Origin of the sequence: Streptomyces sp. NBC_01244 (assembly GCF_035987325.1) — a bacterium.
Taxonomy (GTDB): domain Bacteria; phylum Actinomycetota; class Actinomycetes; order Streptomycetales; family Streptomycetaceae; genus Streptomyces.
Genome location: NZ_CP108488.1, coordinates 1,206,207 through 1,263,877, shown reverse-complemented (window position 1 = coordinate 1,263,877; position 57,671 = coordinate 1,206,207). Strand labels below are relative to the sequence as shown.

Below are 57,671 nucleotides of genomic sequence, written 5' to 3'. Positions count from 1 at the left end.
CCTCCCAGTGGGCCCGGGTCCAGCCGGTGTGGGGGCTGAGCGTTCGGTCTTCGGGGGGAAGCGCGAGCGTGGGCATGTCGGTGCTCCTGGGCCGGGGGAGGGGGGATCCGATCGCGGTCGGCCTGGTCCATCGGCCGCCGTTTCCGACCGAATGATCTGAAGAGGGCTCAACCGATTCCCGACCCTATCCACTGGCAGCAAGATCTCCCAGAGTCCATGTGATCACAATGGGATCACGTCTGATCATTTGATCGATCGGGTCTTGACTCTGATCTGAGGTGGTCGCAGGATGGGCCCACCCCGCCGACGATCGACTGCCGACGATCGGCGCTTCCGGCACACCGCCGTCCTTCCCCCAGGAGTCGAGCATGCCCACCACTCCCTTCTCCTCGCGCCGTCACAGAACGCGTGCCGCCGCCACCCTCACCACTGCCGCGGTCTCCGTGGCGCTGCTGGCCGCCTGCGGGAGCAGCACGGACAGCGCCGCCCCCGCCGAGGACGGCAAGCCCGTCACCATCACCTTCTGGGGCTGGGCCAAGGGAACCCAGGAGGTCGTCGACGCGTTCAACGCCTCGCACAAGGACGTCCAGGTGAAGTTCGAGGCGATCCCCTCCGGCAACGCCGGGGGCTACGCCAAGATCTCCAACGCGGTGAAGGCGGGCAACGCCCCCGACGTCTTCAACACCGAGTACGCTCAGCTGCCCGACTTCGTCAGCAAGGGTGCCGTCCAGGACATCACCAAGGTCGTCTCCTCCGAGCTGAAGGCCAAGTACCTCCCGCAGTCCGTCGAGCTGACCACGCTCGGCGGAGCCACGTACGGGCTGCCGCTGGACGCCGCCCCGCAGGTCTTCTTCTACCGCAAGGACCTGTTCGACAAGGCCGGCATCACCTCCCCGCCGAAGACCTGGGACGAGTACCGTGCGGCCGCCGAGAAGCTGAAGAAGGCCGACCCGAACTCCCGCATCGGCACCTTCTTCCCCGACGACCCGGGCGTCTTCGAGGCGATGTCCTGGCAGGCCGGAGCGCACTGGTTCAAGGGCGCCGATGACAGTTGGAAGATCGACATCAAGGGTGCGGAGACCCAGCGGGTCTCCGACTACTGGCAGAAGATGATCAGCGATGACCTCGTCCGGGTCGAGCCGTCGTTCAGCCAGCAGTGGACGGCCTCGCTGCAGAAAGGCGGGACCGCCGGTTACCTCGGAGCCGCCTGGGGCGGCGGCGTACTGAAGTCCACGGTGCCCGACACCAGCGGCAAGTGGGCCGCGGCCGCCGTTCCGACCTGGGACGGACAGCCTGCCAGCGGCATGCTCGGCGGCTCGACCTTCGCCGTCTCCAAGGACAGCAAGAAGGCCAAGGCCGCGGTGGAGTTCGCCAGTTGGGCCACCACGACCCCCGAGGGCATCCAGGCGCGCATTGCCTCCGGCACCTCCTCGATGTTCCCTGCCTCTCCCGCACTCGTCCCGGTCGCCAAGGCGGCCTTCAAGACCGACTTCTACGGCGGCCAGGACATCTACTCGATCTTCGTCGACGCGGGCAAGTCCATCAAGCAGGGCTGGGAGTGGGGCCCGGCGATGGGCGCCACCAACAGCGCGATCAAGGACTCGTTCGGCAAGCTGAGCCAGGGCGGCACCATCCAGACGGCCGTCGACGCCGGACAGCAGGCCACGGTCGCGGAGCTGAACCACCGCGGGCTCAAGGTCGCCGAGTGACGCACCACTCGACCCGTACGCCGTCCTCCCGCGCCGCCGTCAGCCGGCGCGGGAGGGTCGGGGCGCCCACCATCCTGCTCGCCCCGTTCCTGCTGCTCTTCACGGCCTGCACGCTGATCCCCATTGGCTACGCGGCCTACCTGAGCCTCTTCACCGAGAAGCGCTCGGGCCTCGGATTCGGCGGCGGCCAGACCCTCTTCACCGGCCTCGGCAACTACACCAGGGCACTGACCGACCACGCCTTCCTCGACGGCTTCTGGACCACGGCCCAGTACTGCCTGCTGTACATCCCGGTCATGATCGGCATCTCGCTGCTGCTCGCCCTGCTGCTGGACTCCACCCTGGCCAGGGCTCGCCGCTTCTTCCAGTTGGCCCTGTTCCTGCCGCACGCCGTGCCCGGCATCATCGCCGCGCTGATCTGGATGTACCTGTACACCCCCGGCATCAGCCCGGTCATCGAGGCGCTCGACTCCCTCGGCGCACAGGTCGACGTGCTCGGCCACCCGCTGCCCGCCGTGGTCAACATCGCGATCTGGGAATGGACCGGCTACAACATGGTGATCTTCTACGCCGCGTTGCAGGCCATCCCGCGCGAGGTCCTGGAGGCCGCGGTGGTCGACGGAGCCGGTCCCCTGCGCACCGCGTTCAGCGTCAAGATCCCCCTGATCCGGGCCTCGATCTCCATGGTCGGGATGTTCACCGTCATCGGCTCCCTCCAGCTGTTCACCGAGCCGATGATCCTGCACGGCACGGCCCCGGGCGTGATCACCACATGGACCCCGAACATGTACGCCTACACCGCCGCCTTCGAGCGCGGTGACTACGGCCTCGCGGCGGCCGCTTCCGTCCTGCTGGCCGTCGTCGCCGCCACCCTGTCCTTCGTCGTCACCCGACTCACCCGCGTCCGGTCCGACCGCCGAGCGGAGGCCACCACATGACCACCCTCACCCGCCCCGACCGGACCCGCGCGCACACGGCCGCGCCCGCGCCACGCAGGCCGGTACGGCGTCCGGCCTACCTCTCGAAGTTCGCGGTCAACGGCGCCCTGGCGCTGTTCGCCGCGTACACCCTGCTGCCGCTCGGCTGGCTGCTCACCGCCGCCGCCAAGAAGACCGGCGACCTCCTCGGCGGGCGCACGCTCACCCCGGAACGCTGGAACCTCGGCCAGAACCTCAGCGACCTCTTCACCGCCGACGGCGGCGTCTACTTCCACTGGTACCTCAACTCCCTGCTCTACGCGGGAATCGGCGCCGTGCTCTGCGCGTTCGTGTGCATCTGCGCCGGCTACGCCTTCGAGGTCTACGCCTTTCGCGGCAAGGAGAAGCTGTTCGGCCTGGTACTGCTCGGCGTCCTGGTGCCCAGCACCGCGCTCGCGCTGCCCATGTACCTGATCGCCTCGAAGGTCGGCGTCGTCAACACGTTCTGGGCGGTCTTCCTGCCCTCACTGGTCAACCCGTTCGGGGTGTACCTGGCCCGGGTGTTCTGCGCCGGCTACGTACCCGGCGAGGTCCTGGAGGCCGCCCGGATGGACGGCGCGAGCGAGCTGCGCACCTTCTGGTCCATGGGGCTGCCCATGGTGATGCCCGGCTTCGTCACCATCTTCCTCTTCCAGTTCACCGCCATCTGGAACAACTTCTTCCTGCCGCTCGTGATGCTCTCAGACAACCGGCTCTTCCCGGTCAGCCTCGGTCTGTACACGTGGAACACCGAAACCCGGGCCTTTCCCGAGTACTACCCGCTGGTGGTCACCGGCTCACTGCTCGCCGTCATCCCCCTGGTGATCGCCTTCGTCGCTCTGCAACGGCACTGGAAGGCCGGCCTCACCGCGGGCAGCGTCAAGTGACTCGTCCCGGGCCACCCGAACACCACCTGGAGAAACGAGTGCCCCATCCGCCGACCGCGCCCACGGACAGCCCGGGTGCGACCGCATCCGAACCGCTGCGCCCGCGGCCGCGGGCCGTCCTGGCCATGCACCCCCGGCTGGCGCCCCACCTGCTCGACCCCCGCACCCTGGTGCGGCTGACCAGCCTCGCCTCGCTGGACCCGTCCGTCATCGTCGACGACTTCACTACCCCCGAGGCCGTCGCCGTCCTGGCCGAGACAGAGGTCATCATCAGCAGCTGGGGGTGCCCGCCCATCGACGAGTCCGTCCTGGCCGCGGCACCCGGCCTGCGCGCCGTCATCCACGTCGCCGGGTCGGTCAAGCACCACATCACCGATGCCTGCTGGCAGCGCGGCATCCGGGTCACGTCGGCGGCCTGGGCCAATGCCCTGCCGGTGGCCGAGTACACCGTCGCGGCCGTCCTGTGGGCCAACAAGCAGGTCCTGCGCCTGGCCGCCGAGTACCGCGAGCGGCGTGCTCCGTACGACTGGCAGCACGCCAACCCCGGCATCGGCAACTACCGTCGCACCGTAGGCATCGTCGGGGCGTCCCAGATCGGCCGTCGCGTGCTCGAACTGCTCCGCCCGTACGACCTCGAACTGCTGCTCCACGACCCGTTCGTGGACGCTGCCGAGGCTGCGGCGCTCGGTGCCCGGTCGATGCCGCTCGACGAGCTGTGCGCACTGAGTGACGTGGTGAGCGTCCACGCGCCCGAACTCCCCGAGACCCGGCACATGATCAACCGCCGGCTGCTCGCCCTCATGCCCGACGGCTCGACCCTGGTGAACACCTCGCGCGGCTCGCTGATCGACCAGGAGGCCCTGGTCGAGGAGCTGACGGCAGGCCGCCTCAACGCGGTCCTCGACGTCTCCACGCCGGACGTTCCGCCGGCCGACTCACCCCTGTACGACCTGCCGAACGTGCTCCTCACCCCGCACGTCGCCGGCTCGCTCGGCACGGAACTCCACCGGATGGCCACCGCCGCGGCGGAAGAACTCGCCCGCTACGCGGCGGACCTGCCCTTCGCCCACCCCGTGCTTCCCCAGAACATCCACCGCACAGCCTGATATCCGTCCAATCGACAGCAAAGAGGAGAGTGCGCATGCCGCGTAGGGTCATAGGCATCGTGATGAACGGCGTCACCGGCAGAATGGGCTACCGCCAGCACCTGGTCCGCTCCATCCTGGCCATCCGGGAACAAGGGGGCCTGGCCCTCGGCGATGGCGAGGTGCTGTGGCCCGAGCCGATCCTGGTCGGCCGCAACGCGGAACGGGTCAAGGGTCTGGCCGAGCGGCACGGTCTGGATCACTGGACCACTTCGCTGGACGAGGCCCTCGCCCACCCACTCGCCGAGATCTACTTCGACGCGCAGGTCACCACGGCTCGCGAGTCGGCCCTACGCGCCGCCATCGCGGCCGGAAAGCACGTTTACACGGAGAAGCCGACCGCCGAATCCCTGGCGTCCGCCCTGGAGCTGGACCGACTGGCCCGCGAAGCCGGAGTGTGCAACGGCGCGGTGCAGGACAAACTGTTCCTGCCGGGCCTGCTCAAGCTCAAGCGGCTGGTCGACAGCGGCTTCTTCGGCCGCATCCTGTCCGTGCGCGGCGAGTTCGGCTACTGGGTGTTCGAGGGCGATTGGCAGGAGGCACAGCGTCCCTCCTGGAACTACCGCGCCGAGGACGGCGGCGGCATGATCCTCGACATGTTCCCGCACTGGCGCTACGTGCTGGACAACATCATCGCCCCGGTCCGCTCCGTCTACGCCCACACTGCCACCCACATCACCGAGCGGGTGGACGAGCGGGGACTGCGCTATGCCGCGACCGCAGACGACGCCGCCTACGGCATCTTCGAGTTGGAAGGGGGCATCACCGCACAGATCAACTCCTCATGGGCCGTGCGGGTCGACCGTGACGAGCTCGTGGAGTTCCAGGTCGACGGTACCGAAGGCAGCGCGGTGGCAGGCCTGCGCAACTGCCGTTTCCAGCACAGGGCTTCGACGCCCAAGCCGGTCTGGAACCCCGACCTGCCGGTGACCGAGTCCTTCCGTGACCAATGGCAGCAGGTGCCGGACAACGGTGAGTTCGACAACGGGTTCAAGATCCAGTGGGAACTCTTCCTGAAGCACGTCGCCGTAGGCGCGCCGTACAACTGGGACCTGCTGGAAGGTGCCAAGGGCGTACAACTCGCCGAACTCGGCCTGCTCTCCGCCCGTGAGGGCCGCCGCCTCGACGTTCCGGAGCTGGAGGTCTGATGAGCTTCGGCAACAACCCGCCCGTCAAAAGGGTCGCCTTCGCCGCCGCCCACGTGGTCGCCGACCCGCACGGTGAGAACGCGCCCGGCGCACCTGCCGTCATCGACTGGGAGGCCACCCTCGCCTTCCGCCACCACCTGTGGTACCTCGGTCTCGGCGTCGCCGACGCCATGGACACCGCCCAGCGGGGCATGGGCCTCGACTGGACAGCCACCCGCGAGCTCATCACCCGCTCCGGGGTCGAGGCCCGCGCCGTCGGTGGACGACTCGCCTGCGGCGTCGGCACCGACCAGCTCACCGCCCCGACCGCGTCGCTGAGCGAGATCCAGGCCGCCTACGAGGAGCAGCTGGAGGTCGTCGAGGCAGCCGGCGCCCAGCCGATCCTGATGGCGAGCCGCGCCCTGGCCGCGGTGGCCCGGGAACCGGACGACTACCTGCGCATCTACGGGCGGCTGATCTCCCAGGCCGGCCGCCCGGTGGTACTCCACTGGCTCGGCGAGATGTTCGACCCGGCCCTGGCCGGTTACTGGGGTTCGCGGGACCTGGACCGGGCCACCGACACCGTGCTGACGCTGATCCGCTCGCACGCCGACCGCATCGACGGCATCAAGGTGTCCCTGTTGGACGCCGATCGCGAGGTCGCGCTCCGTCGTGCGTTGCCCGCCGGGGTACGCCTCTACACGGGCGACGACTTCAACTACCCGGACCTCATCCGCGGCGACGAATTCGGACACAGCGACGCGTTGCTGGGCGTCTTCGACCCCATCGCGCCCGTCGCGTCCGTCGCCCTGCGCGCGCTCGACGCCGGCGACCTCGACCGGTACGACGCCCTGATGACCCCCACGCTGCCGCTGGCCCGTCACCTGTTCGCCGCGCCGACCTACCACTACAAGACCGGCATCGTCTTCCTCGCCTGGCTGGCCGACCACCAGAGCCACTTCACCATGGTGGCCGGTGCGCAGGGCGCCCGCTCCGTCCCCCACCTGATCGAGCTCCACCGGCTCGCGGAGGTCGCCGGCATCCTGCCCGACCCCGAGCTGGCCGCGCACCGGATGGGTCGCTTCCTCACCGTCGTAGGAGTCGCGTCGTGAGCCGGCCGCTGCCGGGAGCGAACCGGCTCTCGCTCAACCAGATCACCACGAAGAACTGGAGCTTGTCCGAGGCCGTACAGGGCTGTGTCGACGCCGGGATCCCGGCGATCGGCCTCTGGCGGGACAAGGTCGCCCTGACCGGTGTGACCAAGGCCGCCAAGCTCGTGCGCGACGCCGGGCTCAGCGTCAGCACCCTGTGCCGCGGAGGCTTCCTCACCGCCGAAGGTCCCCACGCCCGTAAGGACGCGCTCGCCGACAACCTCCGTGCCCTCGAGGAGGCGGCCGAACTCGGCACCGACACCTTGGTCATGGTGGTCGGCGGTCTGCCCGAGGGCAGCCGAGACCTGGCCGGCGCCCGCGCCCGGGTCGCCGACCGGCTCGCGGAACTCGCTGCCCATGCGGGGGACCTGGGGGTGCGACTGGCGATCGAGCCGCTGCACCCGATGTTCTGCGCCGACCGCGCGGTGGTCTCCACCCTCGGCCAGGCCCTCGACCTCGCCGAGGCTCACCCCGTGGAGCAGGTCGGCGTGGTGGTCGACAGCTACCACGTCTGGTGGGACCCGGACCTGGAGCGCCAGATCGCCCGCGCTGGTTCGGGAGCGTCTGCGGCCGGGGGCGGGGGCAGGATCGCCTCCTACCAGGTCTGCGACTGGACCCTGCCCTTGCCGGCGGACGCCCTGCTCGGCCGAGGCCACGTGGGAGACGGCTACATCGACTTCGAGGCCTTGACCCGCATGGTCACTGCCGCCGGCTACACGGGCTGGATCGAAGTCGAGATTTTCAACGGGCAGGTCTGGAACGCTCCCGGCGCGCAGACCCTCGCCACGTTGGCCGAGCGTCACCTCGCGCACGTGGCGGGTTCGTAAAGGGCGCCGATTCGGCCCGGATGCTGCAGGGGACGGCCGCCGCGATGGAGGCCGTCCCCTCCGCCTTTACGTGGGCCCCACCGGCATACGTACCGTGCGGACGCGCGCATAGGTAGAGAAGCAGGTAGTACCACGGCTGTGCAGGGAACCCGGCCGGGCGAGTGTGGAGGCATGACCTGAGGCACCTGTCACCGACGGGGCCACGGGCGGTGTTCGAGCAGTCCCTGCGAAGAGGTACTCACCATGATCGGAAGGTCTGTGGACATGTCCACAGAGGAAGAAACCGCGAAGCACGGTTACCCGATGGTAGGCAGGGAGCGTGAGCTGTCCCTGCTGGCCTCCGTGTTCTCGCGTCCGACGGCGGTCGTCTTCGTGGAGGGTGAGGCGGGGGTCGGCAAGACCCGCCTGGTCCAGGAAGCGACGCGTGCGCTCTGCGACCGTGGCGTACGCGTGCTCGTCGGCCGGTGCCACCCGCTGCGGGAGCCGATTCCGTTCGGCCCCGTACTGGAGGCGCTGCCGGCCGCAGCCGACTGGCTCCCCGACGTGGCTCGGCTCAGCCCCCAGACCGGCGCGCTCGCGCCGCTGCTCCCCGGACTGGCCGACCACCTTCCGCCGGAGCCGCATACGCCGTCGGACCCTCGCCTCGCGCGGCTCCAGATCCTGGGGGGCCTGCGCGGCGTCCTGGAAGCCCTCTGCCCGGCGGTGCTCGTGGTCGAGGACATGCACTGGGCCGACGAGACCACACGGGAGCTCCTGCTATGGCTGGCACGTGACCCGCCGCCGGGCCTGACGCTCGTGTTCACCTACCGCAGCGAGGACCTGCCCCGGGCCACTCCGGTCCTGGGCGCCCCCTACCGGCGACCGCCCGGGACCAACGGGGCGGAGATCCGTCTCGAAGTCCTGACCGAGCGCGACGTATGCGACCTCGTCGGCGCCGTTCTCGGTGCGAGGGCCACCTCGAGGCTGGCGCGCTCGGTCCACGAGCGCAGCGCAGGGCTGCCGCTCGTCGTGGAGGAGGACCTTCTCTGCCTGACGGGCCGGGGGGCGGAGCGCCGGACGCAGGACGGGGAGGTGGACGCGCACGACGAGCTTGCGCTACTGGAGAGCGCCGAGGTGCCCCGAGCACTTCAGGAGGCGGTCCAGATGCGCATGGCGCGCCTGTCGGAGCCGGCGACCGCCCTCGTCCAGGCCGCCGCGGTCCTCTCCGTCCCCGCCGACTTCCCCACCCTGGCCGAGACGGCGGCCATGGACCTGGATGAGGCCACCGCGGCCCTCGCCGAGACGGTTCGGTCGGCCCTGCTGCGCGAGACCGGCCCCGCACTGTACGGGTTCCGCCACGCCTTGGCCCAGCAGGCCGTCTACCGCGACATCCTCGGACCGGTGCGCGACGGCCTTCACCGGCGCGCTCACCGAATCCTGGAGGCGCAGCCGACTCCGCCCCTTGTGCAGATCGCTCACCACACCCGGGCCCTCGGAGACGTGCGCAGGTGGCTGCGGGAGGCCGAGGCGGCGGCAGGCCAGGCGCTCGCCCTCGGGGACGACGGAGTGGCCATCGCCCTCAACCACGACATCCTCAGGCAGCCGGGCGTGAGGCCCGATGTCCGCTCTCGCGTCGCGCTGAACCTGGCACGCATCGCCGATTACAGCGTCGACTACGCCGCGGGTGCCACGGCGCTGCGGCGGATCCTCGCTGATCCCGAGCTGGAGCCGGAAGCGAGAGGGGAGGTACGGCTCGCCCTCGCACTGTTCCTGATCGATCAGCAGGGCGAGAAGCAGGGCTACGCCGAGCTCGAACGCGCCGTGGACGAATTGCGGAACCGGCCCGACCTCTCCGTGCGTGCCATGACCTCCCTGGCCCGGGGCGAGCCCCACGTGCCCCGCGCGACGGCCAGGACGTGGATGCGGCGGGCCGAACGAGCGGTGTTCGAAGTCCCGTCGGCGCTCGCCAAGTCGGCGGTGCATGCCACCAGCCTGGACCTGATGGCTCGCGACGGGGATCCGGAAGTCTGGGACCTCGTGGACCAGCTCCCGAGGGACGTCGAGGACCGCGAGGTCCTTGGGCACCATCTGCGCGCCCTGAAGAACGTCGGCGTCGCCGCGATGGAGCGCGGCTTCGACGGACGGGGCACCCGTCTGTTGGAGGAGTGCCGCGTTCTCAGCTCCCGGTCCGGCTTCCGGACGACGGAGTGCAACAGCCGTGTCGCTCTGCTGACTCTTGATTGGCTGGGCGGCCGGTGGGACGGACTGGAGGAGCGGTTCCGCGTACTCGGTGCCGAGGCGCCCGACATGCTTCCGGTCACACGTGCCGCGGCGGGAGTCAGGGGGAACCTCGCGATGGCCCGAGGCCAATGGGCGCGTGCGTTGCAGGAGTTCCGTCGGGCGGTGCCCGTGGAGGACCAGTGCGCCGGGGCGGGTGAGGTGGTGTCGGCCGTGAGCGGCATTGCGCAGGTCCACCTCGCCCAAGGCGATGCGGAGGCGGCGTGGGCGGTCGTCGCCCCGGTTCTGGACCCCTCGCTCACGGCTCCGCGGGCGTGGGCCAACGGGTTGATGCTCGTGGCGGTCAGAGCCGCTCTCGAGTGCGGCCACCGCGACGCCGCCGAGCGCCTGGTCGACGCGGTGGAGGAGGACACCCGGGGCACGGACTCGCCGGCGGTTGCCGCCGTGTTCGCCCTCACTCGTGGCATGCTCCTGCGGCACGACGGAGACCTGGAGGGGGCGGCGCTCCGCTTCGGCCTTGCCCGGTCGGCCTACGCGGACATGCGGCGGCCCTACGCCGCCGCACACGCGGCCGAGTTTCTGTCCGAGGCGATGAGTACGAGGGACCGCGAAGCCGCCGGCGGCGAGCTCGCACAGGCAGCCGACACGTATGCGGCCCTGGGGGCCACGGCAGACACCGCCCGCTGCGAGGGCAAGTTGAGAGATTTCGGCCTGTGGCGGCCTTCCTCTCCGGGCCGCCGGGGATACGGCCTCGACCTCTCCCCCCGGGAGAAGCAGGTCGCCCACCTCCTCGCGGACGGTGCGGCCAACCAGGACATCGCCCGGACGCTGGTCCTGTCCGTCAGGACGGTCGAGCACCATGTGGCCCGGACGCTGAAGAAGCTGGGTGTCACGCGAGAGGTGCTGCGCCGTACGGACGTGCTCGCTCAGCCCGACTACCTCCTACGCTCCGACAACGGCTGACCAGGAGCTCAGGCTAACGCACTCTCCATGCATTCAAGCTGTCCATTTCTGTGTGTAATCAACCGTCACCGTGCATGTCTTTTCACATGACTGTCGTCTCACGTACATTGCGGCCCAACCTACTTGGAGTCCGGACTTACGCCCCCGCGTGCCCGGACCGTCTCAGGGAGCCTCGATGCGATACGGGTCGAACCCGGGCATGCGCCCACCCCGCAGGAGATTCACAGCCGCCGCGATCGCCCTGGTCCTGGCCGGCGCCGGGATCGCGACCGTGGGAACCGTGGGAGTCGCCACGGCAGCCGTCGAGACGGCCGGTTCGGTGACGGATTTCAGTCAGTCGGGCTCCACGTTCACCGCTACGACGTCCTCGGGCGCCAAGGCGCGTATCTCCTTTGCCCGCAGCGATATCTTCCGCATATGGCTCGCACCTGACGGTTCGTTCACGAACGACCCCGCCGGGAGCGCTCTCGCGGTCAAGACCGACTTCGGCCCCGTGACGACGAGCTACAGCGATGTGGGCTCGTACTACCGGATCACCACTCCGGAGCTTTCGATCCGGGTCAACAAGTCGCCGCTGAGGTTCTCCGTCTACCGGGCGGACAACACCACGCTGGTGTGGGAGGAGACCGCGCCCACCAGTTGGGACAGCGGGAAGACCACGCAGCACCTCGCGCAGGGCGCGGACGAGCAGTTCTACGGCACGGGTCTTCGACTCGGCGAGTGGGCGCTGCGCGGCAAGACCGTCCCGGTCGCCATCGACAACCATTGGAACGAGAACGACAACGCCAGCCCGGCGCCGTTCTACATGTCCACCAAGGGTTACGGCGTCATGCGCAACACCTGGGCGCCCGGCTCGTACAACTTCGGCTCTCCCGGAGCCTTCACCCACAATGAGAACCGCTTCGACGCCTGGTACTTCGTCGACACCTCGCTCAAGGGCGTCCTCGACGACTACACCGATGTCACCGGCAAGCCGTTCATGGCTCCCCACTGGGGCTTCGAGCTCGGCAACGCCGACTGCTGGAACGCGTCCAACCCGGACTACCGGGGTGATCACACACGTGCCGACCACCAGACGACCAAGGACATCGTCGGATACGCCTCGGACGCCCGCGCCGCGAACATGCCGTCGGGCTGGTTCCTGCCCAACGACGGTTACGGCTGCGGCTACACGGACCTCACCGACACCGTGAAGGCGCTCGGCGAGAAGGGCTTCAAGACCGGTCTGTGGACCTCCACCGGCCTTGCGAACATCAAGGACGAGGTCGGGGTCTCCGGAAGCCGGGGCGTCAAGACGGATGTCGCCTGGGTCGGCGGCGGCTACAAGTATGCGTTCGACGGAGTCCAGCAGGCCGTCGACGGCATCGAGAAGAACTCCGACGCGCGCCGTTTCGTGTGGACGGTCGACGGCTGGGCCGGCACCCAGCGCAACGCGGTCGTCTGGACCGGCGACACCAGCGGCACCTGGGACGACATGCGCTGGCACGTGCCCGCCATCACGGGCGCCGGCCTGTCCGGTCTCAACTACGCGTCCGGCGACGTGGACGGCATCTACGGCGGCAGCCCCAAGACGTACGTCCGGGACCTGCAGTGGAAGGCCTTGACCCCGGCCTTCATGACCATGTCCGGCTGGGGCACGACCGGTCCGACCGCCGGCTACCAGGACAAGCAGCCCTGGCGGTTCGCAGAGCCGTACCTGTCGATCAACCGCAAGTACCTCCAGCTCAAGATGCGCCTCATGCCGTACCTGTACAGCATGAGCCGCGTCGCGCACGAGACCGGTGTGCCCAGCACCCGGGCCATGGTGCTCGAGTACCCGAACGACCCCGTGGCCCGCGGCAACGAGACCAGCGGCCAGTTCATGGCGGGCGACTCCTTCCTCGTCGCCCCGGTCGTCTCCGACACCGACGTGCGCAACGGCATCTACCTCCCGGCCGGCACCTGGACCGACTACTGGACGGGCAAGAGCTACACGGGGCCGGGCTGGATCAACGGCTACAGCGCCCCGCTCGACACGCTCCCCATGTTCGTCAAGGGTGGCGCCATCGTCCCGATGTGGCCGCAGATGAACTACACGGGCGAAAAGAGCGTCTCGACGCTCACCTACGACATCCACCCGCGCGGCAACTCCTCCTTCACCCTGTACGAGGACGACGGCATCACCCGCGCGCACGAGGGCGGTGCCTTCGCCGAGCAGAAGGTGGACGTCACCGCCCCGGCCTCCGGGTCCGGCGACGTCACCGTCTCCGTGGGGGCCTCCACCGGTTCCTACACCGGTAAGCCCGCCTCGCGCGGCTACGAGTTCAGTGTCCACACCGCGAAGGCACCCACCGGTGTCACCGTCGGCAACACGACGCTGGCCCAGCAGAGCTCCAAGACCGCCTACAACACTGCGACCACCGGCTGGTACTTCGACGCGAACGACCGCGGCGGTGTCCTGTGGATCAAGTCCGGCAGCAAGTCCGGCGCGTTCACGGTGAAGGCGACCGGGACCACCCTCCCGACCGCCGGCGCCATCCCGGTCTCCCCGCAGATCTCGAAGACGAACTGGACCGCCACGGCCGACAGCCAGGAAGCCTCCCAGCCCCCCGGCAACGCGATCGACGGCAACCCCGCCACGCTGTGGCACACCGCCTGGTCCTCCGGCACCCCCGCGGCGCTGCCCCACGAGCTCCGGATCGACCTCGGCAAGCGGTACACCGTGGACGGCCTCGTCCACCAGCCCCGTCAGGACGGGGGAGTGAACGGCCGGATCGGCAAGTACGAGGTGTACGTGTCCGACAGCACGGCCGACTGGGGTTCCCCGGTCGCGACCGGCACCCTCGCGGACATCGCCGGAAGCAGCTCCCTGCACCTGACTCCGAAGACAGGCCGCTACCTGAAGCTCAAGGCGCTCAGCGAAGCGGGCGGCCGCGGCCCCTGGACCAGCCTCGGTGAACTTTCCGCCACTGGTACGGCGGCACCGCTGCCGAGCAACACGCAACTGGTCAACGCCGCGTCCCACAGCTGCGTCGACCTGCCGGGCAGCAACACCACAGCCGGTACGAAGCCCACGCTGTACAGCTGCCACGGCGGCGGCAACCAGACGTGGACGTTCCAGTCCGACGGCCGACTGACCGGTCTGAACGGCGTCTGCCTCGATGGCGGTGCCGCCACGGAAGTCACCGTGCAGACGTGCAACACGAGTACGGGACAGAAGTGGTCCCTCGGGGCCGAGCAATCGATCCGCAGCGGGACCAAGTGCCTGGCGCCGGTGGGATCGGCCACGGCGAACGGCACGCGGCTGACCCTGGCGACCTGTGGCAGCGGCACGGATCAGAGATGGTCCTTCACCCCCTGACGCGCCACCGTCACGGAGGGACCCGCCGTATCCCCAGCCCGTGACGGGCGGGGGATACGGCGACACACACGGGCGGCGGGCACGCGGTGGACCGACCCCGCCTGCCCGCCGTCTACACGTGCCCGTCTGTCCTTCTGTGACTCGGGCTGCTTGGAAACCCCGCATACACCCGATATGAACAAGGAGGTCGTAGTGACCGACTCGGTACCGGCGGTTCGCCGGTCAAGAACAGCCCGCTCGCTCGGAAGGCGCCTCACCGGCGTGGCCGTGAGCGCCGCAGTGGCCCTCGGAGGATCGCTGGTGGTGACGGCCGTCAGCGAACCGACTTCTGCCGAGGCGTTGGTGCCGCCCGGTGTGTACGGTGCGACGAAGCCACACATGGGCTGGAACTCCTGGTTCTTCTACGGCAAGGCGATCTCCGCCAAGATCATCGCCGACCAGGCGGCCGGGATGGCGACGCCGAACGCGAACCTCCCACTCAACGGCTCAGGCAAGCACAAGAGCCTGGCCGACCTCGGCTACCGCAACGTCGGCATCGACGACGGATGGACGTCCGGAGGCGGCAAGGGACGCGACGCCAACGGCGTCTTCGTCCCCAATGCCACCTTCCTGACAGGCGCACAGACCAAGGCGGTCACCCTGTCCAACGGCACCACCGTTCCCGCGCGTGCGTTGAACACCATGAAGGACCTCACCAACTACATCCACGACCTCGGCCTGCTGGCCGGCATGTACACCGACACCGGCGCCACGGGCTGCGGAGGCATGGACGGCAGTGCCGGTCACGAGGCCCAGGACGTGACCACGTTCGCGGACTGGGGTTTCGACTTCCTGAAGTTGGACCACTGCGGCGGCATGCCGTCCAGCTACCCCACGGTCATGGCGAACTACAAGGCGTGGGGCAGCCTCATGGCCAATGCCAAGACCTCCGCCGGCGTCAGCCACCCGATGGCGCTGGACATCTGCCAGTGGGGCGCAGCCTCCCCGGACGGCCCGTGGATGTGGGGCGGCGGCGCAGGTCGCACCTGGCGGACCGGTCGCGACCTCTCGGGCAACGTCGGTTACGGGACGACGTCCAACGGCGGCTCGACCTGGGTCAACTGGGGCCAGGTCCACGAGAACTTCAAGTTGAACGACCACCCCAGCAATCACGCCGCCGGTCAGTACAACGACCCGGACTACCTGATGATCGGGCCCGGCTTCGGCAATGACCCGACCACCGGAAAACAGCAGACCCACGGAACATCGACCACGCTGTGGGGTCTGACCCCGGATGAGCAGCAGTCCTACTTCGGGATGTGGTCCATCCAAGGTGCGCCGCTCGTGCTGGCGACCGACCTCATCAACGTCACCGCAGCGAGTGCGGCGATCATCGGCAACGAGTCCGTGATCGGGGTTGCCCAGGACAGCGCCAACCGCCAGGGGGAGAAGGTCCTGGACGACGGCTCCGTCCAGGTCTGGTCCAAGCGACTGGCGGCCGGGGGCACCCGGGCCGTCCTGCTCCTGAACACCAGCAGCAGCTCGAAGACCCACTCGTTCACTACCAAGGACCTCGGCCTGAACGGCACGTCGACGGTGCAGAACCTCTACACCGGTCAGGGCCTCGGAACCCTCGGCCCGACGGACTCGAAGTCGTTCACCCTCGCCCCTCACCAGTCCGTGCTGCTCAAGCTGACCGGCGCGACCGACCAGCGGCCGGAAACGGTCTTCGTCCCGACCGCGACGGGCGTGAGTCAGAAGAGCTGGAACGGCTCCTCGTGGTCCGCGTGGCAGACCCTGTCGCTGGGTACCGCGGGGTCGACCGGCCCCGGATCGATCAAGGGCGAGCCCGCCGTGGTCTCCACTGCTGGCGGCACGGACGTGTTCGTCCGGGGCGCGAACGACACGCTGTGGGCCAACACCTACAAGAACGGCGCCTGGGGCAACTGGGTCACCTTCCCCGGGATGGTGCTGACGTCGAGCCCGACCGCGGCGAGCCTGGGACGGGACCGCATCGACGTGTTCGTCCGCGGCACGGACGGTCGGATCTACCAGCGGACCTTCCAGCAGACGCCCGGCGCGGACGACAAGCCGGCGTACTGGTACGACGTCAAGTGGACGACCAGCTCGGTCGCCCACACCGGCCCCAGTACTCCCACCGGGAGCGGCACCATCGTCGGCGCCCCGACCGCGGTGGCATCGCTCAACCGCATCGACCTCTTCGCCCGCGGCAACGACGACGCGCTGTGGCAGAAGAGCTACGTGAGCGGCGAGTGGACGGGCTGGAGCAAGCGCGGTGGAGCGCTGGCTTCGTCGCCGACCGCGGTCAGCGGCGGCCCCGGTCAGATCGAGGTGTTCGCCAAGCTGGCCTCCACCGGCAACGTCGGCCAGTTCAGCTGGACCGCCGCCGGCGGCTGGTCCTCCTCCTGGTACGACCTCGGCCGCGCGAGCGTCGGTGCGCCGACGGCGGCCCAGGTAGGTTCCCGGATCAACGTCTACGCCCGCGCCACGGACAACACCCTGTGGCAGTGGTACCGCATCGGAAACGGACCGACCGGCACCTGGCAGCAGATGGACAGCACGCTCCAGCTGACCGGGAGCCCCGCCGCGGCGGGCCATTACTAGGACACGCGTCGGGTTGTGATCCCTCCGCTGCATCCGCCCCGCAGCGGAGGTTGATCCGACTCGTCCTCCGTGGACAGATCGCAGCTGAAGGGTGTTGAGCGAGGGGCCGTACCCGCCCGCCGGCGGGTACGGCCCCTCGCCCATGGGTGCGGCGGCTCGCTGCGCACCCGCACCCGCGTACACCAGTCGCCGCAGCTCCGGAGGTGCGAGGCCGGAGCGGGCCTTTGCGAGCTGGCGTGGGGCTACCGGCGTTCGGTGGCCGTCATCGTCCGCCTCTTCGCCGAGGACGGTGCACCGCTGTCCTGTTCGCGCACCGGCGCACCGTGTCGCGGTGCGCCGCCGCCGGCCCGGACGGGGTGGGGCCGAGGCCGCGGGAGGGGCCGGGTCGTGACTCGGCGGGCGGTGCGATGGGCAACGATCCGGAAGAGGGCGGCCCCCGCAGGGGCCCCGTCGTGGGGAGGTGCTTCTGCGGCTGCCGCAGGGTCCGGGCCTCGTGCCCCGTCAGGTGCGGCGGACGGCCTCGTAGGGGCAGGGCAGTCGCGGCCCATGCGCCGTACGGCAGTCCGGCCTGTTCGACACTCACCTGCCGTTCCAGACGGTCGATGCGTCGTGGACCGCCGGCGGCGCGTCCGGTTCACCGCCAAGCCGGCGTCCTTCGGTTTGCACACTCTGTGCAGCGGGATCTTCAAGAGAATCCACCCGCCGACCGACACCACCACCGGTCAGGTCGCGACGGGTACCCGCGGCGGCGTTTCCGCCCCGGTCTCCGGGTCCGGCGACGTCACCGTCTCCGTGGGGGCCGCCACCGGTTCCTACACCGGAAAGTCCGCCTCGCGCGGCTATGAGTTCAGCGTCCACACCGCGAAGGTACCCACCGGTGTCACGGTCGGGAGCACGACGCTGGCACAGCAGAGCTCCAAGACCGCCTACAACGCCGCGACCACCGGCTGGTACTTCGATGCGACCGACCGCGCTGGCATCCTGTGGATCAAGTCCGGCGCGTTCACGGTCAAGGCGACCGGGACCACCCTCCCGACCGCCAACGCGATCCCGGCCTCCCCGCAGACCTCGGCGAGCTCTCCGCCACGGGTACGGTGGCACCGCTGCCGAGCAACATGGAACTGGTCAACGCTGCTTCGCACAGCTGCGTCGACCTGCCGGGCAGGAGCACCACACCCGGCACTAGCCCACGCTGTACAGCTGCCACGGCGGCGGCAACCAGACGTGGACGTTCCAATCGGACGGGTGGCTGACGGGTCTTAACGACGTCTGCCCCGATGGCGGTGCCACCACAGAAGTCACCGTGCAGACGTGCAACACGAGTACCGGACCGAAGTGGTCCCTCGGGGCCGAGGGATCGATCCGCAGCGGCGGCAAGTGCTTGGCGCCGGTGGGATCGGCCACGGTGAACGCCACGCGGCTGACTCTGGCGACGTGTGGCAGCGGCACGGACGAGCGGTGGTCCTTCACCTCCTGACGCACCACCGTCGCGAGTGGAGCCGCTGGCTCCCCACCCGCCACGAGTGGGGAGCCAGCGAAGCGCGCGGGCGGCGGGCGGTGGATCGCCCCCTCCTGCCCGCCGTCGTCCGTGCACCCGTCAGCGCTCCCTGTAGCTCATGCTGCTTGAACACGGCCACGTCGGCCCAAGGCGACCGTAAGCGTCCCCCCGCACGACGCGATGGTGGTCATCACACAGAAGTGAACTCGGCGGGCATCGCCCATGCGCGGCCGCGGCCGCGCATGGGCCGACGGCGGACTGGCGCGTGTCAGAGCATGCCAGTCAGTCGCTGCTCCGCCGTGTCCAGAGACATGCGGATCGCGCCGAGAACGACACCCCTTTCCCGCAGTGCGGAGGTACGCAGCTCGATCGGTGTCAGCAGCATCCGCGCGAGTTCCGTGCGGACCGCGCCGAAGAGCACGTCGCCCGCTCCGGACACGCCGCCGCCCACGACCACGCACTCGGGGTCGAGAGCCAGCAGTTGGGTTGCCAGACCGCGTGCGAACCGGCGGGCCACGGTTCGTACCACGGTGAGGGCCTGCTCGTCGCCGTTCGCCGCGGCCTCGAACAGGATGGCCACGTCACCGCCCGAGCGCAGGGCTTCGCGCAGTGGCCCGGTGCAGCGTTCCGTTGCCAGTTCGAGGATCGCCCGTGCACCGACCAGCCGCTCGAAGGGGCCGAGTCCGTCGACGACCGGCTCCGGCTCGTCGTCCAAAGGCGTGGTGAGGTCGACGAATCCGAGTTCACCGGCCGCCGAGGACGCGCCGCGGTGTGGTTTGCCGTCGATGATGATGCCCGACCCGATGCGTTCGCCCCAATGGACGTAGAGCAGGTTGTCCTCGGCCGGACCGCGCCAGCGTTCCGCTGTCACGGCCAGGTTGACGTCGTTGTCGAGCAGCACAGGGCAGCCCAGCCAGTCGCGCAGTTCGGCCAGCACCGGTAGGCCCGCCCAGCCGGGGATGCTCGGCGCGAGCACCACCTCGCCCCGTTCGACGTCGACCACGCCGGGAGTACCCACGGTGACCGCCCACAGCGAGGTCGGCTCCACGCCGGCGTCCGCCGCGACATCGGCCAGGGTGGTCCGCAACAGCTCGGCCGCCTCGCGGCCGACCACCCCGGGTGCGAGTGCAACGCGCCGCTCGGCGCACACGGTACCCGACAGGTCCGCGAGGGTCACCAGCAGCTTGTGGGGGCCGATATCGATGCCCGCCACGTGCCCGTGCTCGGCGCGGAATCGGGCGCGCTGCGCGGGGCGGCCGACGCCGCTGTCCTCGGTGACCAGGAACTCCAGCACCCCGATGTCGGCCAGCGCGGTCAGGGCCCGGGACACCGCGGGCCGGGACAGCCCTGTGGTGGCGACCAGGGCCGACACCCGCGCGGTCATGCCGTCGGTGGACCGCAGGGCATCGAGCACGGCGGTGGTATTGATGCGGCGCAGCACATGGGGCCCGGTAGCCGTGGGCGCGATCGTCATCGATCCTCATCTCCCTCTTGACAGGTGGCCTAGAGCACCCCAACAGTATGCCCACGAGTATCGAATAGTTCGATACTAATTCACCGCAGGCCTGAGGTTCGGCTGCGGGTGTCGATAACCCAGCGGGTCGGCCCGGCGAGGTTGGGATGCCAACCGTGGTGCGGAACTTCGCTGCCGCTCAGTAGATCTCCTGCCGACGTAATGTCGGACTTGGGCATATAGAGGAGCATTTATGAAGCTGAAGAGGTCTGTTCGGTGTCTCGCCACGGTGGCGGCCGGCGCGGTGGTGGCAGCAACGCTGCAGATCTCCACCGCCCAGGGCGCCACTCCCGGGGAGCAGGTCCAGCCGATCGACTGGACTACGTTCGGTACCTATGCGGGCACCGATGCGATGGGCCAGCGGACGAAGACCATCCTGGCCAACGAGTCCCGTTACCTGATCGGCCCGGCCTACGCGTCCAAGTACACGGCCTACGCGGCCGACGGCTACTTGAACCTGGGCGGCAAGGCCGAAGAGGCCGTCCGTCTGCCCGCGATGACCGCGCTCTCGGCCGCCATCGCGCTGAAGCTGGGCGTGTACAACCCGGTCAATCTGAGTGCGGCCAACGCCACCACCCGCGATGTCAACCTGATCCGTACCGTCGCCGCCCGCCACAAGGCCAACAACACTGACAGCGTCACCGCCTGGGGCTCCGGCTGGCAGACCTCGCTGTGGGCCTACTACGACGGCATGGCCGCCTGGCTGATGTGGGACAAGCTGTCGGCTACCGACCGCGACAAGGTCGTGAACATGCTGGTCGCCGAAGCCAACCGGTTCACCACGGGCAACGCGACCTTCCTGATCGGCACAAGCGGACAAGAGCTGTACATGACCCGCAAAGACGGGACCTCGGCCGATGCCGGCGACAGCAAGGTCGAGGAAAACCAATGGAGCGCCGCTCTGCTTGGTCTCGCCACCGCCATGATGCCCGACCACCCTCAGGCCACCGCCTGGAGCACCCGGCACAAGGAACTGCTCGTAGCCGCCACAGCCCGCCCGGCCGACCTGACCAACCCGGCCACCATCAACGGCATCCAGCTGTCCACCTGGCTCAAGGGCAGCAACATCGGCGACGACGGCACCGTCATCAACCACGGCCTCCTGCACCCGCTCTACATGATCCTGGACCAGGGACTGAACGAGGCCGCCACGGCGGGGCTGGCGAAGAAGTGCGCTCCGGTCGCAGCCCTGCGCAACACCAACTTCGTCTACGACGCGCTCGTCGACAAGCGCTACCCGACCTCCAACGGCGGCACCAACACCGTCTACCAGCCCAACTCCGCCAACATCTTCTACCCACAGGGCAACGACTGGGGCACCACCTTCGCCGGCTACTTCGGAGGCTTCGACGCCCTCGTCTCGATCCACGGCCAAGACGGCCTCGTCGCCACCAAGGCATCGACCTGGGAAAAGCTCCACAACGACGCCCAGATCGCCCTGCAGGCCCGGCACGCCGACGGCCACACCTACGCCAACAACAGCGAGAACAGCTACTTCGGCAAGGAACAGCGCATCGGCGTCATCTCCGGCCTCAGCTACCTCAGCCTCTGGCTGAACGGAAACAGTGCAGGCGACAAAGCCTGCTGGTCCTAAGGACAGACGCCCTCCGGTTCCACCCCAGCCCAATGAGTCCGGGCGATGGAGGTGCGGCGCAGGAGCGGATTCGGTGTACAGCTGACCGTGGGGCGGCAGAGATTCTTCTTCTGCCCCACGGTCGGCATGTGTCGCGGCGAGGTTGCTGGACTGGCGGCCAACGGGACGCCCGTGGGCCTGGCCTCCTGTAAGTCCTCGACCTCAAGGTCCTCGGCACGGCGGCCGCGACGAAGGTCCAGCTCTACGCCTGCGCTATGAGCGCCATTGGCCAGCCCCTGACCGTCGGCGTCAACAGCTTCATCAGGGACTGCACAGTCCAGTGGAACTACCTATTCGCCGGCTCGGTCATTGCCATCGTCCCCGTCGTCATCATGTCGCGCTCATCGAGCGCAAGGCCGTCTCCGGACTGACCGCTGGATCCGTCAAGTAGCCCCACGAACTGCCCGCGGCCCCGCTCGCTCGCCATCCTTCGGCGGGCGAGCCGGGCTGCTCTGACATCAGCCATCCCGCACAGAAGAAGGGGTAACCCCGTGCCGAGGCACCGCCATGCCCTAACAGCGGCCGCTACCGCTCTCGTTCTCTCCGTCTCGTCGGCGGGCTGCGCCGACAGCCACGAGGGTCCGGTCACCTTGCGGCTGGTGGCCGCCGACTACGAGGTGGGAGGCCAGTCCGACAGTACCGAGCAGTACTGGGACGCACTGATCACCGCGTTCGAGGCCGCCCATCCCGGCATCAAGGTCGAGGTGGAGGTCGTGTCCTGGGACTCCGTGGACCGCAAGGTCGCCGACATGGTCGAGGAGGGCGAAGCACCTGACCTGGCGCAGATCGGAGCGTATGCCGACTACGCCAAACGCGGTGAACTTTACGCCGCTGAGAGTCTGCTCTCCGTCCGCGTACAGGCGAACTTCCTGCGACCGTTCTCCACTGCCGGAGAACAGGGGACCGAGCAATACGGCATGCCGTTCGCTGCCTCGACCAGACTCCTCTTCTACAACGAGGAGCTGTTCGCGAAGGCGGGTGTCGCCCAGCCTCCGAGGACCTGGGACGAGCTGAAGTCGGTGGCACACCGGCTGAAGAGCCGTACCGGCGTCCGGTACCCGATGGCGGTGCCGCTGGGACCCGAGGAGGCCCAGATGGAGACGATGGCCTGGATGCTTGGAGGCGGTGGCGGATACACCAGCCCCAGCGGGTCCTACGCGATCAGCTCCGAGGAGAACGTCGACAGTCTGGACTGGCTGAAGGCGAACCTGGTCAAGGAGGGGCTCACCGGTCCCGTCTCACCTGAGCAGCTCAACCGCAAGGAAGCGTACGCGGCCTTCCTGCGCGGCGAGGTAGGCATGGTCAACGGGTTTCCATCCCTGCTGCAGGATGCGCAGAAGGCAGGGATCAAAGTCGGCACGGTAGCTGTGCCCGGGCGTGACGCCAAGACCCCACCGGCGCCGGGAGTGGTCGACTGGATCATGGCGTTCAAGCGGAACGGGCACCGTGAGGAGCTCGGCACGTTCCTCAACTTCGTCTTCAGCGACGAGAACGTGCGGGAGTTCGCGACGCGCAACAACCTGCTGCCCGTCACCATGTCGGTGACCAGCCAGATGAGGGCGGCCGAGAGATACCGGGACCTCTGGAAGTTCCTGGACGAGCTGCCGGCCTCCCAGCTTCCCCCCGTCAACAAAACCTCATGGACGTTGGTGAGCGCCAGCACCAAGCGGAACATCGGCAGCGCGATGACGCCCGGCGGTAGTCCCGCCAAGGCCCTGCGCCAAATAGCTGACGACGCCAAGAAGGCCGAGTCCGGCCGGTAGGTGCGAGGCCGGAACCGCCGTGTCCGGAACCGGCGTGTCCGGAGGCGCGGACGACCGGCTGGCCGCGCGGACCGTCGTGGCCGCCGGGTCCGGGCTCTGCTCCGGGCGTCACCACAAGCCCGACGCGGCCGACAGGGCTCCCACCTGCTCTTCTTGCAGATGATCTTGGCGGACCATCGTCTGTTTCGTAGAGTCGCAGGGGCCGGGGCAATTGTTCCCGAGTCCAGTTGACGTCGACGGTGTATCCGCCGCTGGCGCGGATTCCGGTGACCGGGCCCGAGGCCCACGCGCCGGCCAGCGGGAGCTGGGGCTAGATGAGGACCAGCACAGCAGCTGGCGGGCCCTGCCTCGCTACACCGTTGCCCGCGGCGACGTGCACCGCGCTGGCGCTCGCGGCCAGTACGGCATCGCGGTTGACCAGGGCGCCCCGCTGCCCGGCACCGTCGCCCCCCGTGGGTCGCCGGCCCCGGTGACGGTGACGACCTGGCCGACGGCGGATGCTTGGTCCCCGCGCCCCACCGGCACCGCTGGGACTTCACCGCGGAAGAGGCGTACGCTCCTTCGCCGCCGCTGCCGGCTCGAGCATCCCTGAGGGCAGATCGGGCGGTCGGCAGACAGCATCGAGCGGGGTCCGACCTCGAACGGGAACGGACGGGTGCTCGCCGCCGCGGGGAGTGAGCGGGATGCGCGGTTTGCTGAGCCTACTGGCGAGTGGCCGCATCGGTCCGCCTACTGGTGGCGGTGCGGCCTGGTCAGCTCGGCCACCAGCCGCTTCTCGGCGGAGTCGAGGGCGAGGTGCATGGCTCCCATAGCCACGCCCTGCTCTCCTTGTGTGGAGGCCCGCAGCCGGACCGGGGTGAGCGTACGACCGGCCAGGTGGCGCCGGATGGAGGAGAGGAGTACCTCCCCCGCGCCGGAAATGCCGCCGCCGAGCAGCACGAGCCCCGGATCGAGTAGCACGAGCAAGGTCGCGAGTCCGTGGGCGAAGGTGGCCGCGACCTGGTCAACCACATCCATGGCGATCGGGTCACCGGCGGTCGCGGCGTCGAAGAGCGGTGTGAGGTCGCGGTCGTCGTCGCCTGGCCGGCACGGGGACGAAGCGCCGGCCTGCCGGTAGGAAGTGTCAGCGAGACGACGAATGGCTTCAGCTCCTGCGGCCTGCTCGAAAGGGCCCAGGCCCCGGGACGAGACCGGCTCTCCGGCACGGTCGCCGGTCACGTCGATGAAGCCCAGTTCGCCGGCGGCTCCGGAGGCTCCTCGATACGGCTTGCCGTTGATGATGATGCCGGATCCGATCCGTTCGCCCCACTGCACCAGCAGCAGGTTTTCCACCGGCTCGGGCTCGGGACCACGGGTTTCGGCGAGGACGGCGAGCGTGATGTCGTTTTCCAGAAGGATCGGGCAGGGGAGAGACGCCCGTAGGGCGGCGCCGAGCGCGGTTCCAGCACGGCCGGGCACGCCGGGTGCCAGCCGGATGCACCCGCTCCTGCCGTCAATGATCCCTGGTGAGCCGGCGCACGCGGCCCAGAGCGCATCCGTAGTGAGGCTCGCGTCACGAAGGGCCAGGGACAGCGTCTCGTGTACCAGTCCGGCCAGGCGGGAGCCGGTGTGCGACGGCGGCACCATGGCACGGCGGACGCCCACGACCTTGCCTGCCAGATCGGCGAGCACCACAAGGATCTTGTGCGATCCCACGTCGATGCCGGCGACATGGCCGGCACTCGCGCGGAAGCGCACCCGTCCGGCGGGCCGACCGGCCTGTCGACCGACCTTCGGCTGCGTCTTGCGCGTCAGGAAGCCGCTCCGGTCCAGCTCGGCCAACGCACGGGTGACCGAGGGGTGGGACAGGTTGGTTGCTGCCATCAGATCGGCCACGCGCAGTGCCGTCGAGCCCGACTGCCGAAGGGCGGTCATCACCGCGACGTCGGTCATCTCCTTAAGGACGCGTGAACGGCTTCCGGATGAAGGAGTGCTGGTCACGTTGGAGTCCCTGGGGCACGAGCGCATGATGGATAGCGGTACCGCGTCGACGACTTGGGTCGGATCCGGTCCGGTCGGATCCGGGCGTCGCGGCCGCGGATGCCCGAGGAAGAACCGAAGAACACTCCCACCGAGTGGCTGTGCGTCGTACCGGCCGTAACCGCAAGTCGACTGCGCGGCATGATCCTATCTGCTCGAGGTGAGGCTTTGGTGGCGAGGCGGGTGAGATCGACTGGAACGACGCGCCACCTGGCACAAGGCCTGTTGTTGACCTTCAGGGCCGACCGTGTTCCTGCTCAGTCATTTCAGATGACGGCATGGCAGGTGTGGCGTACCGGGGCCAGCGGTGGGGTGCGGGCAAAGCCAGGATGCGGCGGACGCCGACCTGTCTGAGCAGCGTCACAATCCTTCGCACCTGGGCATCGTCGTCAGAGAAGACCCACTCGCCGGGAACGAGGACGATGCGGTGGGAACCCTCGTGCACCGCACGGACAAGACGCTCCAGCGGTGGCATGTCACCTGTTGGCAGACCTGTCTCCATGTAGATGACGGGGGCCGGCAGGCCCAGCCTGAGGGCGTAGCTCTGCAGCGCCTTGTGGTGGCGGTGGGCCGCGTGCACATCACACGGTGAGTACCTGAGGTACATGGCGGGCCGCAGAAGGGTGGGCGCGGGAGCAATGGGAAGGGGCATGGCTGTCTCCTGAGGTCGCAAGGCGCGTTGCCCTGGCGAAGCGGGAGCAAGAATGGGCCCGGGGGAGAGAAGGAGGCCGGTTCAGGCGAGGTGGCACCAGACGGTCTTGCCGTCGGGGCACGGACGGGTGCCCCAGCAGGTGGCGAGCGCCTGTACGAGGGCGAGGCCGCGTCCGTGTTCTTCGTCGGCGTCGGCGGTCCTTGCGACCGGCGACCGCGGGTCCCGGTCGGTGACGGCGATGGTCAGGTCGCGGCCGTTCCAGTACGCGTCCAGGCGGACAGTGCTGGGTGCGCCGTTGGTGTCGGCGTGCTGGAGGGCGTTGCTGAGCAGCTCGGTGGCCAGCAGTTCGGCCGTATGGATCAGCTGTTCGGTGCAGTCGAGGGACTCGAGTGTCTCCGCGACGCACCGCCGCACGGTGCTGATGCCCGCAAGGGTGCCCGTGGTGAGGCTCAGATCGGAGGGGCTCGTCGGCGTCTGCCCCGATGGGCCGGGTCTGGGGCTGAACGGCTGCGGTAGGCATCTGGACTCCCCTGATCGGACATGCCGGGTGGTGTATCCACATTTGCCGGTCCGGATGCGGGGCACAGCCGTGGTATTACCTGTTCGATACCTGTATGCGGGCCGCGGTGCACGTAGTGCCGCCACGAGCAGTCCACAGGGCCCGTTGTGGCCCTGCGTGCAACCCGAGCCAAGATCAGCTTGGTCCGACATCGCCGCCCCGGATCAGACACCCGTCTTGGTGCTCGCCGGACGTGCCCGCAAGGTCACTCTTGGTGCTCGCAGGGCGTCATCGCGGCGCCGACGTTCCGCTTGGTGCTGGTGCTGGTGCTGGCGCTGACCAACGCCCATGAGGTTTGTTGACGGGGGAAGCTGGGAGGCCGCAGCGTCGGATCCAGCGTCCGGCTCCGCGGCCTCCGCAGGATCTGCGGACACCGCCCGGTATGCCGATGCCCTACTGAAGGCCGGTGACCTCGTGAGGGACAACCAGGAAGCCGGTTCGGAGCGGCCGCCCAGGTCGCGGAGCCGCGCGGATCTCCGGTCGGGTGACGGCAGGGGATTAGGGGATTGTCCGTGCTGTGAGAGCCAGGGACAGGCGCCGGGTGGTCGGCAACGGTCGCCTGGCGGCTGAAGGCTTGGTGCGAGGCCGGAGCGAGCCTTCGCGAGCTGGCGTGGGGCGACCGGCCTTCGGTGGCCGTCATCGTCCGCCTACTCGCCGAGGGCGGTGCGTCGCTGCCCGGCTCTGTGTCACACGGCGCACCGTGTCGCGGCGCGCCGCCCCCCGGACCGGACGGGGTGGGGGCGAGGCCGGGGGAGGGGTCGTGTCACGACTCGGCGGACGGTTCAATGGGCAACGATCCGGAAGAAGGCGGTTCCCAGAGGGCCCCGTCGTGGGGGGACGTGGTTCCGCGGCTGCCGCAGGGGCCGGGCCTCGTGCCCCACCAGATGCGGCGTGCGGCCTCGCAGGAGCAGGGCAGTCGCGGTCGTGCGCCGTAGGCAGTCCGGCCTGTTCGACATCCACCTGCTGTTCCAGGCGGTCGCTGAACGCCACCACGGTGCCCGCGGCCGGGTCGGGTCCGGTGCGCAAGCCGCAGTCGGGCCGCTGCATGGACTTGTCCGGCGCGCAGCACCCGGTCGGATGCCTGAGAGATCGGACTATCCGGGGAAATAGTGATCAGTTGGCGCGGTGTAGATGCGCGGTGATGCTCAGTTGGAGCGAAGTTGGACCAGGAATACCCAACATCCTTGCGGATATGGGTACGCTAGCCCTGTCGCGACAGCAGTTCATCCGAGGAATTGTTCTCCACTCCGGGCTCGCGTTGCTACCTCCAGAGGACGGAACGTCGGGCTGGCCCTCCGGGCACAGCGGCGGATATCCGTCTCCCTGACGCGGCCATGGACCAGGGCGCCGTACCCCCTGCGCCACTCGAGTCGCGTGCGTCACCACACCCCACCAGTCAAAGGTCTTCCCTCTGATGGCATTTCGCCTGTTTCCCACCCGAGTCGCAACCCGCTTACCTGACCGGCCAGCCGGTCCCGCGCGGCGCCCGGGCTTCAAGCTGCCCCTGCTGATCGCGGCGGGCACCACGTGCGCCGTGGCAGCCGGCCAGGCGTTCTTCGCGTCACCGGTCGCGGCCGCCCCGGAGCTCGTCGACCGCCACGCCGTGGTGCTCGTCAACTTCCGGAACCGCCCTCTCGCCGACGCGGAGAAGACGCATGGCCTGGCCGTGCAGAACTTCTTTGGCGCCCGCGACTCCCTCGCCTCGTACTACGCGGAGAACTCCGGCCATCGGATGAGCATCGTCCCCGCCAAGGGGGACGGCGTGTTCGGACCGTTCACGATCGACCTGGACGACTCCGCCGCGTGTGAAACCGGCAAGATAGCCGAACTCGCCCGCAAGGCCATCTCCGACGTGCCGTACGACCGTATCTCGGTCGTCTTCCGCACCGGCTTCTGCGGCAACTGGTGGGGGCTCGGCTCCATGCCCGGGCCCGTCACCTGGTTCCACGAAGGAGCCGTCGCCGACAAGGCCGCCCTCTTCCACGAGCTGGGACACAACCTCGGATTCGCCCACCAGGAACGCGAGTTGTGCCCAGCAGGCACCCTTGCCGACTGCACTCGCGACGGATTCAGCAGCCGCACCCCCATGGGTGCCGGCGGTGCGAAGAAGGGCCTGAGCGCACCCGAGTTGCTGGCCCGCCAGTGGCTCACGACCCCGCAGACCGTCAAACCCGCCGGCTCCACCACGGTGCATCTCACTCCACTACACACGGCGGGCACTTCCGGCGTCCGTGCGGTCGACCTCCCGCTCAACGCGCAGGGCGACCGGCTCGTCATCGAATACCGCACCCCCGATGCCGCCACCCGTGACATCGACATCGCCCAGGGCGTGAACCTCTACCGCGTCCCGGGAGGTCACTACGACCACGCGGTCATGGTCAGCAATGCCAAGCAGGACGACAAGGCCGCCCTCGGCTCGTTCGCAGCCGGCAGCGCCCCGCTCACCGACAGCGCGGCGCAGCTGTCGATCAGCGTCGAGCGGGTCAGCGCCACCGGGGCCGACGTCCGGATCCGGCTTGGCGCCGATGGCAAGACCGGTCCGGGCAAGGCGCTTCCCACCGCCCGTCCCTCCGGGAAGCCTTCCCGGCCCGCCAACACGGCGACCCCGGCACCCCACACCACCACCGAAGACCCTGCTGCCATCGGTACCGTCGGCGTCTCCGTCGCCCCCGGCCCGGCGGGCCAGGGCGGGGGGCTCGCCACCACCGGAGCCGGTCCCGCCGCAGAAAATGCCGTGAGCGTCGGCATCATCGGAGGCGCCCTCATCGCCGTCGGCGGCGGCACCGTCTTCTTCCTGCGACGACGCGGAGCGCGCGGCAGGCACTGAGACGTCATCGGGTCCGGGTCGGCGGCATCTTCATCGCCCCGACCCGGGCAGTGACGCATCGTCAACCTCGGCAGCATCCCGGCCGGTACGAAGGCGTGGCTGCGGACGTGTCAAGGCACCCGTACCCAGAACCAGCAGTGGAAGGACTCCACGTGATCAGAAAAGCGTTGCCGTTCCTCGCCGCGGCCCTACTGGCCGCGCTCGCCCTCGCCCCGGCGGCGGATGCGTCGGTGGCTCCGGCCGACCCGTCGTACAAGGTGCTCGTCTTTTCGAAGACGGACACCTTCCGGCACGATGCCATCCCGACGGCCGTCCAGACGATCAAAGATCTGGGGGCCGCCAACGGATTCACCGTCGACGTCACGGAGGACGACACCGTCTTCACCCGGGCCGGTCTCTCCGCCTACAGAACGGTCGTGTTCGCCCTCACCACCGGCGACGTCCTGAACGACGCGGAGCAGACGGCGTTCGAGGGGTACATCCGCGGTGGCGGCGGTTACGTGGGGCTCCACGCCGCCGCCGACACCGAGTACTCCTGGCCGTTCTACGGGGAGCTCGTCGGTGCGTACTTCAAGAGCCACCCCGCCCAGCAGCAAGCTGCCGTCAGGGTCGAGGATCCGGTCCACCCCAGCACCGCGCACCTGCCCGCGTCGTGGAGCCGGTTCGACGAGTGGTACGCCTACCGGTCGAACCCGCGGACCAGCGCGCATGTCCTGGCGTCCCTCGACGAGACCAGCTACAGCCCCGGCAGCGGCGCCATGGGCGACCACCCGATCACGTGGTGCAAGAACCACCAGGGTGGACGCTCCTGGTACACCGGCATGGGCCACACCAAGGAGTCCTATTCCGACCCGGCGTACCGGAAGATGCTTCTGGGCGGGATCCGCTACACGGCCGGGGCCGTCAATGCCGACTGCACGCCCTCGGGCGGCGGGACGGGGACAGTCCAGGCCGAGTCGTTCCAGACGACCCAGGGTGGCCGGACCGTCACCAAGGCGGGGGCCGACAACGGCCAGACGCTCGGCTACCTCGACCCAGGCGACTGGGTCTCGTACGCGAACCTCCCGGTCGGCGGATCGACCACCTTCAAGGCGCGTGTCGTGTCCGGCGGGGCGGGTGGCACGATCCAGATCCGTACCGGCTCCCCGACCGGCCCGGTCCTCGGCTCCGTCGCCGTCCCGAACACCGGGGGCTGGGCGACCTTCAAGGACGTCTCGACGACCTTGGCGGGCGTGCCCTCTGGCCGCGCAGACGTCTATCTGACCTTCACCGGTACAGGATCAAGCCTCCTCGACGTCGACGACTTCGCCTTCAACACCCCGGCCCCCGGCCCGGTGCTCGGCCTTGCGGGCAAGTGCCTGGACGTCTCAGGCGCCGCCACCACGAACGGCACCCAGGTCCAGCTCTTCACGTGCAGCGGAGGGTACGCCCAGCAGTGGACCCGAACTCCGGCCGGTGAACTGCGCGCCCTCGGCAAGTGCCTGGACGTCTCCGGCGGAGGTACCGCCGACGGCACCAAGGTCGACCTGTGGGACTGCAACGCATCGGCCGCCCAGCAGTGGACGCCCACCCCGGCCGGCGAGCTGCGCAACCCCCAGTCCGGCAAATGCCTGGACGTCGCCGGCGCAGGTTCCGCGGACGGCACCAAGGTCCTGTTGTGGACCTGCTGGGGCGGTTCCAACCAGAGGTGGGGTCTCCCCGTCTGAGGCCCATTCCGGTGGGGCTCCGCTCCCACATCGGGCAGGTGAGCGCTTTCTCAAGGAGTTTTCCGTTCGTCGAACTGTGACCAGGTGACCTGGTGATCAGACGGCTCCGAGGCACCCCACCGTTGGAGGAGGGTGGGGTGCACCGGGGCGTAGGCGTGCCCGCAGTCGACACGCGTAACAGGTGCTGGAAGCAAGGAAGTTGGGGCCCGATGCTTGATCTCGGCTGATCCATTGACGCGGGCCAAAGGCCGCCCCTAGCCTCCTGCTTGCTAGGGAAAGCCCTTTCCGTAGGGGGAACTGAGATGAATGATCAGCTTCCGGGTGGGGTGGGGATCTCCTTGCTCCGGGTGTACGGCGGAAAGCCGGCGGCCGACGGTCTGGTCGGTGGATCGCCCCACATGCACCTTGCCTGCTCCGAGGGGTACTACGTCGTTTCGGGCCGCGGAATGGTCCAGACACTGAACTCCCGAGGCAGCACCAACACTCGGCTGGAGCCGGGTGTGGTCGTGTGGTTCGACCCGGGCACCATCCACCGCCTGGTCAACGAAGAGGACTTGACGATCCTCGTCATCATGTCCAACAGCGGGCTCCCGGAGGCCGGCGACGCCGTTCTCACCTTTCCGCAGTCGTACTTGGCCGACCGGCCGGCCTACGCGGCCGCGGCCAAGCTGACGGGTACGGGCGAGACTGCCCTCGCGTCGGCGATGCGCCGCCGCGATCTCGCGATCGAGGGATTCACGGCTCTGCGGGGCGCCTACGCGATCGACGGGCCCGCAGCGCTGGACCAGTTCTACGCCAGTGCAGTGGACCTGGTCCGTCCCCGCATCCCCGAGTGGCGGCAGCGGTGGCGCGACGGTGCCCAGAGCGCCTCGGACGCGACAGCGGGCTACCTGAAGGCCCTGGAACAGGGCAGTGGCGAACACCTTCCGGCGGCCGTGGTCCACGCGCTGGCGGAACCGACCGACCGGCGCAGGCCCGGAATGTGCGGCCTGCTTGACGTGTACGTGCAAGGTGCCCCACCGCGGTCCTGACGCGCGGCCATCTTGCTCCGCAGTGACGACGAAGAGGTTGAACGAAAGATGAGGCCCTCCTCACCGCAGCAAACCGAGTACCCCGCTGGGGGCGCGGCCCACACTCCAGAGTCCGCACATCCGTCGCAACGCGCCGGGTCCGCTCCCGGGAGCCCGGGTGCCGGGCCGGTGGGCAGGCGGCCCCCGGCCCGGCCCGACGCGGCGGCCCGGCTCGCCCGTGTCGCCGAAGCCTCCTGGCGGCCGGCGCTGCTCCTGGGCGTGCTCCAGTTCGTCTGGTGGTTCGTGGCCTGGCAGGAGATGGTGGCGTCGTACCTGGTCCCCGCGCCGGGTGACGTGCTGGACGTCCTCGTGGATCAGCGGTCCGAGCTGATGGGCCACACGTGGGTGACCACGTACGAGACGCTGATCGGCTTCGTTCTGGCCGCCGGCATCGGGGTGGGGACCGCGGTGCTGATCGTGTACTCGAAGACGCTGGAGCGGGCCATCTACCCGGTCATCCTTTTCGCCCAGGTGATCCCCAAGATCGCGATCGCGCCGATTCTTGTGGTGTGGTTCGGGTTCGGCATGACTCCGAAGATCGTGCTCGCCGTGTTGATCGCGTTCTTCCCGGTCGTCGTGTCGAGCGTGGCGGGCCTGCGGTCGATCAACCCCGAGCTGCTGGAACTGTCCGCGACGATGGGCGCCAGCACCTGGCAGACCTTTGCCAAGTTCCGTCTGCCCGGAGCACTGCCGCACGTGATGGCGGGCCTGAAGGTCGCGGTGACATTGGCCGTGGTCGGCGCGGTCGTAGGCGAGTTCGTCGGCGCACAGGAGGGCCTGGGATACGTCCTGCTCGCCTCCAGCGGCAATCTGGACGCGCCACTGCTGTTTGCCGACCTGCTCCTGATGTCAGCCATCGGCATCGTGCTCTTCGTCGTGATCGAGCTCGCCGAGTCCCTCCTCATCCCCTGGCACGCCAGCCGCCGTGACGGCATGGCACTCACGACCGTCTGATCCCCCTGCACCGAAGGCCACGCCCATGACGCAGCACCACCTCCTTTCGCGCCGTTCGCTCGCCGCCCTGGCTGCCGGGCTCGTCGCCGCCACCACGCTGACCGCGTGCGGCGGCGCGAGCAAGCCGCAGAGCACCGCGGACGGCAAGCGCAAGGTCACCCTCACGCTCAACTGGTCCCCCTACGGCGAGCACGCTCCGCTCTACTACGGGCTGGAGAAGGGCTACTTCGCCGACGAGGGCATCGAGCTCACGATCAACACCGGCACCGGGTCCGGCAACACCATCAAGGCGGTCGGCCAGGGTCACACCGACTTCGGCTGGGCGGACACCTCTCCGCTGCTGCACGCGATCGACAGTGGCATGCCGGTGAAGTCCGCCGGCGTGTTCCTGCAGAAGGGTCCGGCGTCGCTGGAGTTCTTCGCCGACCGGAACATCAAGACCCCCCAGGACCTGAAGGGGAAGAAGATCGCAGGCACCGCCGGTGACGCGATGTGGGCGACGTTCCCGGCCTGGCTGGAGATCAACGGGCTCAAGCCCGCGGACGTCCAGCTGGTCAACGTCGACGCGGCGGGAAAGATAGCGGCCCTGAACGAGGGCAAGGTCGACGCCATCATGGGCTTCTTCCACGACCAGGCACCGACGATCGAGGCCAAGAGCGGCAAGCAGGTCGACGTGATGCTCTACGCCGACACCGGCCTGAACCTGCTGGGTACCGGCCTCGTGGTCAACGAGAAGACCATCGCGTCGGACAAGGACCTGGTCCAGAAGATGGTGCGGGCGGTCCAGAAGTCCTGGACGGAGGCCGTCAAGGACCCGGACGCGGCGGTCAAGGCCATGGGGGGTAAGGCCGACATGGCGCCACCGGAGGACGTGATGCGCAAGCAGCTGGACAAGGCCGTGCCGCTGCTGCAGCTCGAAAAGGCGGGTGCGGCCGGGGTCAACACCGAGCAGCAGTGGACGGACATGATCAAGCTGCTGAAGGACACCGCGGGCTTGAAGAAGGCGGGGCCGGCCGCTGACTACTGGGACGCCTCGTTCGCCAAGGCGGCGCACTGATGCACACATCCACGAAGCTTCCCGCGATCGCGGTGCGCGACCTGACGTGCCAGTTCTCTACCAAGCGGGCACAGACGACGGCGCTGGCCGACGTGTCGCTGAGCATCGAACCCGGCGAGTTCATCAGCATCGTGGGGCCTTCCGGCTGCGGCAAGTCGACGTTGCTCAAGATCATCGCCGGGCTGGTCCGCCCGACGAGCGGCTCGGTCGAACTGCTGGGTACGCAGGTGGACGGCCCGCAGCGTGACGTCGGGTTCGCGTTTCAGCGGTCAGCCCTGCTGGAGTGGCGCGGCGTGCGCAAGAACATCCTCCTCCAGGCCGAGATCCGCGGGATGGACCGTGCCCTGGCCGAGCGGCGCGCGGACTTCCTGATCGAGATGACCGGACTCCAGGGGTTCGAGGACGCGCTCCCGCACGAGCTGTCGGGCGGCATGCAGCAGCGTGCCGCGTTGTGCCGCGCGTTGCTGCACGAGCCGCCGGTCCTGCTGATGGACGAGCCGTTCGGTGCGCTGGACGCGCTCACCCGCGAGACCATGAACATCGAACTGAACCGGATATGGCGCGAGACCGGTGTCACCGTCGTGCTCGTCACGCACTCGATCGCCGAGGCCATCTACCTCGGCACCCGCATCGAAGTCATGAGCCCCCGGCCGGGCCGGATCGTGCGCACGCTCCCGGTCGACCTGCCGCGCGAGCGCGCTTACGGAGTCACCCTGGCAAGCGATGGGTTCCACGGCCTCGCCGCGGAGATCCGGGATCTGCTCGGTGCGAGCAGCGCGCTCGACTGACGCGGTCGGAGTGGTAGGCATGGACGGGGACGCCGTGGCGATCGAGTGACGCCGAGTTCTGCACGCGTTGCCCTCTGCCGCCGCCGTACCGACCGGCGTCGGCCTGGCACTGGCCGCGGCGGCCGGGGGGCGGCGGCAGGAGGTCCGGCTCAGCTGGCCGCGACGGCCCGCCCGGATCTGCCCCCGTCTCCGGCGGGCGGTCGCTTGCGGCATCCACGCCCTGATCCCGCTCCAGGCGGCCCTCACCGCACGTGCGGGCAGCGTATGCGCCGCTCTTCCGCTGCTGGCCGCGTTCCCGCTGGCACGGCGGCTGTCACGAAAGGTGTCCCCGACATGACCGGGTTGCGCTTCGGCTACGGCACCAACGGCTTCGCCAACCGCCGCCTCGACGACGCCCCTGGACCTGGCCGACCGGCACCGGCATCATCGGATGCGCCCTCATCGTCATCGGCGGGATCACCGCCTTCTTCCTGCGCCGCCTGGAGGTCCAGGCCGTGGTCGCGACCCGTTCCACTGGAATTCTCCGTCCAGTGGAACGGACACGGGCGCCGCTCAGGTCGGTTCGCCGGTGGCCGGGTAATCGGAAGGCATAATTCCGTCGGTCATGTCGTCGTGCCGCGGAGGCTGTGATGGTGGGACCGGACCTGGCGTCGCGATGGCCGCTGGTCGGGCGGGACGCCGAAGTCGCGGCGTTCGACCGGGCCTGGAGCTCGTCGGGTCTGCAGGCGGTGATGGTGTGGGGTCCGGCGGGAGTGGGCAAGTCGAGGCTGGCCGATGCCTGTCTCGACCGGGCGGTGGCCGCAGGGTTCACGGCGGGTAGGGCCACCGCCACGGCCGCTGCCGCCGCAGTGCCGCTGGCCGCGATCGCCCACCTCATTCCCGCCGGGGTGGACATGCGTGACCCGGTGGCCGGGTTCGCTCAGATCGCCGGCAGTCTGGCCGGCGCCCGGCCGGCCGGGGCGGGGTCCGGGGGGCGGGTGCTGCTGGTGGACGACCTGCACCTGCTGGACGGGGCATCGGCCGTCCTCCTGCGCCAGCTGATGGACGCGAACCTCGTGCGGCTGATCGGCACCATCCGCACGGGCGGGCCGATGTCCGACGCGGTGGCTGCCCTGTCCAAGGGCGACATGGTGCACCGCATCGATCTGTCGGTGTTCGATACGGGGCAGATCGCGGAGGTGCTGGAGGCTGTGCTGGGCGGACCGGTCGCCGGGCGTGCCGTCCACCGGCTGGGCACCGCCTCGAACGGGAACGCCCTGTACCTCCGCGAACTGATGCTGGGAGCGGTGCAGGACGGCGTGCTGGCCTTCGACGGCGAGATCTGGCACCTCTCAGAGGAACGGAGCGTGGCCACCCAGGCCCTGGCCCATCTCGTCGAGGCCCGGTTTGCCGCGGCACCCGAGACCGCCCGGCCCGCGCTGGAACTGCTGGCGCTGTGCGAGCCCCTCTCACTGGAAGACGTTCAGGCGGAGACGGGGCCGGGGGAGCTGGCACACCTCGAAGCCGTGGACCTGATTTCGGTCACTGCGGAGAGACATCGCACGACCGTCCGGCTGGCGCACCCGCTCTACGGCGAAGTGCTGCGAGCGGTGGTTCCGACCCTTCGGCGCCGGCACCTCCTGGAGGCCCAGATCCGCCGGGCCCAGGACCGGGGCGAGGGGTGGCAGGGCGATCCTCGGAGGATCGTGGAGTGGCAGCTGGCCGCCTCGGGCAGCGCCGATCCCGGCCAGTTGGTCCAGGCCGCCCTGCTGGCCCGGTACGCCCGCGACTACGCCCAGGTGGAGGCCCTGCTGGAAGCGGTGCCCGACGAGGCGCACACGGCCAGGTCACGGCTGATGCTGATCGAGGCACTGCTGGAACTGGGCCGCCCGCGCGACACCGACCAGGTCCTCGCCGCAGCCGAGGCCGATGTGCGTAGTGAGCGCCAGGCTCTTGCCGTCCTCCTGATCCGCGCTAACGGCATGGCGCTGTCGGATGACCCCGTTCTGGATCCTGCGGGGTACATCGATGCTTTGAGTCCCCACATCTCCAGTCACGCCGGGCGCACGGCCCTGCGTCACTGCGAGGGGGCTATGTACGTGTTCGCGGGCGACGTGCCCCGGGCGCTGCGGCTGACCGACGGCATGGACGGGTCCCTCGACGGCAGCCCGAACCCGTTGCTCACGATGTTCGCCGCCGTCATGAGGGGCCACGCCCTGATCCAGGCCGGCCGGGGGGAGGAGGCGCTGGCCCTCGGCGCAAGGTTGCGGGCGGAGTTCCACCAGATCACCGATGAGTCCCTTCCCATGACGATGGGAGCCACGGTGGAGAACATACTGGCGATCGCCTTGTGTACCGAGGGCCGGCTGGCCGATGCCCGCGAGGTGGCGCAGACCGCCTATGCAGAGGTCAACAGGGCCGCCATTCCGGTCGTGAGGTGCTTCCTGGCCTGGAACCTCGGTTCGATCGCCTGGCTGAGCGGCCGGCCGGCCGAGGCGCGGCGGTGGTACGCCGAGACCGCTGCCCTCAGCAAGACCTACGACATCAGGATGATCCGTCCGGCCATGCGCGGCCTGGCGGCGGCCGCCGCCCTGCTGGGCGACGTCGCAACGGCCGAGCGTGCGGTCGGCGAGTCCGGGGAGCACCACCACCTCTTCGGCGCGGGCTGGGACGCCTTGGGCGTCGCCTGGCTGTGCGTGGCACGGGGCGACCTGTCCGGTGCCCGTAGGGTGCTCGCCGAGGCGGCCGAGAGGACCAGGGCCGCCGGTCTGGCTCCGTTCGAGGCGCTCGTCCTCACCGACATCGCCCGGCTGGGCGCCCCGGGGGACGTTGCGGCGCGGCTCGCCGAGCTGGCCGAGTCCTGCGACGGCCCGCTGGTCGCGGCCCAGGCGCGTCTCGCCGCCGCACTGCACGCGGGCGACCCCGACCTGTTGCTGGCGTCGGCCGATGAACTGCACGCGCTGGCCATGGACCTGATGGCTGCCGAGGCCGCAGCCGCCGCAGCAGCCGCGCTGCGCCGGGGCGGTGAGGCCCGCCGGGCCACGGCCGCCGCCCAGCAGTCCGCGGGCCTGGCCCGCACCTGCGAGGGGGCCCGCACCCCCCTTCTTGCCGCAGCGAAGACTCCCGCCCAACTCACCCCCCGACAGCGGGACATCGCTCATCTGGCGGCCAAGGGCACCACCAGCAAACAGATTGCGGAGTCGCTGCACCTGTCCACCCGCACCGTGGACAACCATCTGCAAACGATCTACACGAAGCTGGGCGTCTCCACGCGCCGCGAACTCGCCGCCCTGCTCCAAGAGCACGGTGACGAGTGAGGCGCCCTGCGAGGGACGGCTGCACCGATGTTACTAGGCCACAGTCAATTTGCTTGATAATGCTTGAAATAAACGCTTAATGAGCACCTGTTGACATGGGATCGCTGTGCCGACCAGAGTCGTCCCCGCACATGATCCGACTCAGCACAGAGGAGCGTCATGCCCAAAAACTCCGCCGTCTCCCGCCGTTCGCTGCTCGGAGGCGCGCTGGCGGGCGGCACCGTGGCCGCCGCAGGCATCGGCTCGGCGTCAGCGGCCGAGGCCGTGGCGGCGACATCCGCCACACCCGGCCGCCGGCCGGGACAGAAGACCATGGCGAACGTCGCCTTCGACGCTCACGGCACGGTGCGCGTGGGAGTGGTGGGGCTGGGCAACCGAGGATCGGGCATGACCCAGGGGTGGGCCGCCGTGCCGGGTGCCGTCGTGACAGCGGTGTGCGACGTCCGTGCGGACCGGGTCAAGCGGACAGCCGATCAGCTCGTCGCCAAGGGCAAGCCCCGGCCTGCCGAGGTCACAGGCTCCACGGACGCGTTCACCCGGCTCGTGACCCGCGACGATGTCGATCTCGTGTACATCGCCACGCCCTGGGAGTTCCACTACGAACACGGCAAGGCCGCCCTTCTCGCGGGCAAGCACGTGATGGTCGAGCTGCCCGTCGCCACCGGGCTGGAAGAGCTGTGGGACCTCGTCGACACCTCCGAGCGCACCCGCCGGCACCTGATGCTCGCGGAGAACTGCAGCTACGGACGCAACGAGCTCGCCATGCTCAAGATGGCCCACGACGGACTCTTCGGCGACGTCACCAACGGCCACGGCGGCTACTTGCACGACCTCCGGTCCCTGCTCTTCTCCGACACCTACTACACCGACTCCTGGCGCCGGCTCTGGCACACGCGCAGCACCGCCAGCTTCTACGCGATGCAGGGTCTCGCGCCCATCGCCGCCGCCATGGACATCAACCGCGGTGACCGCATGACGAAACTGCGCGCCACCGCCACGGAGCCGAAAGGCCTCGCCGACTTCCGGGCCCGGTTCGTCGACCGGTCGCACCCGTCGTGGAAGGAGACGTACATCAACGGGGACCTCGTGACGTGTCTGATCGACACGGCACAGGGCCGGGTCATCCGTGCCGAGCACGATGTCAGTTCCCCCCGGCCTTACAGCCGGATCAACACCCTCGCCGGCACCCGCGGCATCTTCGAGGACTACGCGGGGGGCGCTTCGGGCGGTGCCGGCCGCGTCTACCTCGAGCCCGACCACGGCGGGCACACCTGGCGCGACTTCGCCCCGAACCGCGAGGAGTTCGACCACTGGCTGTGGAAGACGATCGGCGACGACGCGGCCAACAACGGCGGCCACGGAGGCATGGACTACGTCCTCCAGTGGCGCACGGTGCAGCTGATGCGGGCCGGGGAGGTCCCCGACATCGACGTCTACGACTCGGCGGCCTGGTGTGCGCCCATTCCACTGAGCGTCGCCTCCCTCGCTGCCGGCGGCGGCCCGGTCGCCTTCCCGGACTTCACCCGGGGCACCTGGGTCCAGCCGCGTACGGGCCTCGACTCGCGCGCTTCGGAAATGCCCCCGGTGGCCTGACCGAGCCACCCCCGGGCCCCAGGACCGAGGCCGTCCGGACGGGCGGCGGCGAGCAGGACCAGCTGCCTGGCGCTTAGCCGAGCCGTATCTGTCCATCGACCGCAGTAGCTCCAGTTCGTCCAGGGGCGCGCCGCTCCGGGCGGGAGCGGACGAGGGTGCGGATACGATCAAAGTTCGAGTCCGGGGTTCAGGGAAGGGTGCGGCGCATGTCCAAGCAGGAGCGGTGGAGCAAGCTGCTGGAGCTGCTCGCTGTCGAGGGCAAGCTTGACGTCGAAGAGGCGGCCGGCGAGTTGGTCGTCTCACCCGCGACGATCCGGCGCGACCTCGACGAGCTGGCCGGGCAGCAGCTGCTCGTCCGCACTCGTGGCGGAGCGGTCGCGCAGGGCGTCTCCTACGAGCTCCCGCTGCGGTACAAGTCGGCTCGTCGTGCTTCCGAGAAACAGCGGATCGCCAAGGCCGTGGCCGATCTGCTGGGCGACGGTGACGTCATCGGGCTCAACGGCGGCACCACCACCACCGAGGTGGCGCGTGCCCTGGTCCTGCGGACGGGGGGACCTGGCGCGGAGCGGAGACAGAGCGCCGCCGGACCGCAGTACACGGTGGTCACCAACGCCCTCAACATCGCCGGCGAGCTCGCGGTGCGCCCGCAGTTCAAGATCGTCGTCACCGGAGGGGTGGCGCGCCCGCAGACCTTTGAGCTGGTCGGTCCCCTGACCGAGGGCGTCCTCCAGCAGGTGGTGCTCGACGTGGCGGTACTCGGAGTCGACGGCGTCGACCCGGACTTTGGTGTGATGACGCACCACGAGGACGAGGCGAGCGTCAGCCGGCTCTTCGCGACGCGCGCCCGCAAGGTGATCCTCGCGACGGACTCGACCAAGATGGGCCGGCGCGCGTTCGCCCGGATCTGCGGCCTCGACCGAGTCGATGCGATCGTCACCGATTCCGGCATCGCCCCGGACGTGGCGTCGAGCCTCGCAGACTCGGGCATCGAGGTCATCACCGTCTGACAGCGCGCGCCACGGTGCTCTGTCGGACGCACCGCCATCTGAGTAGCGACTACTCAGGTGCATGCAAGGACCCACTTCGAGGATGGGGGGACATCACTCGACATCAGGTGGGGACGGCGATGCGTCAGGTTCTCGTACGACGAGTCCCGCGTCCGGTCCCGGTGGCTCCGCCGGAGCTTCGGACGCAGTCCGGAAGGCTCCTGCCGTCCTGACGGCCGGCGGATCGCACGGATGGGGACATGCCATGAACAAGGGACAAACAGACGACCTGGCCGAGTCGGCCGGACCGTGGCGGGCCGTGGACTTCCGGCCGGACCTGGACGCGGCCGACGGCTGCCCGAGCTGCGAGAGCTGGGGTGTGCTGCCGAGGGGCCCCAGGAGTCCGGCGCGGCCGTGCCTCGATTGCCAGCCGGTGGTCCGGCTGATGCCGAAGTCCTCCCCGGCGTCGAGGCTCGACCAGCGGTGGCTCAGGGGGGCCGAACGCACATCGTTCGCCCAGGAGCTGAGGACCTTGTACGAGGCCGGAGCTACCGTCGGGGAGCTGGCCTGGAGCCACCGCCGGTCCCACACCCTCATCTACAGTCTGCTCACCGAAGCCGGGGTGGAGTTGCCGATCCACACCCGCAGGCGCCCGGGAGGCCCGCGTGGGCGTGTCCCGGAGCAGGGCCGGGAGACGGCGCGAGGGGGTCCGGCCCGGTAGCGGTCAGGCCGGTGCGTGCCGCCGGCCAATGCGGCGCGATCGCTTTGACTCGGCCTGTCCGCCGACCGGTCCCGCGCAGGAGGGAGCCGTGTTCTTGGGTGATCGGCGTATTGACGCTTCCAGGCTACATGCGCAAACTTGCGTGTAGCAGCGCCACTTCCCGCGCGAATGAACATAGTGCTTGGTTGTTTGCGGCATGCGCACGCTTGATGCATCCCCTGAAACCTGAGGTTCCCGTGGCCCCCATTCCTCACTCCCGCCCCCCGCGCGGCCCGCTCAGTCCGCTGCCACCGAGCGGTCCAGTGTCACCGGGTCGAGGACGTCCTCGATCACCATGACGGCCGCGCCGACGACACCGGCCTGGTCGCCGAGCGTGCGCCCCCGCATGGTCAGGTGCTGTGTGGCCAAGGGCAGCGAGCGGCTGTAGACGACCTCGCGGATGCCGGCCAAGAGGTGTTCGCCGACATCTGCGAGGTCCCCGCCGACGACGATCGTGTCCGGGTTGAAGAAATTGACCAAGGATGCCAGGACCTCCCCGATGTCCCGCCCTGCCTGGCGGACCAGCTGGACGGCCAACGGCCGTCCTGCGCGGACCAATTGCACGACGTCCCGGGCGTCGGTGGCGTTCTCGCCCCCCGCGGCGAGCCGGGTCGCGAGGGCCGCCCCGCCGGCAATGGCCTCCAGGCAGCCCGTGTTGCCGCACCGGCAGAGCTGATCCGCGGCGGCCGCCACCCGGATGTGGCCGATGTCGCCGGCTGCTCCCTGAGCGCCCCGGTGGAGCCGTCTCTCCGTGACGATCCCGCACCCGATGCCGGTACCGACCTTGACGAAGAGGAGGTGTTCGACCCCGTGGCTCGTTGTCCAGTGCTCCCCGAGCGCCATGATGTTCACGTCGTTGTCGACCAGGACGGGCACGCCCAGCCGGGAGCCGAGCCACCCCGTCACATCGAAGCCGTCCCAGCCGGGCATGATCGGCGGGTTGACCGGCCTGCCGGTGGAATGTTCCACGGGACCCGGAAGTCCGATGCCGACGCCGCACAACTCGGAGGCTGTTCGGTCGCATTCCGCGAGCAGGGATCCGAACGCTTTGACGAGCCACGTCAGTACGTGCTCGGGTCCCTCCTCGATCCGCATGTTCGTGCTCTGCTCTGCCAGCACGTGGGCGTTCAGGTCGGTGAGTGCGATCCGCGTGTGGGTGGCGCCGATGTCGGCGGCGAGCACCAGGCGTGCCGCGCCGTTGAAGGTGAAGGCCACGGCGGGCCGCCCGCCTGAGGAGATCGCTTCTCCGGCCGGGGTGATCCACCGTCCTTCGAGCAGTGCGTCCAGGCGTTGCGAGACCGTCGACCTGGCAAGGCCGGTCACCTGCATGAGTTCGGTACGGGTTCGGGCGCGGCCGTCGCGCAGGATCGCCAGAAGTGCGCCCGCGCCTACTGCCTCCGTTGGCACTCGGTGTCTCCTCATCGTCGATGGCAGGGGTCACGACGGACCATGCACCCCCCTGGTAATTGTATCTGACCGCTGTACTTTTGCTTGACGATCGACATAAGTCATTCATACGATCGGAATTATGCAAGAGATTCACCGAGAACCATCGGAAGTCAGAGTGGGTCTCATTGGAACTAGCTACGTAGGTCGCGTGCATGCCAGGGGGGCTGTCAGGCAGCCGGGCGCGCGACTCGTGGGCCTTGCCCCACTCGGATCCGTCCGCCCCTGCTCCCCGCTCCCGGCCGGCCACCCCCAGCGCTTTCACGACTGCTTCGACCCGTTCGTCGCAGACACCTACGCGGCCATGCGGGGCGAACACCGCGACGGACCGGCGACCTTCGCCCACGGCGCGCGGGCAGTCGTCATCACCGACGCCGTGCCGGAGTCCGCTCGAACCGACAGGTGGGTCGCGTGCTGACGATGACCAGCATCGGCAAGACGTACCTCAAGCCCGGCTTGCCGCCCCTGCACTACGCGCTTTGCGGCTGCGAGGACATGCCCGGATACCCGCAGAAGTGGGGCGGAAAGTAGATGCGTTCCCTCGGGGTCAACACCTGGGTCTGGGCCTCACCGCTCACCAACGGGGGAGTGGAACGGCACGCCCCCCGCATCGCGCAGTGGGGGTTCGACGTGATCGAACTCCCGGTCGAGCGGCCGGGCGACTGGGACCCGCATCGGGCCGCGGACCTGCTGGCCCGTCTCGGCCTGGCCGCATCCGTGGTCCTCGTCATGCCGCCGGGTCGGGAACTGGTCGCCGCACCCGCCGAGGTGATCCGCGAGACCCAGGACTACTTGCGGCACTGCGTGGACGTCGCGGTCATCCTGGGCGCCCCCGCCGTCAGCGGGCCGGCGTACGCCTCGGTCGGGCGAACCTGGAAGCTCGACGCCGGCGAGCGCAAGTCCGCCTACGCCGAACTGAACGAGAACCTCAAGCCGGTGGTCGCGTACGCCTCCGACCGGGGGGTGCGGATCGGCGTGGAGCCGCTCAACCGCTACGAGACGAGCCTGATCAACACCGTTGAGCAGGCTCTGGAGGCGCTGCCCGAGGAATGCGGGCTCGCCCTCGACACCTATCACCTCAACATCGAGGAGAAGAATCCGGCGCAGGCCGTCCGGGACGCCGGATCCCGGATCGCACACCTCCAGGTGTGCGGGACGGACCGGGGAACTCCCGGCGCCGACCACTTCGACTGGCCGGGTTTCGCCCTGGCCGTCGACGAGGCCGGCTATCGCGGCCCGCTCGTCATCGAGTCCTTCACCCCGGACAACACCACGATCGCGACCGCCGCTTCCGTCTGGCGGCCGCTGGCCTCGACTCAGGACGCCCTGGCCATGGACGGCCTGGCGTTCCTTCGCACGCTCTGAAGGTCCGGATGTCAGCCCAACAGGCTGTCAACACATCGGCGTTCAAGGCCCTGCTGTTCACCGAGACGCCTGCCGGCTCCTACTACCGGCACGACTCCCCGCACCCCACAACCGATCCCGCCCCGCGCGCCAGAACTGGAATCCCCCGATGAATCGTCCGATCACCCTCTTCACCGGCCAATGGGCTGACCTCCCGTTCGAGGAGGTGTGCCGACTCGCCTCCCAATGGGGGTACGACGGCCTCGAGATCGCCTGCTGGGGCGACCACTTCGAAGTGGACCGGGCCCTCGCAGAACCCGACTACGTGATGCGGAAGCGGGCGGTCCTCGCCCGGTACGGCCTGGACGTCTGGGCCATCTCCAACCACCTCGTGGGCCAGGCCGTCTGCGACCACCCCATAGACATCCGGCACCAGCAGATCCTGCCTGCCCGGCTCTGGGACGAGGATCCGGAACACGTCCGCCGGAACGCGGCCCGCGAGATGCAGGACACGGCCAGGGCCGCGGCCCTGCTCGGCGTCGACACGGTCGTGGGCTTCACCGGCTCGTCGATCTGGCACACCGTCGCGATGTTTCCGCCCGTCCCGCCCGCCGCCATCGAGGCCGGCTACGCCGACTTCGCCGAACGCTGGCACCCCATCCTCGACGTGTTCGAGGAGCACGCCGTTCGGTTCGCCCTGGAGGTCCATCCCAGCGAGATCGCTTACGACTTCTGGACGACGCGGCGCACTCTGGAGGCCATCGGCCACCGCCCGTCCTTCGGCCTGAACTGGGACCCGTCCCACATGATCTGGCAGGACATCGATCCGGTCGAGTTCATTCTGGAGTTCGGCGACCGGATCTACCACGCCGACTGCAAGGACACCCGGATGCGCCCCCGCGACGGTCGCCGCGGCCGGCTCTCCTCCCACCTGCCGTGGGGCGACCCGCGCCGCGCCTGGGACTTCGTCACACCCGGCCACGGAGACGTCCCCTGGGAGGACTGCATCCGCGCGCTGAACACCATCGGATACCGCGGCCCACTCTCCGTGGAATGGGAGGACGCCGGCATGGACCGCCTGACCGGCGCCGCCGAAGCCCGGGGCTTCCTGCAGGAACTGTCCCGCATAGCCCCTCCGGCCACCGCCTTCGACGCCGCGTTCGCCCGCCAGTCCGCAGAAGGAGACGCCCATGAGTGACACCACTTCCCGGGAGACCGGCCGTACCGGCGTGTGGCTCGTCGGAGCCCGCGGGTCGGTCGCCACGACCGCAGTCGTCGGAGCCGCCGCCGTCAGCGGCGGCTTCGTCCCACCCACCGGTATGGTCTCCCAACTGGCGGAGTTCGCCGACTGCGGCTTGCCCGCCCTGGACGAGCTGGTCTTCGGCGGGCACGACGTCACGGACACCCCGCTCTCCAAGCGGGCCGAGCAGCTCGCCGGGGCGGGCGTGTTCCCCACCGCACTCCTTCCCCTCGTATCCGACGCGCTCCAGGCGGCCGAGGCGGAGATCAGGACCGGTACCGGCAGCGGACCGGGAGGCCCCACACAGGCCGAGGCCGCGGCCTTCCTCATCGACGACCTGACCTCGTTCCGGCAACGCCAACGGCTCGATCAGGTCGTGGTGGTCGACGTCTCCTCGACGGAACCCCTGACCGCCCCCCGTCCCGAACACGACGAGCTCGACGCACTGGAGAAGGCCTTGGCCTCCGGTGCCGAGACCCTCCCGTCGAGTTCCCTCTACGCCTACGCTGCCCTGCGCGCCGGATGCGGCCACGTCGGCTTCACCCCCTCGGCGGGGGTACGGATGCCGGCGCTGCACCAGCTCGCCGAAAGGCAGGGCCTCCCCTACGCGGGCAGCGACGCCAAGACCGGCGAAACCCTGATCCGGACCGCGCTCGCCCCGGTGTTCGCCCACCGGGCCCTGAGCGTGCGGTCCTGGTCCGGCACGAACCTGCTCGGCGGCGGCGACGGCGCCACCCTCGCCGACCCGGCCGCTGCGGCCAGCAAGAATGCTTCCAAGCGCAGCGGGCTCGACGCCCTGCTCGGGGAGCGGGTGGAAGGACTCACCCACATCGACAACGTGCCGAGCATGGGGGAGCGGAAGACCGCCTGGGACCACATCGACTTCCAGGGTTTCCTGGGCGCGCCGATGACCCTGCAGTTCACCTGGCAGGGCTGGGACTCGGCTCTGGCCGCACCCCTCGTCCTCGACCTGGCCCGGTTCCTCGCCCGCGCCCGCCAGGTGGGTGCCGCCGGACCGCAACGGCAGCTCGGCTTCTTCTTCAAGGATCCGATCGCGCGGGACGGCATCGTTCCCGACCACCGGCTCGTCACCCAATTCGAGGAGCTCCGGGCCTGGTACGCCGGGGTGGGCCGATGACCGGCCTGCGTGCCCTGGCGGAACTGGTCCGCGCGCCCGCGGCCCTCACCGTGCCGGGGGACACCCTGGCCGGGGCCACTGCCGCCGGCCGTCCGCTCGGCGCCGGAACCGCCGGGCTCGCGGCGGCCTCCGTCTGCCTGTACTGGGCCGGAATGGCGCTGAACGACTGGGCGGACCGGGAGGTCGATGCCAAGGAGCGGCCGGGTCGCCCCCTTCCCTCCGGCCGGGTCAGCCCTGGTACCGCCCTGGGCACTGCCGCCGTACTCACCGGCGCCGGCCTGGCACTGGCCGCGGCGGCCGGGGGGCGGCGGCAGCTCGGCATCGCCGTGCCGCTCGCCGCCACCGTGTGGGCGTACGACCTGGCCGTCAAGGAGACCCCGTTCGGGCCGGCGGCCATGGCGGCCGCCCGCGGGCTCGACGTGCTCATGGGCGCGGGACCCGACCGGTGGCGCGGCGCGTTGCCCGCAGCCCTCACGATCGGCTGCCACACCTACATGCTCACCACGGTGAGCCGGCGGGAGGTCGAGGGGGCGACCGCGGCACTGCCCGCCGCGGCCCTTGCGGCCTCCACCGCCTTGGCGCTGGCCACCTCCGCCTTTCCCCCCAGCGGCACGGAGTCCGTCGACCGTGCCGCATCGACCGTGCTGTTGGCCGCCTACCTCGCGGCAGGAGGCCCGGCACAGCTGGCCGCGACCGCCCGCCCGGACCCACCCCGTCTCCGGCGGGCGGTCGCTTCCGGCATCCACGCCCTGATCCCGCTCCAGGCGGCCCTCACCGCACGCGCGGGCAAGGTAGGCGCCGCCCTCCCACTGCTGGCCGCGTTCCCGCTGGCCCGGCGGCTGTCACGAAAGGTGTCCCCGACATGACCGGGCTGCGCTTCGGCTACGGCACCAACGGCTTCGCCAACCACCGCCTCGACGACGCCCTGGAGGTCATCGCCGGGCTCGGGTACTCCGGGGCGGCCCTCACCCTGGACCACGGCCACCTCGACCCGTACGCTCCCGGCCTGGGCCGGCAGCTGACCCGGGTGCGGCGCAAGCTGTCCGCACTCGGACTCGGCGCGGTCGTGGAGACGGGCGCCCGCTACCTCCTCGACCCGTGGCACAAGCACGCACCCACCCTGCTGGACCCGGAGCCCGAGCGGCGCGCCCACCGCCTGGACTTCCTCACCCGCGCCGTGCACATCGCCTCGGAACTGGGGGCCGAGGCGGTGTCGTTGTGGAGCGGGATACCCGAACCGGGAATGCCCGAGGGGGAGGCGTGGAAGCTTCTCGCCGAGGGCTGCGCCGCCCTGACCGAGGTGGCGCAGCAGGCCGGCCTACGGCTCGGATTCGAACCCGAGCCGGGCATGCTGGTCGCCGACCTGGACGGCTACGAGCGCCTGCGCAATACCCTCGGCGACCCGCACGCCTTCGGCCTCACCCTGGACATCGGGCACTGCCGCTGCCTGGAGGACGACAGCGCGGCCGACTGTGTCCGGCGAGCCGCCCCCTGGCTGGTCAACGTCCAGATCGAGGACATGCGGCGCGGCGTCCACGAACACCTGGAGTTCGGCGACGGCGAGGTCGACTTCCCCTCAGTCATGCGGGCACTGACGGAGACCGGCTACTCCGGACTCGTGGCAGTGGAGCTGCCCCGCCACTCGCACAGCGCTCCGCAGACCGCGTTGCGCTCGCTCGACGCCCTGCGCGCGGCCTCCGCACCGCCGTGGACGGCCGAGGCACGCGAGCAGCTGGCATCCGACCCTTCCGCGATCACCCGCCTCTTCCCGGTCGCCGCTCGCAGCGTCGGCCCCGACCCGGGACTCGGCGAGGCGACACGCATCCAATTGCTGCAGGCCCTGCCCGGCGCCGGCGCCGAACTCGCCGCCGTCCTGAAGGAACTGTACGAGAGAGGGGACACAGCCGAGCGGACCGCCGTGCTGCGCGCCCTGCCCCTGCTCGACCGGGCCGGACGGATCGGGGCGCACTCCAGGGGCCTGATCGAGGATGCGCTGCGGACCAACGACGCCCGGCTCGTCACCGCGGCAGCCGGACCGTACGCCGCCCGCCACCTCGACCAGGAGCAGTGGCGCCAGGCCGTGCTGAAATGCGTGTTCCTCGACGTGCCCCTGGACGCCGTGGCGGGCCTGGACCGCCGCCGCGATCCCGAACTGGACCGCATGTTCGCGGCCTTCGCCGCCGAACGCACCGCCGCCGGGAGGCTCGTCCCCGCGGACGTGCGCCGGCAGCTCGAACCGGACTTCCCGTACAACAGGAGCTCGCACCATGCGCATCTTTGATCCCCACATCCACATGTCCTCCCGGACGACCGACGACTACCGGACGATGCACGCGGCCGGGGTACGGGCCCTCGTCGAGCCGGCGTTCTGGCTCGGCCAGCCCCGCACGTCGGTGGGCAGCTTCACCGACTACTTCGACGCCCTGCTGGGCTGGGAGCCGTACCGCGCCGCCCAGTACGGGATCCAGCACTTCTGCGCCCTCGCCCTCAACCCCAAGGAAGCCAACGACGAGCGGTGTACGCCGGTCCTCGACGAGCTGCCCCGGTACCTGCTCAAGGACCGGGTCGTCGCCGTCGGCGAGATCGGCTTCGACTCGATGACCGAGGCCGAGGAGCGGGCTTTCACGGTCCAGCTCGGCCTCGCCAAGGAGTTCGGCCTGCCGGCCCTGGTGCACACCCCGCACCGCGACAAGGCCGTGGGCACCGCCCGGACCCTCGAACTCGTGAAGGCCTCCGGCATCGGACCGGGCAGGGTCCTGGTCGACCACCTCAACGAGGTGACGGTGGCGCCCGTCGCCGACTCCGGCTGCTGGATGGGCTTCTCCATCTACCCCGATACCAAGATGACCCCGGACCGCATGGTGCGCATCCTCCAGGAGCACGGCACCTCCCGCATGCTGGTCAACTCCGCTGCCGACTGGGGCCACAGCGACCCGCTGCTGACCGTCGCCACTGCCCGCGCCATGCGCGCCGCCGGCTTCACCGAGGACGACGTGGAGAAGGTTCTCTGGCGCAACCCGGTGGAGTTCTACGCACAGAGCGGGAGGCTCGCGCTGGAGGACGTGTCCGAAGGGGCCGGTCCGTCGGACACCTCGGCGTACGCCGGCAACTCCGTACGCAGGGGCGGCAGCTGATGAGGTTCCGTCACGGCAGCGGCGAGGACGTCCACCTCGGCTACTGCACCAACGTGCACCCTGCCGAAGACCTCCTCGGGATCCTGGACCAGCTCGACACCTATGCGGTCCCCGTCCGGGAGCAGCTGGCAGTGGACCGGCTGGGAGTGGGCCTGTGGCTCGCCCAGCCCGTCGCCGCCGCCCTGGCCGGTGATCCCGGTGCCACGCTCAGGCTCCGCACCGAACTCGGCCTGCGCGGACTGGAGGTGGTCACCCTCAACGGCTTCCCCTACCAGGGCTTCCACCAGCCGGTGGTCAAGCACGCGGTCTACCGGCCGGACTGGTCCTCGCGGCTGCGGCTGGAGTACACGGTTGACCTCGCACGGGTCCTCGCCCTGCTGTTGCCCGACGACGTCACGACCGGTTCCATCTCCACCCTCCCGTTCGGCTGGCGCGCCGACTGGACCGCGGACCGCCACGTTCGGTCCCTGCGCCACCTGGAGGAACTCGGGCGCGGGCTCAAAGGCATCCGCCACGGCAGCGGCCGCACGATTAGGGTCGCTCTGGAGCCGGAGCCCGGCTGTGTCGTGGAGACGACCGGCGAGGCCGCCGACCACCTGAGCCATCTGGACCCGGACCACTTCGGCATCTGCCTCGACGTGTGCCACCTGGCCGTCGCCTTCGAGGACCCGCACGAGGCCCTGCGGAAGCTGGACCGGGCCGGGGTGAGCATCGTCAAGGCGCAGCTGTCGTGTGCCCTGCACGCCGAGCGGCCTGCGGACCCGGACGTCCTCCAGGCGCTGGCCGCCTTCACCGAACCTCGCTTCCTCCACCAGACCCGGAGAGCCGGAGCACCTCCCACAGGGGTCGACGACCTGTCCCAGGCGCTGGCCAGCCCTCTGGCGATGAACCGCGACGCCCCCTGGCGCTCCCATTTCCATGTCCCGCTGCACGCCGACCCCGAACCGCCGCTGACCAGTACACGGCCGGTACTGCGGCAGGCCCTCGCCGCGTTGCTCGCCGCCGACCGGCCAGGCACCACGCACCTGGACGTCGAGACGTACACCTGGTCGGTTCTGCCCACCCCGCCGCGCACCGCGAGGGAACTGGCCGCGGGCATAGCCGCCGAACTCGACTGGACCCGCCGGGAGCTGCTCACCCTGGGCCTCACCGAGCAGGCGCCCCCGTCCACCGTGAAAAGGAGTTCGCCATGAGTGTCGTGGTCCTCGATGTCGTCGGGCTCACCCCGCGAGCTCTCGCCGACATGCCCCGGCTGCGCGCGGTCGCCGACACCGGCTTCAGCGCCGAGCTGGAGACGGTCCTCCCCGCAGTCACCTGCTCGGTGCAGTCCACCTTCCTGACCGGTGAGCTGCCGTCCGGGCACGGGATCGTCGGCAACGGCTGGTACGACCGGGACATGGGTGAGGTCGCGTTCTGGCGCCAGCACAACCGGCTGGTCGGCGGCGAGAAGCTCTGGCAGACCGCGCGGCGGACCCGGCCCGACCTGACGGTGGCCAACATCTGCTGGTGGTACGCGATGGGCGCCGACGTGGACATCACCGTCACCCCGCGGCCGGTGTACCACTACGACGGTCGCAAGTCCCCTGACTGCTACACCAATCCGCCGGAACTCCGGGACGCCCTGACGGCCGAGCTGGGCGCCTTCCCGCTGTTCGACTACTGGGGACCCAGGGCCGGCCTCGCGTCCACGCGGTGGATCATCGACGCCGCCCGACAGGTCGTCGACCGGTACGACCCGGACCTGACGCTCGTCTACGTACCGCACCTCGACTACGACCTGCAACGCCACGGCCCGGACTCGGCGCAGGCACGGAGGGCCGCCCGCGAGCTGGACGAAGTCCTGGGCCCCTTCCTCGACGAGACCCTCGCCCGGGGCACGACGGTCGTCGCCCTGAGCGAGTACGGCATCACCGAAGTACGCCGCCCCGTCGACATCAACCGAGCCCTGCGCCGGGCGGGGCTGCTCAACGTGTTCCGACAGCAGGGCATGGAATACCTCGACCCGTGGACCTCTCCCGCGTTCGCCACCGCCGACCACCAGATCGCCCACGTCTACGTGGCCGACCCGGCGGACGTGCCGCGCGTGCGCGAGGTGCTCCGCGAGCTCGATGGCATCGACGAGGTCCTGGATCGCTCGGGACAGGCGGACCACGGCCTCGACCACGCCCGGTCGGGTGAGCTCGTCGCTGTGGCCGCTCCCGACAGCTGGTTCACGTACTACTACTGGCTGGACGACGAGGCGGCACCGGACTTCGCCCGCGGCGTGGACATCCACCGCAAGCCGGGGTACGACCCGGCGGAGCTGTTCTTCGACCCGGGCGATCCGCTGGTGATGGCACGGGCCGCGGTTGCCCTGGCCAAGTTGAAGCTCGGCATCCGCGGCACCATGGCCGTCGTGCCGACCGACCCCGGATGCGTCCGCGGCAGCCACGGCCGTCTCCCCGCCAAGGCCGAAGACGCTCCCGTCCTGCTGTGCTCCGCTCCCGACCAGGCCCGGGCACGCTTCCACGCCACCGAAGTCAAACAGTTCCTGCTGTCCTGCCTTTCCCGCTGAGGACACCGGTGCCGGCGGCTGTACGCCTGAGGGGCGATCTCGACGAGATCGCCCCTCAGGCGTACAGCCGCCGGCACCCGACCGCGTCGCTGCTGAAGCTCGGGCGACGGGCGCCCCTGCCCTCAGGGGGATTTCAGGCGTCGGCCGCGCTGGTCACGCGCTCCACTGCCGGCCGGGCCGGAGGGGCGGGTAAGGGAACCCACTGCAGCACATTGACGAGAAGCCCCAGCTGGAAGCGGGATTGAGCGCCCAGCTGTTGTTGGACGCGGGTGATCCTCCTGAGGACGGTCCGTTCGCTGACGCCCAGCATCCTGGCGATGGCCGCATCCGTGGCGCCAGTCGCCATGAGTTCCAGCAGATGGCACGTTTCCTCGGTCAGTTCGTCCGGGTAGGCGGCGGCGCCGTCCGCAGGGACCGGGTGAGGCAGAACCGGGGTGTCCACCGTGAGTCTCGCCATGGGTGCCCTCAAAATGTGAGGCGGTCCAAAGGGACCGGTGTGACGGATGGGTTGTTGCCGCGGGCCGTGCTCAGCGCCGTTCCGCACCCGAGATGACCTCGTGCCCGGTCTGAGGGGACAAGGTGGCGGGGCCCAAGGCGTCCGGAAAGCTCTTTCCCTCGCTCGGGTACAAAACTAGAGAGGGGGGTGGTCCGCAGTCAATGTGCACTCCGAGGTTGATGCGAGGACACGCTCGAGACATCCGGCGAAGTAAGTCCTTGGCTAGGGAAGGCGCTTGCCGCCTGAACCATGCCTGCCCGGGTGTCAATGGCCTTTGAGTGCTCCCCGCTGGCGGCCAGATAGTCAACGCGCTGGCGGCCGATAAGCCCTCCCCAACGGCGGCCAGATATCTCCCCGCTGTTGGTGGGTGGGTCAGCGCAAGGGGATCACCCCCTGGCCAGAGGTTGCTTGGTTGAGGCGGAAGGAATCACCCTGGGTGACCACGACGTGGGCGTGGTGCAGGAGCCGGTCGACGGTCGCGGTGGCGAGGGTCTTGGTCATGATCTCGTCGAAGCCGGACGGGTGGAGGTTGCTCGAGACGGCCAGTGCTCGTCGTTCGTAGGCGGCGTCGACCAGGCGGTAGAAACCCTCGGCGGCGTCTGGGCTGACGGGTAGCAGGCCGATGTCGTCGACGATGATCAGGTCAGTGCGGATGAGTCGGGCCATGGCTCTGGCCAGGGAATCGTCCGCGCGGTGGCGTCGGACGAGGGCTCCGAGGTCTTCGATGGTGAACCAGGCGACTGTCATGCCGGCCTCGATCGCGGCCTGGCCGAGGGCCTCGGTGAAGTGCGACTTTCCGGTGCCCGAGGGCCCGCAGATGCAGAGGTTCTCCTTGCGGGTCACCCACTCGAGCATCTTCAGCGAGTCCTGGGTCGGCCGCGGGATCGAGGACGCGGTCTCGTCCCAGTCGCCGAAGGTCTTCCCCGCCGGGAACCCGGCCCGTTTCCGCCGGGTCCTCAGGTTGGCGGCGTCCCGGCCTGCGGCTTCTTCGGCCAGCAGGACGCGGACGACCTCGGCGGGGTCCCAGCGTTGGGCCTTGGCGGTGGGGATCAGGTCGGTCAACGCCCGCCGCATGTGCGGGAGTTTGAGGCGTTTGGTGAGTTCGATGGCCTCGGCCAGCGGGTTGCCGTGGGTGCCGGTCACGCGGATCGGGGTGGCCATCAGAGGTCGTCTCCTTCGTCGGCGATGCCGAACTTGGACCAGGCGGAAGTACCCGGCTGCAGGCTGTGCTCCTCCGAGGCCCTCGTGGGCTCGATGGTCTCCAGGCCGGCTTGGTAGGTGAGGATGCGGATCAGGTCGTTCTCCGCGAACCGCCCGGCGACCGCCGCTGACCCGAGCGCCCGGTCGACCTCGGCGGCCGAGTGCAGTTTGGCCAGGGCGACGGCTTCGGCCATCTTCGGCTTGACCCGCCTGGCGCCAGCGGCACCGGCCTCGACCAGCCACGATGCGGCCCCGGGACCGATCGCGAGGAAGGCCGCTTCCTCAGCGGAATTCGCCCGCGGAGTGCGGTCGGCCTCCTTGTTTTCCCGCGGCGGGTAGTGTTCCGCGACGATCACGGGGTTGCCCGGGGTGGACCGCGGATGCCGGGCGACCTCGGCCGGGCCGGCCTCGCCGACGGCGGTGACGATCAGCTCGTCGCCGTGGAAACGGGCCCAGACCCGCGTGTCGATCAACTCGTGCGGGACCGAGTAACGGACCCCTTCGACGGAGATCGTGGCATCCCAGCAGACCCGGCGGGTGGTGCCGAACGCGACGGTGAACGGCTCCTTCGGCAGTGGATGCAGCCGGGCCTGTTCCTCAGCGAGCATGTCGGCCGGCTTGCGACGGGTCTCGCGGTGGACCCGGTTGTTGACCTCGTCACTGAAGAGCCGGCAGGCCGCCTCGAGCTGGCCGAAGGTCTGGTACTGCTCGAGGAGATTGGCGTCGGTGGGCACCAGGTCGGCCTTCGCGATCCGGACCGTGGCCTCTGATCCGCCCTTCGACTCAGGATCGGCCGGCAGACAGGTGCGGATCGTCATGCCGTAGTGCCGCCCAACCTCGACGATCTCCGGGTTGCGGACCGCGATGTTCGCGACGTGCGTCGTGGTGACCGTCTTCTCGTTGTCGGTCAGCGCATACGTCGGGACCCCGCCGATCCGCCGCAGCGTCGTATCCATGCAGGCCACGATCGTCGGCAGCGTCTTGTCGAACACCGGGATCACGACGCGGAAGCGGGACCAGGCCACCCACGCGCACCACAGCGAAGTACGACGTCCGCCGATTCTGGGGCCCTCGCCCCAGTCCCATTGCATCCACAGTCCAGGCTCGGCGATCCAGGGCCGGTAGACCCGGCGCTGCCCGGCCCGCAAAGCGGCTTTGACCTCGGAGACCGCGCGGCGAGTGGTGCGTTCCCCGCCGGTGAAGCCCATCGCGGCGATCCGACGGTGGACGATGTCCGCGCGTATCTTGCCGCGGGACTGCACCACCAGTTCCTCGATTTTCGCCAGGTACTCGTCGATCGGCCGGGCCCGGTGTTGCCGGGCCACCGGGCCTTCACCTGCCTCACGCATCCGTACATACCGGGCCACCGTGTGGTGGTCGCACCCGGCCAGCTCGGCCGCAGCGCGGTAACTCCCCGTGAGGTCGTATGCCTCAAGGATTTCCATGATCTCCCTGCTGTTCTTCACACCAGCCAGCCTCGCCGACCGGTTATCCGTCCAGGTCCGGGGAGGTATCTGGCCATACGTGGGGAAGATCGTGGCCATGAGTGGGCCGATAAATGGCCGCCTACGGGGAGTATCTACTGGCCGCTATCACCCGGGCGGATGGTCGTCGGGGCAGGCATCTGCACGGGCACGCCGTCAGCGGGCGCCGAGTCCCGGACGGTGCCCGTCTCGGCGTTGGTCACGTGGGGGAGTGCTCGCCCGGACGACGACCTCGCCCTTGACCCGCCGAAGGCGGGGGGCCGCGTCGGGTTCCGTGGTGACCACGAGATCGAGCGCCGTCTCCCCGATGTGTTCCAGTGGTAGCCGTACCGTGGTCAGTGCGGGAGTGACATCGCGCAGGGTGCTGATGTCGTCGAAGCCCGCGAAGGCGAGGTCGTCGGGGACGGCGATGCCGAGATCCCGGCACTTCGCCATCGCGCCGACGGCCATGATGTCCGTCGCCGCGAACACGCAGTCGAGGGCGAGGTCCCGAGCGAGGAGCTGCCCCATGGACGCGTGGCCCCCGTCGCGGGTGAAGTCCCCGTGGACGACCGCTTCGAGGGAGGCGCCGGGTATGCGGGCCAGCCCTTCCCGGAAACCCTGGAGGCGGTGGCGGGCGGTGAGCAGCTCCGGGGGACCACCCACCACCCCGAACCGGCGGTGGCCGAGTTCGCCCAACGCCTGGGCGAGCTGCCGGGCGCCTGCGCGGTTCTCCAGGACGACGGTGTCGACCGGCAGCCGGTGCTGGCCGATGGACACGACGCGGCCTCCCGCGGCACGGAAGGCGTCGACCTCAGCTCGCAGGGCATCGTTGAGCTTTGTGTCGGCGACGCGGCTGCCGGCGAGGATGACGGCGCGGCAGCGCCGGCTGCGCAGCGCGGCGAAGTGGTCGATCTCGCGTTCCGGACTGCGTGCCGTGTTGCCGAGCGTGACGAGGAGATCGTGTGCGTCCGCGGCACGCATGACACCGGCGGCGATGGCGGAGAAGTACGGGTCGGCGATGTCGTGGACGAGCAGGCCGATTTCCTTGCTCGTTCCGCTCGCGACCGCCTGTGCCTGCACGTTCGTGGAGTAGTTGAGTCTGCGCGCGGTGTCCAGGACCTTGGCCTTGAGGTCCTCTCCCACGCGGCGGGCTCCCGGGTGCAGCGCGCGCGAGGCGGTCGCCAGGGAGACGCCCGCCGCGGCGGCGACGTCGGCGAGGGTGACCGGATGGCTCTGCGACCGGTTCATGCGCGGACTCCTCGACTGGGCGGGCAGGGGCCCAGCGGCGAGGTCGGCGCGGAAAGCCCATTCCCGCGGATCGTATCGGCCCCCGCGCCGCCTTGATCATCGATCAGGCTTTCCGCAGGTTCCGGTCCGCCGTAACGCATCGCGGGCCGCGTCCGCGGACAGACGGCTGTGTCGTGTATACGACAGCCCCGCTGAAGGCGCCCGGGCCGGGCGTAAGGTGACCCCGATCCTGGGAAGTGCTTGAAGATGACTGAAATTGGTCTGCACCATGCAGATTCGCGCAGTACATCTGCAATTTGCCCTGGCACTCAGCGCGATTCGGAGCGTCGATGAAACATATGCGATGGGTGGCGGCGTTGGTCGCCGCCGTCCTGTCAGTCCTCGTGGCCGCGGTGCCGTCCGCCGCTCACGAATCCCGGTTCCGGGTGCTGGTCTTCTCCAAGACCACGTTCTTCAGCCACGACTCGATCCCGGCGGGTATTGCCGCGATCGAGAAGTTGGGCACCGACCACGACTTCGAGGTCGAGTCCACGGTCGACGCCGCCGCGTTCACGGACGAGAACCTGGCACGCTTCGACGTCATCGTGTTCAACAACACGAACTCCAACGAGACCTCGCCGGCACTGTTGGACACGAACCAGCGCGCGGCGTTCCAGAAGTTCATCCGCAACGGCGGTGGTTGGACCGGCCTGCACGCCGCGACCGCGAGTGAGCGGAACTGGGACTGGTACGCCGGTCTCGTCGGCACGATCTTCGACTTCCACGGCGACTACAACGCCACGGGCGGCACCGGCCCCGGCCGCAT

42 protein-coding genes and 1 pseudogene (2 of these 43 cut by a window edge) are annotated in these 57,671 nt (G+C 69.6%); 33 read left to right on the top strand and 10 right to left on the bottom strand.

Features of this window, described 5'->3' with window-relative positions:
- Positions 1–76, bottom strand: partial view of a DUF2264 domain-containing protein gene (locus OG247_RS05375; RefSeq protein WP_327251120.1) — the 5' end (the start) only. Its footprint begins 1,880 nt before the window's first position; the window shows 76 of its 1,956 coding nt (coding positions 1–76); its start codon is at positions 74–76; its stop codon lies beyond the left edge, outside the window.
- A 292-nt stretch (positions 77–368) separates the two neighbouring features.
- Here OG247_RS05375 and OG247_RS05370 point away from each other — a divergent pair, with 292 nt between their 5' ends.
- From OG247_RS05370 to OG247_RS44750, 11 genes are all read left to right on the top strand, one after another.
- The gene (locus OG247_RS05370) at positions 369–1,709 is read left to right on the top strand and encodes an ABC transporter substrate-binding protein (RefSeq protein ID WP_327251119.1); all 1,341 of its coding nucleotides are present in this window, start codon (positions 369–371) and stop codon (positions 1,707–1,709) included.
- Positions 1,706–2,647 (top strand): carbohydrate ABC transporter permease, encoded by a 942-nt coding sequence (locus tag OG247_RS05365; protein ID WP_442813225.1) that lies wholly within the window; start codon positions 1,706–1,708, stop codon positions 2,645–2,647. The genes OG247_RS05370 and OG247_RS05365 overlap by 4 nt, the downstream gene beginning before the upstream one ends.
- On the top strand, positions 2,644–3,552 hold the full coding sequence (locus tag OG247_RS05360; protein WP_327251118.1) for a carbohydrate ABC transporter permease: 909 nt from the start codon (positions 2,644–2,646) through the stop codon (positions 3,550–3,552). Before OG247_RS05365 ends, OG247_RS05360 begins: the two co-directional genes overlap by 4 nt.
- 125 nt (positions 3,553–3,677) lie before the next feature.
- On the top strand, positions 3,678–4,658 hold the full coding sequence (locus OG247_RS05355; RefSeq protein ID WP_327257346.1) for a hydroxyacid dehydrogenase: 981 nt from the start codon (positions 3,678–3,680) through the stop codon (positions 4,656–4,658).
- Positions 4,659–4,693: 35 nt separating this feature from the next.
- Entirely contained in the window at positions 4,694–5,845 is a 1,152-nt protein-coding gene (locus tag OG247_RS05350) for a Gfo/Idh/MocA family protein (protein ID WP_327251117.1), read from the top strand.
- Complete coding sequence (locus OG247_RS05345; protein WP_327251116.1) at positions 5,845–6,936, top strand: dihydrodipicolinate synthase family protein; 1,092 nt, start codon at positions 5,845–5,847, stop codon at positions 6,934–6,936. Before OG247_RS05350 ends, OG247_RS05345 begins: the two co-directional genes overlap by 1 nt.
- Positions 6,933–7,802 (top strand): sugar phosphate isomerase/epimerase family protein, encoded by an 870-nt coding sequence (locus OG247_RS05340; protein ID WP_327251115.1) that lies wholly within the window; start codon positions 6,933–6,935, stop codon positions 7,800–7,802. The genes OG247_RS05345 and OG247_RS05340 overlap by 4 nt, the downstream gene beginning before the upstream one ends.
- Before the next feature lie 264 nt (positions 7,803–8,066).
- Entirely contained in the window at positions 8,067–10,982 is a 2,916-nt protein-coding gene (locus tag OG247_RS05335; RefSeq protein ID WP_327251114.1) for an ATP-binding protein, read from the top strand.
- A gap of 175 nt (positions 10,983–11,157) precedes the next feature.
- Positions 11,158–14,322 (top strand): TIM-barrel domain-containing protein, encoded by a 3,165-nt coding sequence (locus OG247_RS05330; RefSeq protein ID WP_327251113.1) that lies wholly within the window; start codon positions 11,158–11,160, stop codon positions 14,320–14,322.
- Positions 14,323–14,589: 267 nt separating this feature from the next.
- Complete coding sequence (locus tag OG247_RS05325) at positions 14,590–16,926, top strand: hypothetical protein (protein WP_327251112.1); 2,337 nt, start codon at positions 14,590–14,592, stop codon at positions 16,924–16,926.
- A gap of 1,192 nt (positions 16,927–18,118) precedes the next feature.
- Positions 18,119–18,403, top strand: coding sequence for a ricin-type beta-trefoil lectin domain protein (locus OG247_RS44750; RefSeq protein ID WP_442813582.1), 285 nt, complete (start codon positions 18,119–18,121; stop codon positions 18,401–18,403).
- Positions 18,404–18,692: 289 nt separating this feature from the next.
- Here OG247_RS44750 and OG247_RS05320 read toward each other — a convergent pair whose 3' ends face one another.
- Positions 18,693–19,898, bottom strand: a complete 1,206-nt coding sequence (locus OG247_RS05320) for an ROK family transcriptional regulator (protein WP_327251111.1) — start codon at positions 19,896–19,898, stop codon at positions 18,693–18,695.
- A 232-nt stretch (positions 19,899–20,130) separates the two neighbouring features.
- Between OG247_RS05320 and OG247_RS05315 the strand changes: the two genes are divergently transcribed.
- The 3 genes and pseudogenes from OG247_RS05315 (at position 20,131) to OG247_RS05305 (ending at position 23,333) form a co-directional block, all read left to right on the top strand.
- Positions 20,131–21,531, top strand: coding sequence for a hypothetical protein (locus tag OG247_RS05315; RefSeq protein WP_327251110.1), 1,401 nt, complete (start codon positions 20,131–20,133; stop codon positions 21,529–21,531).
- 269 nt (positions 21,532–21,800) lie between these two features.
- A pseudogene (locus tag OG247_RS05310) lies at positions 21,801–21,961 on the top strand (carbohydrate ABC transporter permease); the annotation flags it as partial.
- A gap of 208 nt (positions 21,962–22,169) precedes the next feature.
- The gene (locus OG247_RS05305) at positions 22,170–23,333 is read left to right on the top strand and encodes an extracellular solute-binding protein (protein ID WP_442813224.1); all 1,164 of its coding nucleotides are present in this window, start codon (positions 22,170–22,172) and stop codon (positions 23,331–23,333) included.
- Positions 23,334–24,062: 729 nt separating this feature from the next.
- Here the strand turns inward: OG247_RS05305 and OG247_RS05300 are convergent.
- The 3 genes from OG247_RS05300 to OG247_RS05290 form a co-directional block, all read right to left on the bottom strand.
- On the bottom strand, positions 24,063–25,265 hold the full coding sequence (locus OG247_RS05300; RefSeq protein WP_327251108.1) for an ROK family transcriptional regulator: 1,203 nt from the start codon (positions 25,263–25,265) through the stop codon (positions 24,063–24,065).
- Positions 25,266–25,587: 322 nt separating this feature from the next.
- Positions 25,588–26,004: a hypothetical protein gene (locus OG247_RS05295; protein ID WP_327251107.1), complete on the bottom strand. Its 417-nt coding sequence runs from the start codon at positions 26,002–26,004 to the stop codon at positions 25,588–25,590.
- Between the two features lie 81 nt (positions 26,005–26,085).
- Complete coding sequence (locus OG247_RS05290) at positions 26,086–26,715, bottom strand: ATP-binding protein (RefSeq protein ID WP_327251106.1); 630 nt, start codon at positions 26,713–26,715, stop codon at positions 26,086–26,088.
- Positions 26,716–28,097: 1,382 nt separating this feature from the next.
- Between OG247_RS05290 and OG247_RS05285 the strand changes: the two genes are divergently transcribed.
- From OG247_RS05285 to OG247_RS05240, 10 genes are all read left to right on the top strand, one after another.
- Complete coding sequence (locus tag OG247_RS05285) at positions 28,098–29,390, top strand: hypothetical protein (protein ID WP_327251105.1); 1,293 nt, start codon at positions 28,098–28,100, stop codon at positions 29,388–29,390.
- Between the two features lie 152 nt (positions 29,391–29,542).
- Positions 29,543–31,096, top strand: a complete 1,554-nt coding sequence (locus OG247_RS05280; RefSeq protein WP_327251104.1) for a lectin — start codon at positions 29,543–29,545, stop codon at positions 31,094–31,096.
- Positions 31,097–31,398: 302 nt separating this feature from the next.
- Positions 31,399–32,127: a cupin domain-containing protein gene (locus OG247_RS05275; protein WP_327251103.1), complete on the top strand. Its 729-nt coding sequence runs from the start codon at positions 31,399–31,401 to the stop codon at positions 32,125–32,127.
- 168 nt (positions 32,128–32,295) lie between these two features.
- Positions 32,296–33,120 carry an ABC transporter permease gene (locus OG247_RS05270; protein WP_327251102.1) on the top strand — a complete coding sequence of 275 codons (825 nt, stop codon included), beginning with the start codon at positions 32,296–32,298 and terminating at the stop codon, positions 33,118–33,120.
- A 25-nt stretch (positions 33,121–33,145) separates the two neighbouring features.
- Positions 33,146–34,177 carry an ABC transporter substrate-binding protein gene (locus OG247_RS05265; RefSeq protein ID WP_327251101.1) on the top strand — a complete coding sequence of 344 codons (1,032 nt, stop codon included), beginning with the start codon at positions 33,146–33,148 and terminating at the stop codon, positions 34,175–34,177.
- A complete protein-coding gene (locus OG247_RS05260) occupies positions 34,177–34,965 on the top strand; it encodes an ABC transporter ATP-binding protein (protein WP_327251100.1) in 789 nt (262 codons plus the stop codon). The genes OG247_RS05265 and OG247_RS05260 overlap by 1 nt, the downstream gene beginning before the upstream one ends.
- Positions 34,966–35,594: 629 nt before the next feature.
- Complete coding sequence (locus tag OG247_RS05255; protein WP_327251099.1) at positions 35,595–38,261, top strand: LuxR C-terminal-related transcriptional regulator; 2,667 nt, start codon at positions 35,595–35,597, stop codon at positions 38,259–38,261.
- A gap of 159 nt (positions 38,262–38,420) precedes the next feature.
- The gene (locus OG247_RS05250) at positions 38,421–39,854 is read left to right on the top strand and encodes a Gfo/Idh/MocA family protein (protein ID WP_327251098.1); all 1,434 of its coding nucleotides are present in this window, start codon (positions 38,421–38,423) and stop codon (positions 39,852–39,854) included.
- Positions 39,855–40,060: 206 nt separating this feature from the next.
- Positions 40,061–40,861: a DeoR/GlpR family DNA-binding transcription regulator gene (locus OG247_RS05245; RefSeq protein ID WP_327251097.1), complete on the top strand. Its 801-nt coding sequence runs from the start codon at positions 40,061–40,063 to the stop codon at positions 40,859–40,861.
- A gap of 244 nt (positions 40,862–41,105) precedes the next feature.
- Positions 41,106–41,561, top strand: coding sequence for a helix-turn-helix domain-containing protein (locus OG247_RS05240; RefSeq protein WP_327251096.1), 456 nt, complete (start codon positions 41,106–41,108; stop codon positions 41,559–41,561).
- Positions 41,562–41,837: 276 nt separating this feature from the next.
- Here OG247_RS05240 and OG247_RS05235 read toward each other — a convergent pair whose 3' ends face one another.
- Positions 41,838–43,007, bottom strand: coding sequence for an ROK family protein (locus tag OG247_RS05235; RefSeq protein ID WP_327251095.1), 1,170 nt, complete (start codon positions 43,005–43,007; stop codon positions 41,838–41,840).
- Between the two features lie 570 nt (positions 43,008–43,577).
- On the opposite strand from OG247_RS05235, the gene OG247_RS05230 reads away from it, so the two are divergent.
- The 8 genes from OG247_RS05230 to OG247_RS05195 all read left to right on the top strand — a co-directional run bounded on the left by OG247_RS05230 (position 43,578) and on the right by OG247_RS05195 (position 52,456).
- On the top strand, positions 43,578–44,411 hold the full coding sequence (locus OG247_RS05230) for a sugar phosphate isomerase/epimerase family protein (RefSeq protein WP_327251094.1): 834 nt from the start codon (positions 43,578–43,580) through the stop codon (positions 44,409–44,411).
- A gap of 148 nt (positions 44,412–44,559) precedes the next feature.
- The gene (locus OG247_RS05225; protein WP_327251093.1) at positions 44,560–45,588 is read left to right on the top strand and encodes a sugar phosphate isomerase/epimerase family protein; all 1,029 of its coding nucleotides are present in this window, start codon (positions 44,560–44,562) and stop codon (positions 45,586–45,588) included.
- Positions 45,581–46,768, top strand: a complete 1,188-nt coding sequence (locus tag OG247_RS05220; RefSeq protein ID WP_327251092.1) for an inositol-3-phosphate synthase — start codon at positions 45,581–45,583, stop codon at positions 46,766–46,768. The genes OG247_RS05225 and OG247_RS05220 overlap by 8 nt, the downstream gene beginning before the upstream one ends.
- A complete protein-coding gene (locus OG247_RS05215) occupies positions 46,765–47,634 on the top strand; it encodes an SCO3242 family prenyltransferase (protein WP_327251091.1) in 870 nt (289 codons plus the stop codon). Before OG247_RS05220 ends, OG247_RS05215 begins: the two co-directional genes overlap by 4 nt.
- Entirely contained in the window at positions 47,631–49,049 is a 1,419-nt protein-coding gene (locus OG247_RS05210) for an EboA domain-containing protein (protein ID WP_327251090.1), read from the top strand. The genes OG247_RS05215 and OG247_RS05210 overlap by 4 nt, the downstream gene beginning before the upstream one ends.
- Complete coding sequence (locus OG247_RS05205) at positions 49,036–49,902, top strand: TatD family hydrolase (RefSeq protein WP_327251089.1); 867 nt, start codon at positions 49,036–49,038, stop codon at positions 49,900–49,902. Before OG247_RS05210 ends, OG247_RS05205 begins: the two co-directional genes overlap by 14 nt.
- On the top strand, positions 49,902–51,095 hold the full coding sequence (gene eboE / locus OG247_RS05200; protein WP_327251088.1) for a metabolite traffic protein EboE: 1,194 nt from the start codon (positions 49,902–49,904) through the stop codon (positions 51,093–51,095). Before OG247_RS05205 ends, eboE begins: the two co-directional genes overlap by 1 nt.
- Positions 51,092–52,456 (top strand): alkaline phosphatase family protein, encoded by a 1,365-nt coding sequence (locus OG247_RS05195; protein WP_327251087.1) that lies wholly within the window; start codon positions 51,092–51,094, stop codon positions 52,454–52,456. Before eboE ends, OG247_RS05195 begins: the two co-directional genes overlap by 4 nt.
- 133 nt (positions 52,457–52,589) lie before the next feature.
- On the opposite strand, the gene OG247_RS05190 is transcribed toward OG247_RS05195, so the two are convergent.
- The 4 genes from OG247_RS05190 to OG247_RS05175 all read right to left on the bottom strand — a co-directional run bounded on the left by OG247_RS05190 (position 52,590) and on the right by OG247_RS05175 (position 56,866).
- Positions 52,590–52,913, bottom strand: a complete 324-nt coding sequence (locus OG247_RS05190) for a helix-turn-helix domain-containing protein (RefSeq protein WP_327251086.1) — start codon at positions 52,911–52,913, stop codon at positions 52,590–52,592.
- Between the two features lie 411 nt (positions 52,914–53,324).
- Complete coding sequence (gene istB, locus OG247_RS05185) at positions 53,325–54,113, bottom strand: IS21-like element helper ATPase IstB (RefSeq protein WP_327251085.1); 789 nt, start codon at positions 54,111–54,113, stop codon at positions 53,325–53,327.
- A complete protein-coding gene (gene istA, locus OG247_RS05180; protein ID WP_327251084.1) occupies positions 54,113–55,618 on the bottom strand; it encodes an IS21 family transposase in 1,506 nt (501 codons plus the stop codon). Before istA ends, istB begins: the two co-directional genes overlap by 1 nt.
- A 174-nt stretch (positions 55,619–55,792) precedes the next feature.
- Positions 55,793–56,866 (bottom strand): LacI family DNA-binding transcriptional regulator, encoded by a 1,074-nt coding sequence (locus OG247_RS05175; protein WP_327251083.1) that lies wholly within the window; start codon positions 56,864–56,866, stop codon positions 55,793–55,795.
- 329 nt (positions 56,867–57,195) lie between these two features.
- Between OG247_RS05175 and OG247_RS05170 the strand changes: the two genes are divergently transcribed.
- Positions 57,196–57,671, top strand: partial view of a ThuA domain-containing protein gene (locus OG247_RS05170; protein WP_327251082.1) — the 5' portion only. The gene runs 2,947 nt beyond the window's last position; only the first 476 of its 3,423 coding nucleotides appear in the window; its start codon is at positions 57,196–57,198; its stop codon lies beyond the right edge, outside the window.

Excerpts from the sequence above, each read along its gene's own strand:
- OG247_RS05370 (WP_327251119.1), top strand. The coding sequence starts at position 369 with ATGCCCACCACTCCCTTCTCCTCGCGCCGTCACAGAACGCGTGCCGCC.
- OG247_RS05360 (WP_327251118.1), top strand. The coding sequence starts at position 2,644 with ATGACCACCCTCACCCGCCCCGACCGGACCCGCGCGCACACGGCCGCG.
- OG247_RS05355 (WP_327257346.1), top strand. The coding sequence starts at position 3,678 with ATGCACCCCCGGCTGGCGCCCCACCTGCTCGACCCCCGCACCCTGGTG.
- OG247_RS05350 (WP_327251117.1), top strand. The coding sequence starts at position 4,694 with ATGCCGCGTAGGGTCATAGGCATCGTGATGAACGGCGTCACCGGCAGA.
- OG247_RS05345 (WP_327251116.1), top strand. The coding sequence starts at position 5,845 with ATGAGCTTCGGCAACAACCCGCCCGTCAAAAGGGTCGCCTTCGCCGCC.
- OG247_RS05335 (WP_327251114.1), top strand. The coding sequence starts at position 8,067 with ATGTCCACAGAGGAAGAAACCGCGAAGCACGGTTACCCGATGGTAGGC.
- OG247_RS05330 (WP_327251113.1), top strand. The coding sequence starts at position 11,158 with ATGCGATACGGGTCGAACCCGGGCATGCGCCCACCCCGCAGGAGATTC.
- OG247_RS05320 (WP_327251111.1), bottom strand. The coding sequence starts at position 19,898 with ATGACGATCGCGCCCACGGCTACCGGGCCCCATGTGCTGCGCCGCATC.
- OG247_RS05315 (WP_327251110.1), top strand. The coding sequence starts at position 20,131 with ATGAAGCTGAAGAGGTCTGTTCGGTGTCTCGCCACGGTGGCGGCCGGC.
- OG247_RS05300 (WP_327251108.1), bottom strand. The coding sequence starts at position 25,265 with ATGACCGACGTCGCGGTGATGACCGCCCTTCGGCAGTCGGGCTCGACG.
- OG247_RS05295 (WP_327251107.1), bottom strand. The coding sequence starts at position 26,004 with ATGCCCCTTCCCATTGCTCCCGCGCCCACCCTTCTGCGGCCCGCCATG.
- OG247_RS05290 (WP_327251106.1), bottom strand. The coding sequence starts at position 26,715 with ATGTCGGACCAAGCTGATCTTGGCTCGGGTTGCACGCAGGGCCACAAC.
- OG247_RS05275 (WP_327251103.1), top strand. The coding sequence starts at position 31,399 with ATGAATGATCAGCTTCCGGGTGGGGTGGGGATCTCCTTGCTCCGGGTG.
- OG247_RS05265 (WP_327251101.1), top strand. The coding sequence starts at position 33,146 with ATGACGCAGCACCACCTCCTTTCGCGCCGTTCGCTCGCCGCCCTGGCT.
- OG247_RS05260 (WP_327251100.1), top strand. The coding sequence starts at position 34,177 with ATGCACACATCCACGAAGCTTCCCGCGATCGCGGTGCGCGACCTGACG.
- OG247_RS05255 (WP_327251099.1), top strand. The coding sequence starts at position 35,595 with ATGGTGGGACCGGACCTGGCGTCGCGATGGCCGCTGGTCGGGCGGGAC.
- OG247_RS05250 (WP_327251098.1), top strand. The coding sequence starts at position 38,421 with ATGCCCAAAAACTCCGCCGTCTCCCGCCGTTCGCTGCTCGGAGGCGCG.
- OG247_RS05245 (WP_327251097.1), top strand. The coding sequence starts at position 40,061 with ATGTCCAAGCAGGAGCGGTGGAGCAAGCTGCTGGAGCTGCTCGCTGTC.
- OG247_RS05240 (WP_327251096.1), top strand. The coding sequence starts at position 41,106 with ATGAACAAGGGACAAACAGACGACCTGGCCGAGTCGGCCGGACCGTGG.
- OG247_RS05230 (WP_327251094.1), top strand. The coding sequence starts at position 43,578 with ATGCGTTCCCTCGGGGTCAACACCTGGGTCTGGGCCTCACCGCTCACC.
- OG247_RS05225 (WP_327251093.1), top strand. The coding sequence starts at position 44,560 with ATGAATCGTCCGATCACCCTCTTCACCGGCCAATGGGCTGACCTCCCG.
- OG247_RS05220 (WP_327251092.1), top strand. The coding sequence starts at position 45,581 with ATGAGTGACACCACTTCCCGGGAGACCGGCCGTACCGGCGTGTGGCTC.
- OG247_RS05215 (WP_327251091.1), top strand. The coding sequence starts at position 46,765 with ATGACCGGCCTGCGTGCCCTGGCGGAACTGGTCCGCGCGCCCGCGGCC.
- OG247_RS05210 (WP_327251090.1), top strand. The coding sequence starts at position 47,631 with ATGACCGGGCTGCGCTTCGGCTACGGCACCAACGGCTTCGCCAACCAC.
- OG247_RS05205 (WP_327251089.1), top strand. The coding sequence starts at position 49,036 with ATGCGCATCTTTGATCCCCACATCCACATGTCCTCCCGGACGACCGAC.
- eboE (WP_327251088.1), top strand. The coding sequence starts at position 49,902 with ATGAGGTTCCGTCACGGCAGCGGCGAGGACGTCCACCTCGGCTACTGC.
- OG247_RS05195 (WP_327251087.1), top strand. The coding sequence starts at position 51,092 with ATGAGTGTCGTGGTCCTCGATGTCGTCGGGCTCACCCCGCGAGCTCTC.
- OG247_RS05190 (WP_327251086.1), bottom strand. The coding sequence starts at position 52,913 with ATGGCGAGACTCACGGTGGACACCCCGGTTCTGCCTCACCCGGTCCCT.
- istB (WP_327251085.1), bottom strand. The coding sequence starts at position 54,113 with ATGGCCACCCCGATCCGCGTGACCGGCACCCACGGCAACCCGCTGGCC.
- OG247_RS05175 (WP_327251083.1), bottom strand. The coding sequence starts at position 56,866 with ATGAACCGGTCGCAGAGCCATCCGGTCACCCTCGCCGACGTCGCCGCC.